This is a genomic window from Abyssisolibacter sp. ZYX002, assembly GCF_056892235.1.
The window spans coordinates 1-57671 of the sequence record NZ_JARMXH010000009.1 but is presented as its reverse complement, the minus strand read 5'-3'; the positions used below and the strand labels follow the sequence as shown (position 1 = coordinate 57671).

The 57671-nt window shown below is 30.9% G+C and carries 54 protein-coding genes (1 of these 54 running past the window's edge); 44 read left to right on the top strand and 10 right to left on the bottom strand.

What is annotated here, in order from left to right; all coding sequences use genetic code 11:
- Both lon and yihA read left to right on the top strand, forming a co-directional pair.
- Positions 1 to 313, top strand: partial view of an endopeptidase La gene (gene lon, locus P3X86_RS18450; protein WP_483294204.1) — the final stretch only. The gene continues 2045 nt to the left of window position 1, outside the view; only the last 313 of its 2358 coding nucleotides appear in the window; its start codon lies off the left edge, out of view; it ends in the stop codon at positions 311 to 313.
- Positions 303 to 899: a ribosome biogenesis GTP-binding protein YihA/YsxC gene (gene yihA / locus P3X86_RS18445; RefSeq protein ID WP_483294203.1), complete on the top strand. Its 597-nt coding sequence runs from the start codon at positions 303 to 305 to the stop codon at positions 897 to 899. The genes lon and yihA overlap by 11 nt, the downstream gene beginning before the upstream one ends.
- Positions 900 to 991: 92 nt before the next feature.
- On the opposite strand, the gene rd is transcribed toward yihA, so the two are convergent.
- Entirely contained in the window at positions 992 to 1153 is a 162-nt protein-coding gene (rd, locus tag P3X86_RS18440; protein WP_483294202.1) for a rubredoxin, read from the bottom strand.
- 197 nt (positions 1154 to 1350) lie between these two features.
- Here rd and P3X86_RS18435 point away from each other — a divergent pair, with 197 nt between their 5' ends.
- The 9 genes from P3X86_RS18435 to P3X86_RS18395 all read left to right on the top strand — a co-directional run bounded on the left by P3X86_RS18435 (position 1351) and on the right by P3X86_RS18395 (position 8899).
- The gene (locus P3X86_RS18435) at positions 1351 to 1743 is read left to right on the top strand and encodes an ATP-binding protein (RefSeq protein ID WP_483294201.1); all 393 of its coding nucleotides are present in this window, start codon (positions 1351 to 1353) and stop codon (positions 1741 to 1743) included.
- A gap of 66 nt (positions 1744 to 1809) precedes the next feature.
- Positions 1810 to 2400 (top strand): nitroreductase family protein, encoded by a 591-nt coding sequence (locus P3X86_RS18430; RefSeq protein WP_483294200.1) that lies wholly within the window; start codon positions 1810 to 1812, stop codon positions 2398 to 2400.
- A gap of 138 nt (positions 2401 to 2538) precedes the next feature.
- Positions 2539 to 3903 (top strand): 23S rRNA (uracil(1939)-C(5))-methyltransferase RlmD, encoded by a 1365-nt coding sequence (rlmD, locus tag P3X86_RS18425; RefSeq protein ID WP_483294199.1) that lies wholly within the window; start codon positions 2539 to 2541, stop codon positions 3901 to 3903.
- 221 nt (positions 3904 to 4124) lie between these two features.
- Positions 4125 to 4328, top strand: a complete 204-nt coding sequence (locus P3X86_RS18420; protein WP_483294198.1) for a DUF6809 family protein — start codon at positions 4125 to 4127, stop codon at positions 4326 to 4328.
- 255 nt (positions 4329 to 4583) lie between these two features.
- Positions 4584 to 4970 carry a VOC family protein gene (locus tag P3X86_RS18415; protein ID WP_483294197.1) on the top strand — a complete coding sequence of 129 codons (387 nt, stop codon included), beginning with the start codon at positions 4584 to 4586 and terminating at the stop codon, positions 4968 to 4970.
- A 783-nt stretch (positions 4971 to 5753) separates the two neighbouring features.
- The gene (locus P3X86_RS18410) at positions 5754 to 6131 is read left to right on the top strand and encodes a nuclear transport factor 2 family protein (protein ID WP_483294196.1); all 378 of its coding nucleotides are present in this window, start codon (positions 5754 to 5756) and stop codon (positions 6129 to 6131) included.
- A gap of 90 nt (positions 6132 to 6221) precedes the next feature.
- Positions 6222 to 7133, top strand: coding sequence for a helix-turn-helix transcriptional regulator (locus tag P3X86_RS18405; RefSeq protein WP_483294195.1), 912 nt, complete (start codon positions 6222 to 6224; stop codon positions 7131 to 7133).
- A 65-nt stretch (positions 7134 to 7198) separates the two neighbouring features.
- Positions 7199 to 7999, top strand: coding sequence for an alpha/beta fold hydrolase (locus P3X86_RS18400; RefSeq protein WP_483294194.1), 801 nt, complete (start codon positions 7199 to 7201; stop codon positions 7997 to 7999).
- A gap of 741 nt (positions 8000 to 8740) precedes the next feature.
- Positions 8741 to 8899, top strand: coding sequence for a hypothetical protein (locus tag P3X86_RS18395; RefSeq protein WP_483294193.1), 159 nt, complete (start codon positions 8741 to 8743; stop codon positions 8897 to 8899).
- A 112-nt stretch (positions 8900 to 9011) separates the two neighbouring features.
- Here the strand turns inward: P3X86_RS18395 and P3X86_RS18390 are convergent, their stop codons facing one another.
- Positions 9012 to 9854, bottom strand: a complete 843-nt coding sequence (locus tag P3X86_RS18390) for an alpha/beta fold hydrolase (protein ID WP_483294192.1) — start codon at positions 9852 to 9854, stop codon at positions 9012 to 9014.
- A complete protein-coding gene (locus P3X86_RS18385) occupies positions 9847 to 10392 on the bottom strand; it encodes a PadR family transcriptional regulator (RefSeq protein ID WP_483294191.1) in 546 nt (181 codons plus the stop codon). Before P3X86_RS18385 ends, P3X86_RS18390 begins: the two co-directional genes overlap by 8 nt.
- Positions 10393 to 10721: 329 nt before the next feature.
- Between P3X86_RS18385 and P3X86_RS18380 the strand changes: the two genes are divergently transcribed.
- Positions 10722 to 11948, top strand: coding sequence for a GNAT family N-acetyltransferase (locus P3X86_RS18380; protein WP_483294253.1), 1227 nt, complete (start codon positions 10722 to 10724; stop codon positions 11946 to 11948).
- Between the two features lie 214 nt (positions 11949 to 12162).
- Here P3X86_RS18380 and P3X86_RS18375 read toward each other — a convergent pair whose 3' ends face one another.
- Entirely contained in the window at positions 12163 to 12693 is a 531-nt protein-coding gene (locus tag P3X86_RS18375; protein WP_483294190.1) for a hypothetical protein, read from the bottom strand.
- Positions 12694 to 13078: 385 nt separating this feature from the next.
- On the opposite strand from P3X86_RS18375, the gene P3X86_RS18370 reads away from it, so the two are divergent.
- Both P3X86_RS18370 and P3X86_RS18365 read left to right on the top strand, forming a co-directional pair.
- Positions 13079 to 14068, top strand: coding sequence for an alpha/beta hydrolase (locus tag P3X86_RS18370; RefSeq protein ID WP_483294189.1), 990 nt, complete (start codon positions 13079 to 13081; stop codon positions 14066 to 14068).
- A gap of 308 nt (positions 14069 to 14376) precedes the next feature.
- A complete protein-coding gene (locus tag P3X86_RS18365) occupies positions 14377 to 15108 on the top strand; it encodes a MerR family transcriptional regulator (protein WP_483294188.1) in 732 nt (243 codons plus the stop codon).
- A 231-nt stretch (positions 15109 to 15339) separates the two neighbouring features.
- Here the strand turns inward: P3X86_RS18365 and P3X86_RS18360 are convergent, their stop codons facing one another.
- The 5 genes from P3X86_RS18360 to P3X86_RS18340 all read right to left on the bottom strand — a co-directional run bounded on the left by P3X86_RS18360 (position 15340) and on the right by P3X86_RS18340 (position 20440).
- A complete protein-coding gene (locus P3X86_RS18360; protein WP_483294187.1) occupies positions 15340 to 16368 on the bottom strand; it encodes a radical SAM protein in 1029 nt (342 codons plus the stop codon).
- Positions 16361 to 17563, bottom strand: a complete 1203-nt coding sequence (locus P3X86_RS18355) for a radical SAM protein (RefSeq protein ID WP_483294186.1) — start codon at positions 17561 to 17563, stop codon at positions 16361 to 16363. Before P3X86_RS18355 ends, P3X86_RS18360 begins: the two co-directional genes overlap by 8 nt.
- A 45-nt stretch (positions 17564 to 17608) precedes the next feature.
- On the bottom strand, positions 17609 to 19240 hold the full coding sequence (locus tag P3X86_RS18350; RefSeq protein WP_483294185.1) for an ATP-binding cassette domain-containing protein: 1632 nt from the start codon (positions 19238 to 19240) through the stop codon (positions 17609 to 17611).
- A complete protein-coding gene (locus P3X86_RS18345; protein ID WP_483294184.1) occupies positions 19233 to 20165 on the bottom strand; it encodes a S8/S53 family peptidase in 933 nt (310 codons plus the stop codon). Before P3X86_RS18345 ends, P3X86_RS18350 begins: the two co-directional genes overlap by 8 nt.
- A gap of 71 nt (positions 20166 to 20236) precedes the next feature.
- On the bottom strand, positions 20237 to 20440 hold the full coding sequence (locus P3X86_RS18340; RefSeq protein WP_483294183.1) for a hypothetical protein: 204 nt from the start codon (positions 20438 to 20440) through the stop codon (positions 20237 to 20239).
- Positions 20441 to 20958: 518 nt separating this feature from the next.
- Between P3X86_RS18340 and P3X86_RS18335 the strand changes: the two genes are divergently transcribed.
- The 4 genes from P3X86_RS18335 to P3X86_RS18320 all read left to right on the top strand — a co-directional run bounded on the left by P3X86_RS18335 (position 20959) and on the right by P3X86_RS18320 (position 25881).
- Positions 20959 to 23286: a glycoside hydrolase gene (locus P3X86_RS18335; RefSeq protein WP_483294182.1), complete on the top strand. Its 2328-nt coding sequence runs from the start codon at positions 20959 to 20961 to the stop codon at positions 23284 to 23286.
- Between the two features lie 488 nt (positions 23287 to 23774).
- Positions 23775 to 24278 carry an NUDIX hydrolase gene (locus tag P3X86_RS18330; RefSeq protein WP_483294181.1) on the top strand — a complete coding sequence of 168 codons (504 nt, stop codon included), beginning with the start codon at positions 23775 to 23777 and terminating at the stop codon, positions 24276 to 24278.
- A 200-nt stretch (positions 24279 to 24478) separates the two neighbouring features.
- The gene (locus tag P3X86_RS18325; RefSeq protein WP_483294180.1) at positions 24479 to 25138 is read left to right on the top strand and encodes a hypothetical protein; all 660 of its coding nucleotides are present in this window, start codon (positions 24479 to 24481) and stop codon (positions 25136 to 25138) included.
- 155 nt (positions 25139 to 25293) lie between these two features.
- A complete protein-coding gene (locus P3X86_RS18320; RefSeq protein ID WP_483294179.1) occupies positions 25294 to 25881 on the top strand; it encodes a GNAT family N-acetyltransferase in 588 nt (195 codons plus the stop codon).
- Positions 25882 to 25980: 99 nt separating this feature from the next.
- On the opposite strand, the gene P3X86_RS18315 is transcribed toward P3X86_RS18320, so the two are convergent.
- Positions 25981 to 26844 (bottom strand): damage-control phosphatase ARMT1 family protein, encoded by an 864-nt coding sequence (locus P3X86_RS18315; protein ID WP_483294178.1) that lies wholly within the window; start codon positions 26842 to 26844, stop codon positions 25981 to 25983.
- 134 nt (positions 26845 to 26978) lie between these two features.
- Between P3X86_RS18315 and P3X86_RS18310 the strand changes: the two genes are divergently transcribed.
- The 26 genes from P3X86_RS18310 to P3X86_RS18185 form a co-directional block, all read left to right on the top strand.
- Positions 26979 to 27851 carry a LysR family transcriptional regulator gene (locus tag P3X86_RS18310; protein WP_483294177.1) on the top strand — a complete coding sequence of 291 codons (873 nt, stop codon included), beginning with the start codon at positions 26979 to 26981 and terminating at the stop codon, positions 27849 to 27851.
- Positions 27852 to 27956: 105 nt separating this feature from the next.
- The gene (locus P3X86_RS18305; protein WP_483294176.1) at positions 27957 to 28265 is read left to right on the top strand and encodes a PadR family transcriptional regulator; all 309 of its coding nucleotides are present in this window, start codon (positions 27957 to 27959) and stop codon (positions 28263 to 28265) included.
- A gap of 17 nt (positions 28266 to 28282) precedes the next feature.
- A complete protein-coding gene (locus tag P3X86_RS18300; RefSeq protein ID WP_483294175.1) occupies positions 28283 to 28624 on the top strand; it encodes an MFS transporter in 342 nt (113 codons plus the stop codon).
- Complete coding sequence (locus tag P3X86_RS18295) at positions 28518 to 29549, top strand: MFS transporter (protein ID WP_483294257.1); 1032 nt, start codon at positions 28518 to 28520, stop codon at positions 29547 to 29549. Before P3X86_RS18300 ends, P3X86_RS18295 begins: the two co-directional genes overlap by 107 nt.
- A gap of 92 nt (positions 29550 to 29641) precedes the next feature.
- Complete coding sequence (locus P3X86_RS18290) at positions 29642 to 31027, top strand: tetratricopeptide repeat protein (RefSeq protein WP_483294174.1); 1386 nt, start codon at positions 29642 to 29644, stop codon at positions 31025 to 31027.
- 633 nt (positions 31028 to 31660) lie between these two features.
- Positions 31661 to 33190, top strand: coding sequence for an ABC transporter substrate-binding protein (locus tag P3X86_RS18285; protein ID WP_483294173.1), 1530 nt, complete (start codon positions 31661 to 31663; stop codon positions 33188 to 33190).
- 198 nt (positions 33191 to 33388) lie between these two features.
- Complete coding sequence (locus tag P3X86_RS18280; protein WP_483294172.1) at positions 33389 to 34321, top strand: ABC transporter permease; 933 nt, start codon at positions 33389 to 33391, stop codon at positions 34319 to 34321.
- Between the two features lie 16 nt (positions 34322 to 34337).
- Positions 34338 to 35222 carry an ABC transporter permease gene (locus P3X86_RS18275; protein WP_483294171.1) on the top strand — a complete coding sequence of 295 codons (885 nt, stop codon included), beginning with the start codon at positions 34338 to 34340 and terminating at the stop codon, positions 35220 to 35222.
- 12 nt (positions 35223 to 35234) lie between these two features.
- On the top strand, positions 35235 to 36236 hold the full coding sequence (locus P3X86_RS18270) for an ABC transporter ATP-binding protein (RefSeq protein ID WP_483294170.1): 1002 nt from the start codon (positions 35235 to 35237) through the stop codon (positions 36234 to 36236).
- Positions 36226 to 37176: an ABC transporter ATP-binding protein gene (locus tag P3X86_RS18265; protein WP_483294169.1), complete on the top strand. Its 951-nt coding sequence runs from the start codon at positions 36226 to 36228 to the stop codon at positions 37174 to 37176. The genes P3X86_RS18270 and P3X86_RS18265 overlap by 11 nt, the downstream gene beginning before the upstream one ends.
- A gap of 30 nt (positions 37177 to 37206) precedes the next feature.
- Positions 37207 to 38361 carry a dipeptidase gene (locus P3X86_RS18260; protein ID WP_483294168.1) on the top strand — a complete coding sequence of 385 codons (1155 nt, stop codon included), beginning with the start codon at positions 37207 to 37209 and terminating at the stop codon, positions 38359 to 38361.
- A gap of 45 nt (positions 38362 to 38406) precedes the next feature.
- Entirely contained in the window at positions 38407 to 40545 is a 2139-nt protein-coding gene (locus P3X86_RS18255; RefSeq protein WP_483294167.1) for a CocE/NonD family hydrolase, read from the top strand.
- Positions 40546 to 40762: 217 nt separating this feature from the next.
- The gene (locus tag P3X86_RS18250; protein ID WP_483294166.1) at positions 40763 to 42991 is read left to right on the top strand and encodes a CocE/NonD family hydrolase; all 2229 of its coding nucleotides are present in this window, start codon (positions 40763 to 40765) and stop codon (positions 42989 to 42991) included.
- Positions 42992 to 43372: 381 nt separating this feature from the next.
- On the top strand, positions 43373 to 43678 hold the full coding sequence (locus P3X86_RS18245) for an ATP-binding cassette domain-containing protein (protein WP_483294252.1): 306 nt from the start codon (positions 43373 to 43375) through the stop codon (positions 43676 to 43678).
- A 443-nt stretch (positions 43679 to 44121) separates the two neighbouring features.
- The gene (locus P3X86_RS18240; protein ID WP_483294165.1) at positions 44122 to 45147 is read left to right on the top strand and encodes a LacI family DNA-binding transcriptional regulator; all 1026 of its coding nucleotides are present in this window, start codon (positions 44122 to 44124) and stop codon (positions 45145 to 45147) included.
- Positions 45140 to 45967, top strand: coding sequence for an ABC transporter permease (locus P3X86_RS18235; RefSeq protein WP_483294164.1), 828 nt, complete (start codon positions 45140 to 45142; stop codon positions 45965 to 45967). The genes P3X86_RS18240 and P3X86_RS18235 overlap by 8 nt, the downstream gene beginning before the upstream one ends.
- A gap of 5 nt (positions 45968 to 45972) precedes the next feature.
- Positions 45973 to 46758: an ABC transporter permease gene (locus tag P3X86_RS18230; RefSeq protein ID WP_483294163.1), complete on the top strand. Its 786-nt coding sequence runs from the start codon at positions 45973 to 45975 to the stop codon at positions 46756 to 46758.
- 15 nt (positions 46759 to 46773) lie between these two features.
- Positions 46774 to 47826 (top strand): ABC transporter ATP-binding protein, encoded by a 1053-nt coding sequence (locus tag P3X86_RS18225; RefSeq protein WP_483294162.1) that lies wholly within the window; start codon positions 46774 to 46776, stop codon positions 47824 to 47826.
- Positions 47827 to 47840: 14 nt separating this feature from the next.
- Positions 47841 to 48929, top strand: coding sequence for an ABC transporter substrate-binding protein (locus tag P3X86_RS18220; protein WP_483294161.1), 1089 nt, complete (start codon positions 47841 to 47843; stop codon positions 48927 to 48929).
- Between the two features lie 69 nt (positions 48930 to 48998).
- Positions 48999 to 50717 carry an adenine deaminase C-terminal domain-containing protein gene (locus tag P3X86_RS18215; RefSeq protein ID WP_483294160.1) on the top strand — a complete coding sequence of 573 codons (1719 nt, stop codon included), beginning with the start codon at positions 48999 to 49001 and terminating at the stop codon, positions 50715 to 50717.
- A gap of 1 nt (position 50718) precedes the next feature.
- Positions 50719 to 51468, top strand: coding sequence for a nucleoside phosphorylase (locus P3X86_RS18210; RefSeq protein WP_483294159.1), 750 nt, complete (start codon positions 50719 to 50721; stop codon positions 51466 to 51468).
- Between the two features lie 358 nt (positions 51469 to 51826).
- Entirely contained in the window at positions 51827 to 52780 is a 954-nt protein-coding gene (locus tag P3X86_RS18205; protein WP_483294158.1) for an MBL fold metallo-hydrolase, read from the top strand.
- A gap of 826 nt (positions 52781 to 53606) precedes the next feature.
- Positions 53607 to 54353: a Fe-S cluster assembly ATPase SufC gene (gene sufC, locus P3X86_RS18200; RefSeq protein ID WP_483294157.1), complete on the top strand. Its 747-nt coding sequence runs from the start codon at positions 53607 to 53609 to the stop codon at positions 54351 to 54353.
- A gap of 11 nt (positions 54354 to 54364) precedes the next feature.
- Positions 54365 to 55768: a Fe-S cluster assembly protein SufB gene (gene sufB, locus P3X86_RS18195; RefSeq protein WP_483294156.1), complete on the top strand. Its 1404-nt coding sequence runs from the start codon at positions 54365 to 54367 to the stop codon at positions 55766 to 55768.
- 11 nt (positions 55769 to 55779) lie between these two features.
- The gene (sufD, locus tag P3X86_RS18190) at positions 55780 to 56943 is read left to right on the top strand and encodes a Fe-S cluster assembly protein SufD (protein WP_483294155.1); all 1164 of its coding nucleotides are present in this window, start codon (positions 55780 to 55782) and stop codon (positions 56941 to 56943) included.
- Between the two features lie 365 nt (positions 56944 to 57308).
- Positions 57309 to 57671 (top strand): hypothetical protein (locus P3X86_RS18185; RefSeq protein WP_483294154.1); only part of this gene is annotated, 363 nt, incomplete at its 3' end.

The window sequence follows — 57671 nt, the reverse complement described above, 5'->3', positions numbered from 1 at the left end:
CGGACCATCAGCAGGTATAACAATGGCTACAGCAGTAACGTCTGCATTAACAAAGATACCGGTGGATAGCTCTGTAGCAATGACAGGAGAAGTAACACTTAGAGGTAGAGTATTGCCAATAGGTGGAGTTAAAGAAAAGGTATTAGCAGCTAAAAGAGCAGGTATAAAAAAAGTACTACTACCTTATGAAAATAAAAAAGATTTAGAAGAGTTAGAAGCAAATATAAAGAGAAATATGAAGTTCGTATTTGTTAAAGAAATGAAAGAGGTACTGAAAGAAGCTTTACTAAGGGAGAATAAAAATGAAGATTAGAAAAGCAGAGCTACTAGCAGTAACTGCAAAGAAAGAGCAATATCCAGAAGAAGGTATACCAGAGATAGCATTAGCAGGAAGATCTAATGTAGGTAAATCATCATTTATAAACACATTAATAAACAGAAAAAAACTTGCAAGAACAAGTTCACAACCGGGAAAGACACAGACAATAAACTTCTACAATATAAATGATGTGTTTAGATTTGTAGACTTACCAGGTTATGGTTATGCAAGAGTATCAAGATCACAAAGAGAAGCATGGGGTAGAATGATAGATGCTTATTTAAGAGATAGACAATCTCTTAAAGAAACATTTTTACTTCTAGACATGAGACATGAGCCAGGGGAACATGATAAAATGATGTATGAATGGATTAAGGAGATGGGTTTTACTGGATATATAATAGCTACAAAAGCAGATAAAATGTCTAAAGGATCATGGCAAAAATACACAAGTGTAATAGCAAAGAAATTAGACATAACTGATAGAAGGTTAATATTACCTTTTTCAGCATCAAAGAAATTAAACGTGGAGAAGGCATGGTTGCTAATAGAAGATATATTGGGGTATGAAGAAGATTAACAAGATATAAAATGTGAGTGTTAGACAACTGCTTACCATTCACATGGGCTGTTTCGCATAATTTACAATGTGAAACAGCCCATTATATTAAGTTACTCCTTAGGCTCAAACATTTCTAACCCTGCACCGCATACTGGGCAAACATAGTCATTAGGTAATTCTTCAAAAGGTACACCAGGTTCAATATCTGAATCAGGATCACCTATAGCTGGATCATAAACCCAACCACAAGGCATGCATACATATTCTTTCATTCTCATATCCTCCTTGTACATACTTGTTAATTTATATATATATTATTTACCCCTATGGTAATATTCTAAACATATAAAATTGTTATAATAAGTAAAAGTATAGAAATTCGTATATTTCTAGCATTTTGTTTTAAAAAAGAAAGTATTGGGTAGTATATATATACTTTGAAATTTACAAAAAATAAGAGGTGTTAAAAGTGTATTATTTGATCGATGAACAAATTAATAGCAGTATAGAAGATGCAAAAAAGGTTTTATATACTGTAAATAAAGAAATCGCAAAATTAATAAATAACAACATGCTCTTATTTGAGATACGAATTATATTAGATGAATTGGTGTATAACAGTATAAAACATGGCAATAAGTATGATGAAAATAAAAAAGTTAATATAAAAATAGAAATAACAAAAAACCAAATAAAGATGCAGGTATGCGATGAAGGAGAAGGTATTAAGTGTGATAAAAACAGATATAATCCACTAGATTTTAAAGAATGTGGTAGAGGGATAGTACTTGTAAAAGGGCTAAGTGACGAATTCAAAATAGAAGGCACAAAAGCTATATCTATAAAATATATAAACCCATAAAATATGTAATAAAATTATTTATATTTGAGAAAATAAAGATATAAATAAAATATAGGGGTTGTTAAAATGGGTGAAATTTTCAATGCAGTAAAAGAAAGAAGAAGTATTAGGAAGTATAAAAACGAAGAAATACCAATAGAGAAGATAAAAAGAGTTATACAAGCTGCTAATTGGGCGCCATCAAATGCCAATAGCCAGCCTTGGCAGTTTATAGTTATTAAAGGAGACTATTTAAAAAAAGTAAGTAGCATATACTATGAATGGGCACAAGAGTATGTGCCTAAAGCTGACTATATACCAGAGGAAAATAAAACAGAGGTTATGGAGTATTCAAAAGACTTCGGAGGAGCACCAGTACAAATAATAGTAACATATGAGTTTTTCAAGGACGATGATAATAGATCAGAAGAAGCTTTAATGTCAGCTTGTGCAGCAATTCAAAATTTATGCTTAGTAGCGTTAGAAGAGGGATTAGGTACAGTTTGGATAGCAGGACATGCAACACATGATAGTAGAACGAGAAGTCTTCTAAAAATACCAACAAACCACAAGATAGCAGCTATCATACCAATAGGCTTTTCAGCAGACAATCCAAACCCACCAGCTAGAAAAGATGAAGGATTAGATCAAAAAACCACATGGTTCGGATTTGAATAAACAATCAAACATTTAGTAAAGGCTGTCTACATAAGACGGCTTTTTTTAAAGAAATATATAGTAAAATAAAAATACATCTAGAGTACTAAATATGCTATAATTATAAAGATATTACAAGAGAGCGATCAGGAGGTCACGATGGTAAAGAAAAAGCAAGTAATAGAAGCAGAAATACAAGAGGTGCAATTTCCAAACAAAGGAATAGCAGTGGTAGATGACAAAAAAATAGTGATAAAAAATACATTAGAAGGTCAAAAAATAAAAGCTAGAATCACCAAGAAAAAAGGTAAAAAAATAGAAGCAAAAGTAATAGACTTGATAGAAAAAGCTCCATACGAAGGAGAAGCAGTATGTAAACATTTTGGCAAATGTGGAGGTTGTAGCTATCAAACCTTATCATATGAGCAACAACTAGATCTTAAATCAAATCAAGTACAAAAATTACTCGCAGATGCTGGAATCACAGGATTTAAATATGAAGGAATAGAGACAAGTCCAAGCGATTATGAATACAGAAACAAGATGGAATTTACATTTGGAGACGAATACAAAGATGGTCCATTAGAGTTAGGAATGCATAGAAGAGGACGTTTTTATGAGATAGTTACTGTAGATGATTGCAAGATAGTACATCCAGACTTTGTGACGATATTGATGACATTCTTAAATTACTTCAGAGAAAAACAAGTACCTTACTACAGAAAAATGTCCCACAAAGGTTTCCTCCGACATTTAGTAGTTAGAAAAGCAGTTAAAACAAACGAATATCTAATTAATCTAGTGACAACAACACAAATGAATTTTGATTTTACAGAATTAACCCAGATTTTAAAAGATTTAAAACTAGATGGTGAAATAAAAGGATTACTCCACACTTTAAATGACCAACTAGCAGATGCAGTAATCAGTGATGAGACTAGACTTATCTACGGACAAGATTATATAACAGAAGAGATACTAGGTTTGAGATTCAAAATTACGGCATTTTCATTTTTCCAGACAAATTCACTAGGAGCAGAAAAACTATATTCAATAGTAAGAGAATATGCAGGAACAACAAAAAACAAAGTAATCTTTGATTTATACAGCGGAACAGGTACTATAGGTCAGATAATGGCACCAATAGCAAAAGAAGTAGTAGGAATAGAGATAGTAGAAGAAGCAGTAGAAGCTGCAAATGAAAATGCAAAACTAAATGGCTTAGATAATTGTAAGTTCATAGCGGGAGACGTATTGAAAAAAATAGATGAACTTAAACAAAAACCAGACATCATAGTATTAGATCCGCCAAGATCGGGCATACATCCAAAAGCAATACAGAAAATAATAAATTATGGATGCAATGATATAATATACGTATCATGTAACCCAAAAGCCTTAGCAGAGGATTTAAAGGTGTTTGTAGAAGCTGGATATGTGGTAGATAAAGTAAAATGTATGGATATGTTTCCTCAAACGTATCACGTGGAGACTGTGACAGTGCTATATCGCGGGGACTCTTAATAATCAAGGAATTTAAACACTTCTGCGATTATTGTACTTTTAGTACTGACATAGCAAATTTCAGAAATAAGAACTTTAATAAAGAAATTATAGTGCGTATAGCTATAAAAATATGTACTGAGTAGACATGTCTAGTCAGTACTGAATTAAGGTAGAACGTGAGTAGATATAAGGATATTTTTGTTTAATTACCTTTTAAATAAAATAAGAAGGTGATTTAAATGAAGAGTGTTTTAAAGCAGATGTATTATGATGTGGATTTTCTAACTCACATGTTTGAGCCTTTCAATGTAGAGCATAAAAGAATAGTTGATGAGGCTAATGTGTTAGAAAAGAAATTAACAGATAGTTTCAATAAGGAGCAATTTGAAGTATACGATAAATTACTTAGCTTACAAGCTGAAAGCAATAGATACTATAAGTAACGTATGTTACTATGAGTGTATATTATATATAATAGGGATAATGCTGTGAATAATGATTATGTTGAAATTATAGGCAAAGTAATGGACATCATAGATGAAGCAGAAAATAAAATTATCTCTAAAAATAGTCAATAACGCTTTAATGAAGAGGGTTTATTGTTACAAAAGATACATGAGGATTTAGTATATTTAGTTAATAGGGCAAATAAGAGGTATATAAATTATAAGGAGTATGTATAAGAAAGGAGAAAGGCTATGATACCAAAGATATCATTAATATCAATCTTAACGGATGATGTTGAAAAAATGGTGAAGTTCTACAAGGAAGTGCTAGGATTTACTAGTGAAGATGAGAGTGGGGATTACATAGAATTTATTCATGATGGGGTTAGATTTGCTATTTGCTCTAGGAAACTAGGCTATGACTTATCACAAGATGAAAGCTATAGAGCAGAGAAAAGTGGACAAAGTTTTGAATTGGCTTTTTGGGTGCCTAATAAAGAAGAAGTAGATAAGGTCTATGATGAATTAATAGAAAAAGGGGCAAAACCTATAAAGAAACCAATCGATATGCCATGGGGACAGAGAACAGGACTATTTGCAGATCCTGATGGCAATATACATGAAATATATGCTGACTAAGAAAAGGTAAGATTAATAATATTGAGGCAGTATTGGTCGGTACATTAGAGAGATTGCTAATGTGACCGCCTTTTTTATTTATCTTTATGTTTATTATGGTGCCAGCTGTGAATACGAAATCTCTTGTGCATTTCAATATTATGATGATAAACAGGGTCTTTACCTGTTTTTAATTGATGTATATAATCTTGATACATAAAATAAGCCACTTTAGAAATGATTTTAAATTTATTAATGATGTACGAGATTTTAGGAATAAAGTGCCTACCCACGAGATTGAAATTTGCGTCGCAGTGTGTGCCTAGTAAAAATAGACATGTCAACAAGCAAAGTTATGAATAGAAACAGGATTTGAATTTACCAATCAAATCCTGCTTTTTTGGGTTTATAAAGCAAAAAAAAGAAGCATATATCATAAAGAAAACATAGACATAATACCTACAAAATTTTTATTAGATATTGAAATCAAAGAAGACTACGATTCTATATTAATAGATACAATTCCATCACTTGTATTAATTGACACTGAATGTTCTAGCTACAAGTGATACACTACTGATTCCAGCAACACCAGAATGTCTATTATCAGGACCATCTATCTTCTACTTAGTCAAATTCATTCCTCCTTACGTTACTACAAAATAATTATATCTTGTGGAGAAATTAAGATGCAATAAATGGTATGAATTAAATAATATGTATACAGAGAATTAACTATTTGATATAATATATCTAATAAACGCATGATCTATAGTATAGTTAAATGGAAAGGACGGTTGACTAGTGATAGAGCAAAAGGTGAGGGAGTTTTGGAAATTTATAAATAATGCTGATTTTGATAAACTTGTTCAGGTAATGAGTGAAGATGCTAATGTTATATTACCTAATACTAAAGAGATTTTTAACGGATGTAATAAATATATTAAGTTTAATAAAGATTATCCAGGTAGATGGTATGCTAAGATTGAAAAGTTAATAATCACTGATAGCGTGGCAATAACAGCTGTGAAAAAAACAAATGATGATGGTGTAAGTCACTATGTAACTTCATTTTTTGAATTTGAGAATGGGTTAATAAAGATTATAACAGAGTATTGGGGAGAAAATGGAGAGGCCCCTGAGTGGAGGCAAGATAAAGATTATTTAGAAGTTTATCAATAGATTATTGATATAGGCATTATGCTGAAGTTGCAATTTTAGGAGGATTATATATTGAGTAAGGTATAGTTAAAATACTACATTGGAGAGCTTATGAAGATTTATAGATTGTTATCGATTATAAATATAATGTTAAATAAAGAGTTAGTAACAGCTAAATATTTAGCAGAGAAGCACGAAGTGTCGATTAAAACAATTCAAAGGGATATAGAAACATTGAATATGGCAGGTATTCCTGTTTTCTCGAAAAAGGGTATAAAGGGAGGTTATGGAATACTCGATTCATACAAATTTGATACTAAATTGTTGTCTACGCAAGAAGTTAATCTACTTAAATCTATGCTAGACAGTTTAAGTAGTGTATATAGTAATAAGACATTAGAAAGTCTGTGGGAGAAGCTTGAATCAGCACTAATCACTGTTGTTAACGCTGAATATGCGAAAGTGAAAGTGGATATCACCCCATGGAATAAGGATGAAAAACTTCAAGAAAAGATTGATCTAATTTTAGATGCAATTGGACAATCTCGAATATTGAGTATTGAGTATTACAATAGTAATGGGGAGTGCCTTTTAAGAGAGATTGAACCGTATGAGTTAGTTCTGCGCCATGGTAGATGGTATATGTTATCATATTGTCTGCAAAAAAAAGATATAAGAACATTTAAAGTGAATAGAATTTCAACTATGGAAATTACTAAACGACATTTTGATTTGAGAGATTATAAGTCTATTCAAAGGGATGAATCTACAATGAGAGATGGTATAAAGAAAGTGCTTAGATTTAATAAAGAAGCTTATTATCGAGTAGTTGATATTTTTAATGTTGATGAAGTAACTGAGATTACAGAAGAAAATGTAACTGTAGTTACATATTTAAAATTAGATTCGTGGCTAATTTCTATGATTCTTTCATTTGGAGATGATGTAAAAGTTATTGAACCAGAAATTCTAAAGAAAAATGTAAAGAATAAGATAAAAAAAATGAATAATATTTATAATTAGGACATACTAGATGTCCTTTTTTTATTGGTAGAATAAAGTTATTAAATAGTCAAAGGGGATTTGTTATGAAAGAAAGAATAGCTAAATTTATAGAAAAAGAAGGATTGAAATTACATTATACAATAACGGGAGAAGGAAAGCCAATTATCCTATTGAATCCAGCATTTTTGGATTCAAGAATATGGAACTTACTAGTAAACGATTTGTCAACTAATTATCAGGTTATACAGCTTGATTTTAGATTCTCAGGAAAAACTGAGCAGGATGATTCAGACTATAGCTTGCATGAAGATTTGCACATGTTGGTTGAGGAATTGGAGTTTGAGAAAGTGAACCTTGTAGGACTTTCCGCAGGTGGGTACACAGCACTAGAATTTGCGATTCAATATCCTGATAAAGTGGATAAACTTTTTTTGATTTCAACAGGTTTATTTGGAGTAAAGGAGGATGAAAGAAAAGTTCATAGAATGGAAAAGTTTCAAAACGCTTTATATAGTGGTGATATCAAAAGGGCATCTGAAGAATGGACAAAAATGTGGTTGATAGGTGAAAATAGAAGCTTTGAGAAAATCTCAAGAGATAAAATTGACTTATTTATGAGTATAACAGAACATAATCTGATTAAGTCGGTTAATTATAAGATGCCTAAATTTATTGATCCACCTGTTAATGTGCAACTGTCAAAACTCGAAAATGAAATATATCACATGATAGGGAATGAGGATTATGAGGATGTTTTTGAGTCAAATAGAGTTTTTAGAGAACATATTAAAAATTATCATGAAGAAACTGTAGAATCTGCTCATATAATCCCTATTGAATTGTCTGAATACCTTACTAAAAAAATTAAGTTCTTTGTAGAGTGATGTAAATTCTATGCTTCATATAGTAATAAAAATTTATGATATTTGCTGATACTGATATCATTGTGTCCCATTTGACAGATAAGCTTTTTAATTAGAAGGGATAAAAGTGTGGAGTTATCAGACATAAAAGTTATAACGGAAAACATAAGTAATGACATCTTATATATCAGTCAATAAAGGATATTCATGCCTTTGAAATAAGAACAATCTGTGACAGGTGCCATTGATTCATTGGTGATAGATTTGGAAGTGTTCTTAGCAAAAGAGTATGAGGTTGAACGGGTGAGTTTTGGAGATATGTTTCCGAACACGAATACGTGGAGACAGTTGTAGAATTCAGAAAATAGAGTCTACGAAACAGCTGTATTTATAAGGGTTGCAAGCGATTTTAAATTTGTCTATGATGGGCGATTTTAGGAATAAAGTGCCTACCCACCAGATTGAAATTCGCGTCGAAGTGTGTGCTTAGGAAAAATAGACATGTCTACATATAGAAGTTATATGATTAATAATATAAGATAGGAGTTGATGATACCGATCAAATCCTGTCTTTTTACATTTAATAAAAAATAACCTTGAAAAGAGTTTGAAAATGTGTAAAGTAATAGCAGTAGCAAGTCAAAATGTGGAATAGAAAATTGTACAACATGTAGAAATCTAGCAACGGTAATAAAAAGAGGAAAGAGACTATGGAAAAAATAATAAAAAAGAATCTACAATGACTGATAAAATAAAGGGTAAATGGTTACACCCTTTACTGATCAAATTGGGTCAACTAGAATATTTGAGAAGAATAATGTCAGTAGAGTTTGCTTATTAGCTAAAGCCATAAAAATAGGTATCTCTTTTGCAGCATCGACAATGCCATCAATACTACGTATACCATGCATGTTAGCATAAATAACTTAAATATCACCTGCTTTCAGAGGTGGTATTTAAGTTAAATAACATTGCTCAAATGGGATCATGAGAACAATAACTCTACTAAATAATTCTCTTTTCGCATTGTTCATTATACTTCATCCAACAAAAAATCTATAATATGCTTACTTTTGTTGATTAATCCATGTCCCTTATCTACAAGCATTTTATAATTTAGATTTGGAATATTATTTATTGCTCTTTTTAACGTTTTTTTTGAATCAATCATTATATCTTTTTTACCCAAAAGCAAAAATGTTTTCATTTTTAATTTTTTTAATTGTTTATCTTCAAATATTGGAAGCTTCATTCGAGGATTAAATCCTTTTGAAATTAAATTATTAAAATAAAATGCCTCACTATCAACTTCCTCACCATAACAAATCTTTTCTAAATTTTTTTTTGCTCCATATTGACCTAACAATGACATAAACACTAAATAAGGTATATATTCCAATTTTTGCCTTCCTATTCCTGCAGGGCATAATAAAACTAACTTTTCTACTTTACCAGGATTGTTTATTGAATAATCCAATGCTATCCATCCTCCGAAGGAAATCCCGCCTAAACAAAACTTTTTTATATTTAATTCAGATATTATGTTATCTAACCACTTTGCCGATTCTGATGTCTTTATATCAAACCTTATTTCCTGACTTTTACCCGGTTCTCCAGGAATATCAATCATATAAACTCTAAAATGCTTTACATAATTTTCTATATCTCCTATCCACATAGCTGAATTAGATGCAGAACCATGTATCAAAACCAATGGTGGATTATCTTCATTCCCGCTTACCAGTATGTGTGTATCTCCATATTTTGTATTTATTGTTATCTCTTCGTAATTAACAGGCCACCTTTCTAATGTTTTATTATAAAAATTTATTATTTCTCTTTTTATATTTTCAGATTTAAATATAACTTTACTCATTATTTAACAACCTCAATTCATTTCTAGTTTTTCTCACCCATTTAAGTTGGTTCTTATAAGAAGAAAGGATATTTTTTGATATCTGATTCCACAAAACTTTTTCTCTTTTACTTCTTTTCGGTTCTCTGATACCCCTTCTTTGCTTTTCTTCGTACATAATAATATTGGTTTTTATATTATCTTCATATTTTTCAAGCTGTTTATCCAATTCTTCATATGATAATATATCCATCCAAGCAAACTGTATTAAAAAATTATTTTTCATTTCAAAAATTTTTTTTTCAGAAAGAAGCCATTTTTTAAGATATTCCTTTCCTTTTTCAGTAATGGAATAAATTTTCTTTGAAGGTGAACCGTCCTGATGCTCAACTACATTTGATACACAACCTTCATCTAATAATTTTACCAACGCCTTGTATATTTGATTATTATTTCCAGACCAATACATCAATTCAGATGCATTAATGTATTTCTTTATTTCATATCCCGTAAAGTTTTTCCAGGTCAATAAGCCTAATATGGCATAGTTAATTGACATTTTCATCACCTCCTATAATATTATCATATGTTAACTATAACATATGATAATATTATAATCAACTTTTTTTCTTTTGAATTTACTTCAAATATTCTTTTGATAGAACTGTCACATGTGGATACGGTTGTTAAGTTTAAACTAGCATCATGAATAATCAAAAATATGAATTAACAGCCAAAAACTACTTCTTAAAATAGAAATAGTTTTTAGGGTATAGGTTATTTTTGTAGTAACAATAATGGTAATTATAAGTCTAGTAATTTCTGCAATGAGTGATATAATTAATTATATGAGTTGACGATTATATGCATATAGGAGGGGATGAATTGATGTTTTTAGAAACTAAAAGAATATATCTTAGGAACTTAGAAGAGAAAGATATAGATATGTTGTATGAGTTACATAATAATCAAGAAACGATGAAATATATGCATTACAACACAATATCCTATGAAAAAGCAAAACATGATGTAGAAGATTATGCTAGTGTTTCAGAATTACAACCAGGATTTGGCATATGGGCGACGGTGCTGAAAAACAGTGATGAAGTAATTGGGTGGACGTGTTTAAAGAAATTGCCTGATTCTGACGATGTAGAGATTGGATACAGATATTTCCCCAAATACTGGAATAAAGGATATTGTACTGAGATATGTAATGAGCTGATTCGATATGGATTTGAAGTATGTGACCTTGAGGAAATTATTGCAATTATAAGACCAGATAATTTAGCATCAAAACGAGTAGCTGAGAAATTAGAAATGAACTATGTGAAAATGGCATCTCATTTTGGTATGGATCTAAAACAATTTTCATTAACCAAAGATAGATATTATGCAAATAAGATTACTGATGTATATGGCTGTGCTCTATTCGATTACTATAATGGTGATTATGATAAAATGAACTCAAGATGGTTATCTTCATCAAAGCATTATTTCACAACTTATGAGGAATGGTTTCCAAGAGAGCAAAAGGCAATACAATATGCGACTGGTAGAGTGCTAGATATTGGTTGTGCTGCTGGTAGACATTCGCTTTATTTACAGTCTAATGGACTTGATGTTACTGGAATTGACAACTCTCAAAAGTCTATTGAAATATGCAAGTCTAGAGGATTAAGAAGCGCGGAAGTTCTTTCTTTACATGATATTCCAAATGATTATGGAACCTTTGATACAATTATGATGCTAGGAAATAATTTTGGATTAGTTGGTACAATGAGTAAAGCATTCGATGCCTTAAAATTGTTTGATGAAATCACGAGCAATAAGGGTGTACTTATTTTAGGAGCGAGTAGTTTAAATATGGATAAACTAAGTTCTTCATTTAGAGAGCAGATTAAAAGTAATCGAGAAAATGGAAGGTATATTGGTGAAGTGACATATCATTTGACTTACAATGGTATGTCATCGGATTTGGATTGGTTATGTGTTCAAAAAGAGGATATCATCAAACTAATTGATAAATCAAATTTCTATGTTGATACAATTATTGAAGACGATATGTTTGGCAAGCCATATCCTTATGTGATAATAGCTAGAAAAAAATGTTAAAATAATCGCTACTAACATTTCTCATAGTATAAGTAATTAGAATCTCATAGCTATATGATAAAGAAGGTGCTGTACAATAATAAATATATTATACAGCACCTTTTCTAAAATTTTTACCAAAGCCTTTCTTATAATTGTCTTTATGGGATAAGAAAAATATAATCTTTTATTCGCCATATACATTCAGCAATCACATAAAAAACCACGGTTGAACTCACAACTTGACAGCTATAATTTCAAAGTAGAGATAACGATACATTTCATCAATTACTAGCGCCATTTCTTTCATGTATGACCCATCAGAAAGTAGTTTTGAGTGAAAGGGTTCCTCCCGCCATAATCGGATTCCTATGTCGTTAAATTCATAATTTGTACTTAGCTGTTCATCTTCCATATCATAGGAGCAGGAACTATATTGTTTTAGAGAAGCCACTAATCGTTCTGCCAGAGTTTGAAAAACATCCATATCATAGAGCATTATAATTGCGTGTTCTCTTAACTCATAGTCAACGGCTACTTCCACGGCTCGATTATTTCGGTATCGTACCATGAAAAAGAAAGAAGCATCTATGTATCTTAAGGAAAATCCGTCATCTTCAATATCTTTTGAAATCTGAATTTCCCGATTGTCAGGTAAAGACCATTCAGAACGTATTTGATTTATGGCAACAAGAATTTGTTTTGGAGACATACCCAATCTTAATGGGCCAATCCCCACATGCGGAATAACAGACAATGATTTCATATTTTTACTCCTTTTTGTTCATTCAAACAGCTTTCTTTCTTTTATCTAAGAAAATAGTTTCATTCAAAACTCCTTTATTATACCAATGAAATTGCCTCCTAGAATATATAATTACATTATAATGACTTGTAACGTAATTATATATTTTATGTTCAAAATTATCAATTGCTATAATAAATTCAATAATTTTATTATTAATTAAATATGATAAAATAGACATGAGGACATAGCACTAATCCTCAAAAATAAAATAATTTTAACCAACAAATGTGTTTAATCTTAACTAAGGAATCAAGTTTTCTAGAGATACTCTAGCTATGTTAAAGTATACTAGAAAATTAAAAAATTAAGATGGGATATAAAACGTAAATTAGAGGGGTGCAAAATGATAATTAAAGCTAAGAGCAAAATATTGGATTCAATATATATTAAGAGAATAAGGAATGTTTTTATCGGTATACTAATATTTTTAATAATACTAGTTCTTGTAGTACCCATAATAATAATAAGTAAAGTAAAAGAAAAGGTTACTTATGAAGGGTCTTTATCTGAGCATCCTTTACAGCATATATATGATGCGAAGGATTTCGATTTAGATGGTAAAGAAATGATGTTAACTACAGATGATGGGCTTAATGTGTGGGTATCAGAAGTGACTATACCTAATCCAAAGGGAGTTATAATTTATTTAACAGGAATTAGGCAACCATCAGTTACATATTTCTATGGACATTCTAAATGGATGAAAAAAGAGGGGTATGCATCTATATTGTTAGAAGTAAGGGGACATGGGAATAGTGAAGGCGAAGAAGTATGTTTAGGCTATAAAGAAGTTTTAGATGTTAAAGCAGTAGTTGATTATATTAAAGAGCAAGATGAGTATGATAATGTACCAATTATTGTTCATGGGGTATCTATGGGAGGATCTGTGGCCATTAACTCATTTGGTTCAATAAAAGATATTGATGGTCTTATTGCTATGTCTGCTTATTCAAGTTTTGAAGATGTAGTCTATGATACAATGATAGGATATAATATTCCATCACCTATATGTGAAATTGAGAAAAACATCATGAGTTTTTATCTCTCATTATTTTTTGATGAGTTTAAAGATATGAAACCGATTACTCAAATAGGTAAGATAGATGATAGACCAGCTTTTCTTATAGCTTGTACGGGTGATACTGAAGTACAAGAAGTAAATATGCAAAGGTTGCTAAAAGAAGCATCAAATGATTGTGAATGGTGGATAAGAGATTCTTGGGAGCACTTTATAATAAAAGATTGTGATTTTATTAATATGGAACAAGATAAAGAATATTGCAACAGAATATTAAAATTTCTAAATAAAGTTGTAAAAAATAAAAAATTATAGGTTAGCATTAGTCAGCCTTCTTTGTGAATAAGTTAGTGAGTACATTTGTATTAAGTAAGGAATGTAAGAGATAATAATGACTAGCTGAGTTTTAAAATAGAAGAATAAAATGAGATATTTAAAAGAGTTATGATATTGTTATGCTCTGTAGTATTTATAAAAGGTCGTATTAAATTCAAGAAATTTTTTTAAAAGCTATTGACTCTAACGTAACGTGATAGCATATAATTATATTTGTAGTCGAGATTACAAAAGTGTACGCAATAGAGTTATGTAACTTATGAGTAATGAAATGGAGGTGTTATAAAATGAAAATTAAAGAAGTAGCAGACTTAACAGGAATAACAGTAAGAACCCTTCATTATTATGATGAAATTGGATTGCTTCATCCAAGTAAGATAACAGAGGCAGGATATCGGTTATATGACGAAACGTCACTTGAAAATCTACAGCAAATATTATTTTTTCGAGAGTTAGGCTTTCCGCTTAGTGAAATTAAAATAATAATGGAAAATCCAAATTTTAATAGAATAGAGACATTATCAAAACATAAAGAAGTGTTAATTAAAAAAAAGGAACGTCTTGATGGGTTGATACAACTTGTAAATAGAACAATGAAAGGAGAAAAAACTATGAGTTTTAGAGAATTTGATATGACTGAAATAGATAGATGCAAAAAAGAATATGCAAATGAAGTAGAGAAGCTTTGGGGAGGTTCTAAAGCCTATGAAGAAAGCCAAAAAAAGACAAAAAACTATGGTAAAAAGCAGTGGCAACAAATAAGCCAAGAAAGTCAGGGTATCCTAAAAGCATTTGCTAGCAATATGGATAAAGCACCTGATAGTAATGAGATTCAAAGATTAGTTAAGCAGTGGCAAGAGTTTATTACTGAGAGATTTTATAATTGTACCAATGAAATCCTTTCAGGTTTAGGAATGATGTATGTGGAAGATGAAAGGTTTAAGAAAAGTATCGATAAATATGGTAAGGGAACAGCAGAATTTATAGCAAAAGCTATTGAGATATATTGCTTTAAATAGTCTTAACAGCATAATTAAACATTAATAGTGTTGAAAAAAGCAGTCTTCGGGCTGTTTTTTCGTAGAAATTAAATGTTATTAGTAAACCGATTATTAGCAGTTTGGTAACAAGCTATAAAAATGCACCCACCAAGTATTGTTGATTGTATGGTGGATGCATTTCAATTCTAGTTTATAAAACTGTTTTCTTATTTGATTTCAAACTTTTTAAAAAGATTGTTACTTAATATTCTATTTGATTGATTCATCTTGCAAATATTCTTTTATTATATTAAACTTTATATTCGTCATGTTACATTCTACCGTGTTTGGCTTTACGTAGTCTCCAGTTGTGGCATAGTTACCTAGTATGCATCTAGTGGAAATACAACAATCATAAAGAGCACATCCTTCACAGTCAGGAACTCTTTTATTTATAACTTGCTTTATCTTCTTTAATTTATTTGCATCCATTCCTCTCTCAATATCTCCAATAATGTGTTCTTCTTTACCAACCGAAAAAATACAAGGATACATGATACCATTAACGTCAATATTATAATGATTAGTTCCAGCATCACACAGACTTAAGCAATGAAAGTTATTATCTAGTATTTCCATTTTTATATCCTTACATTTATTGTCCAAAATATATTTTCGAACCTTACTAAATTCTTCTAAGACAATACTATAATCTTCATCTTTCCATTCATTTGAATAATAATCGGCAACAGGAACTATAACTTTAAATCCTTGCTTTATAAAATAGACTATATTATCATATAGAGAATTAATATTATGTCTATCATATGTCATTCTAATCCTTGTATTCGCATTTATCTTTAATAATTGCTTAGCATTTTTTATAATAGTGTCGTAATTTATAGAACTATCAAGAGACCTTCTGTTAAAATTGTGGGTTGATTCCTTGCCGTCTAGGCTAATACTTAAATCAATGTTATTTACTTCAAGAAACTTAATAACCTCTTGTGTTATTAAGGAACCATTGGTAGTCATACCATATGAGACATCTTCAAATGTTTTATTACATTGATTTACAAAATACTTTATGACTTCAAAATTTAATAATGGCTCTCCACCGTGGAAATCGATAACTAATTGTTGTTCAGGTTTCTTGTTTAACTTAATATAATTTAATATTTTATCAGCTAATTCAATAGTCAAGTCTTGGTTATCATACATTGAATGCACGTAACAATATCTACACCTAAAATTACATCTTAAAGTAACCCATATATTTACATAATAAGTTTTACGCATTTTCAATCGCCTCAATAATTCCTCTTCTTTTTTCCATACAATGATCACTTAAATTAGATTTATTAGCATTTTCTAAATAGGACTTTGCTAAAGAAGGACAATTCCAACACAAAGCTTTAATCTCGCAATCGGAGCATTCTTCTCTCGTATCTGGTATGAATTCAGAAAATTCCTTGAACCAATCCAGATTTTTATCCCACCTAAATTTTGAAGTAATATCTTCATCGTATAAACTACCAATCTTGTACTTTTCCTCATTAAAAAGGGGACATGGATAAACTTCACCTTTAGAGTTAACAAAAATTTCTGTTACTCCTCCAGGGCAGTCGTATGCACTCGTACAATTAACTATACCTCCTGACATAAACTGTACTATTTCATCAGAGTCAATATGGTTATCTTTAGCCCTACCTACTAAATTCATTGTTCTTATTTTTGGTTTTACATCAAGTTTTTTACAGAGTTCGATAAAATCTTGATCTAGCTTAATTGTATTATTATCAAAAGTCATAGACAACGTAATATAAGAAGCACCATGATTCTTTAATAACTTAATAGCTGCTATAACTTTTTCAAAAGTACCTTGTCCCCTTATAGAGTCACAAGTTTCTTCATCTACTCCATCTAAACTAATGTCAAATGAATCAAAGTACTTGCAGATGTTTCCAACATTCTCTTTATTAATTAATGTTGCATTAGTAGCTAAAGAAATACTACCTTTGTAATTATTTTTAAGAAAACTCAATGCTTCATCAAAATTTGTTACAAGAAGCGGTTCTCCACCTGTAATAGAAATGCCAAGTGGTTCTAATTCTACAATGCGTTTTATAAGATTCATATCAACAGTTATTTTTTCTTTAAAGGATTCTCCTTTAACATACGTAGCAGCATAACAACAATGTGTACAGTGTAAATTACAATAGTCTGTTATTGCAAAATTAATCAATTCGATTTTTTTGCTGGGATTATGCATAAGAATGTTGTAAGTTTCCATTTCATTTATCAGTGATTTAAAATAGTTTTTGCTATCTTCATCATAATCCTTTGCTATTTCTTCAATTTCAGTAATGGACGTAACATTTTTTATTTCTTCATAAACTGGTTCAGAGATAATTATTACTCCACATGACTCTCTATTATATATAAGTACGTTCCCACCAAAGTGGAATGTTTCTATATATTCCTTATTAACCATAAAATTATCCTCCTAACAAATATTATAAGCCTTAAATAATTACTACTAAATGACTATATTGCAATCGCACTTTTCGTTAATTACATCATCGTGGGTTGTTATAATGATGATTTTATTCATTTTTATTTGATTAAGATAATCCATAATATTTAACTTTGTTTTTTCATCCAAATGCTTCTCTAACTCATCAAATATGAGAATATCCGAATCTTGGATTAAAACTCTAGCTATTGCTAGTTTCTGTTTTTGACCGCTTGATATGTTCATGTTTACCTCGTCTACGATTGTATTATGGACGTCCTTTAAATTATTCACCCATTCCTTAAGTTTAACTACTTCAAAAATTTGATTCATTTTTACAAGATTGGGGGTTTTATCTAAAAATATATTGTTGCAGAGACTATCCTTAAACAATACAGAGTCTGTAGATAAATACGAAACTATCGAATCCCAAGTTAATCTACTGTCAAATAAACTTACCTGCTTTCCATTAACAAAAATTAAACCATCATTAATATTGTATTCTCCACTAAGAAGTTTTAATAATGTTGTCTTTCCAGATCCGTTTTTTCCCTTTATACCATATATATTACCCTTCGCAAACTGAAAATTAAAGTTCCATTTGTCAGTATCCTTTTTATACATAAAAGTAACATTATCAAATTTTATTTCTTTAACATCACCAATACTACTTGCTATATGATATTCATTTTGTTGATAGCAATCTAAATCCATTATTTTCTTTATTCTTATATAGGATACTTTAAAAATTTTAAGTTGCATAAAAAGATTCGGAATTTGTGTCAAATAACTTCCGAATGACCCAGAATATGTATTGAAAGTTATTAATCTTGATATAGTTAGCTGGTTATTTAGTACAAAATAGGCCCCTAGAAGAAACACAATTATTGAATTAATCAATGATCCTAAACCATTGATTAAATTGGACCTAGATATTATTTTAGTTGTCACATATCCTTTATGTAATAATAGCGTTACATTTTCAATGAATCTTTTTATAAGATAGTTAAATGCTTTATTTCTTCTATATTCTTCGTAATGATTAGCAAGTGCTTGAACCTTATCTGTATAGTTACCGGATATATCACGCTTTTCGTTTACTACTTTTTCTATATGCTTGTTATTCATCTTTTGAATAATCATTAATACACTAAAAACGATAATTATAATAAGCGAGAGATATATATTAGTGATTATCATAAAATAAAAAACACCTATAATATGTATAATAAGTGTTGCAAATTGATACACTATCATAATTCCGTTTTCACCTAGCGAAAAACAGTCACTATCTAAGCCGACTAATATGTCACCGATTTCAATTTGTGAAGGCTCGGTTTTAATATGATAATATATTTTTTTATAAACCTTAGAGCAAAGTTCTGTAGAGATTCGATTTCCTATTGTAGTAAAAACTAGAGAAGAAAAGTAGTCTAACAGTAATTGCCCTAAAAATAATCCCATAAATACTATAAAATATTTTAAAAACTGATTAAAATTAGACTTAGTTAAATTTACTAAGCTATTAATACTATCATTCATAGCAAATGGTATTTTCACTATTATGACTGCATTAGATATTAAAATTACAATTCCAAGTGTTATTAAAGATATTTGATTTTTGCACATTTGTATATAGAGTTTATATCTATTCATTGTCAATTCCTTGTCCTAAAAAATATTTTGTTAGTGATTCAATATTTTGCAAATCGCTGAAGCGAAGATAATAATTAGTATTAATTTGTAGCCCTAATTCATCTAATGTGGTAATATAATTATTCAATGAATCGTAGTCTTTCATACGATTCAAAATATGATTAGAATTATCATTAAATATTCTATTATTTGCAACCATAATTTTCTCTTTAATTGTCATTTCATTTCTACATACAGACCTACCGATATCTATTACTTTACCAAATAAAATGTTATTATTTACATATTTCAATGCCTTATGACTTTTTTTAAAATAACTTATATCTTGTTTTTCTAACACCTTACAAACATGAGCCAAGGCAACTGCAGCCCCCATACTATTCCCTGAAAAAGAATGATATGCATTATCTAGCGACTGACATATTATTGGTTCTAGAGGTACTTCGAATTGAATATCTCTTGTTGGATCATAACATATTCCTTCGTTTTCAGGTTCTATTAATCGAACTCCAAATACTCCTTTTAAACTTGCTGGATAACTCTTTTCTTTTCTATTATGAAGAGCTGAAATAATTATTTTTCCTGAATTTAATAAATTATTAATTTTCTTGTTCAGTTCATTTTTTAGTAAACCACTTATATCATCATCTTGTATAGCTAATGCAAGACAAACTATATCAAACTCAATTTGATTTAATTCATCTAATACATTTAGCAACATTTCTAAATTACATTCATTATTCTTATTTAGGAGCTTAATACTTGTAAAGCAATGATAGTCTAGTAACGATTTATTAATCTCTGCAATCTGAGACCCATGACCATGTTCATCCTTCCAACCCAAGCCCATATCTATTGTTTGGATCTTATCAGAAAATCGTGTATCAATCCCCGAATCGCAAATTATTACCTTTAATCCATACAAAAAACTTCCTCCTATAAACATTTTAATGAAATGAGGATATACCCTACTATTTAATCTTTAAGTATTTTTTATTATCTCTTTTTACTTAAGAAAGCATCATAATATGTTTTTACAGTACATCTTCTTACATAGCAGACAGGAACCATTCCACCATTTATTGGATAGTTTCTTCCAGAGATTTCTCTAGTTTGCTTACAATCGTGAAGACAATCTCTTTGTCCAATTACTTTAATAATTTTTGCTTCTTCAGGTAAACTTTTAATTTTTTTATTCATATTTTTTCTCCTTTATTTTTGAATTTGGTATATCCCCACTTCCTAGAAATATGCTTCAAATAATCATATTTTTCCATATCATTATTACATAATAAAGCATTTTTCTATTTAATATTACTATATAATTGAAAATTTGTCAATAATTTATATTATTTTTATTTATTTTCAATTAAAATCACGCATTTATAATTAATAATGCATAACGTATACAAAATATTATACAAATTTATAGTTATGATGTCAATGTTTTGTATTTATTAAATTAATTATTAAATCATACATCATTATGAATTTAATAAAAATTAATAAAATAAATATAGTTATTTCAACTGACAATTGAATTTTAAATAATGGTATGATATGGTCAGATATTATACTGTTTACAATAATAAAATATTAGATATATATGAGTTACGAGAAAGAACTAAGGATAAGATAATATTTGAAGTTATATAATACATAATGTATAAAATTAATTGATTATATTATTAAAAAAATAAGTAAAGGAGTAAATAAAAATGAAAATTTGTTATTTTAAAAAGAGTTTTGTTGTATTTCTAGTATTGTTTATGTTTACTGGATGTGCTACAAAAATTAATCATGACAGTAGTATAGAAAGAGAACAGTTGGCAATTGTCAAAAATAAAGATGCTGTGAAATACCAAGTAGATCCTGAGACATTCTCATTACAAATTATTAAAGATGACGATGTTGTGCCAATTTCTGCAGCTATGCAAAATAGAAACGTGGCCAATTATAATCAAAGTGAAAAGGTAACAAAATGGTCTTATCCTAAAGAGCAAGTAGATGTAGCTATAAAAGCACATAAGGACTACTTACATGTAACTATTACTTCGAGTTCAAATGATGACAATAAATTCCTATGGCCTAAAGTTACAGGAGAAACATTCTACCTTCCTTTTGGAGAAGGGAAAAGAATTCCAGGAGAAAATTCTACTTGGATCAATTACTTGCGGAATAAGGAATTTGAAATTTTAGAACAGTTATCAATGCCTTTTTGGGCAACAGAACAAGGGGAGCATACAGTTTTATTTATATTGGAGAACCCATACAGAAGTACAATGAATTTTTTTGATGATAATCATGTCGGATTTGAACTCAAGCATGATTATCCTAAAATTGATAATAACAAGATAAACAGTTTTCGAATTTATATTGCAGATAAGAACCCTACATCCGTTGCGAAAATCTATAGAGATTATGTAAAGGAAAAAGGAGATTTTATCACATTTAAAGAAAAAGCTAAGAAGAATCCAAATATAGAAAGATTATATGGTGCGCCACATATTTACTTAGCTGGTGAATATGTAATATCTTCTAAAAATATAAATTGGCAAGCGTTTCGTAAATCCTTAAATTCTGATGTGATAAAATATATTCTATCGTACACTTCTAAGTTAGAATCAGGTAAAGAAATGCAAACAGTAATCAACGAAATCCGCAATCAAGACTATGTAAATAAATATCAAAAGAATGTTGTTTGCAGGTTTTTAAGTGATGTTTTACGACAGGATAATTTTTTTAATTCAAGTACCTTTTTAAATAAAGATGAATTTATGAAAACTGCTATTGAAAAAAATAACAAAGATCAAGCCACTATTATTCAGTTAAATAAACATGCATTGTCATCAAATCTTCCAAATGTATTTGAAGATGCTCAGGTGTGGATGAATGATGAAACGGTAGATTTAATAAAAGACTTAAAGAACTCAGGGATTGAAAAAGCATGGATTGGTCTTCATAGTTGGGAACAAGCGTATGCGAAACCTGATCTTACTAAAACTGCCATCCAGCTAGGGTATTTAGTTGCGCCTTATGATTCTTATCATTCTATTCATAAACCTGGTGAGGAGAAATGGATTACTGCAATTTTTTCAGATATATCATTATATGACAATGCGACAATATCAAAGAAAAATGGTCAGAAAGTTACTGGTTTTCAGAACATAGGTCGCAAACTAAATCCTACATTGTCTTTACCTCTGGTAAAAGAAAGAGTAGAAAATATATTAGGTACACAAATACCTTTTAATTCATGGTTCATTGACTGTGATGCTACAGGAGAAATATATGATGACTATTCTCCAGAACATATAACAACAGAGCAGCAAGATTTAGTAGCTCGTTTAAATCGAATGAAGTATATCAGAGATAATTATAATATGGTAATTGGATCAGAGGGAGGACATGATTTTGCTACTTCAACCATTGCTTTTGCTCATGGGATTGAATTAAAAAGTTTTTCATGGCTTGACGATGATATGAAAAAAAATAAGGATAGCAAATACTATATTGGGAACTATTATAGCCCAACTGGTGGAGTTGCAGAACATTTCAGTAAACGGATTCCAATTAAAGACCATTTGTCAACAATTTTTGTTGACCCAAGATATGATTTACCGCTTTATAAGCTTGTGTATAATGATTCCGTTGTTACAACTTATCACTGGGATTGGTCAACATTCAAAATCATTGGCGCTGTAAAAAATCGAATGCTACGCGAAGTGTTGTACAATGTTCCACCAATGTACCATCTTGATAGGCAGCAATGGGAAATATATAAAGAAGATATTATAGCACACACCAAGTTTTGGTCAGATTTTAGTAAACAAGTCATTACAAAAGAAATGACAGAGTTTAAAAGGCTTACAGTTAGCGCAAGTGTGCAGATGTGTAGATACGGAGATAATATTGCTGTAATAGCTAACTTTGGTAGTAGTTCATATGACTATTATAGTGTGGAGATTCCACCAAATTCTTTGCTACTAAAAATTGATGACAAAATACAAATCTATTCTCCTCGTGTAGCAGCTAAAAACCAATAATCTATTGATCACTATTTACGCTTATATTTAAAAAATGTATGTATTGTATAAATAAAACTTGATTCAGATTGTTAAAACGTTACTCAATTTAATAATAGACGTTGTTATTGCAGAAATAATAACCAAGTAAACTTAAACCATGAAAAAAATTAGTAGTATTTAACAATTGAACAAAAAAGTCATTATTAATAATGATATTTTCAAGTTAGCAAAATTTATATAAAATTGATTGGTTTGACAATAATATTCAAATAAATTACAATAAACTTTTAAGCTCTATAATTTAGCGTTGTTAAAATCTAATGGATGTAGTCCTAATTTATTATCAACAGTGGAGTCCATGTTATCTTATTTATGAAGATGCAAATTTAATAATGGTCTAAATTTGCCTAGTTGGTATGTTTAGAGTATGCTAGGGAAAAATAGTTGGTTGTCAGAAAATCAGAAAGAAATTAACACAAAATAATTGACACTAGGGAGTGATTTATATGGAAATCTGGGATGTTTACGATAAGAATCGTAATAAAACAGGTAAAACAATAATCAAGGGCGAAACTTTGGTGCAAGGAGAATTTCATCTTGTAGCCTTTGGAGTAATCAAAAACTCAAATGGACAATATATTATTTCAAAGCGTTCTCTAAATACTTCGCATCCAAATACATGGGAAGTTACAGGAGGTGCTGTAGGGCATGGAGAGTCAAGTTATGAAGGTGTATTACGTGAAATTAAAGAAGAGCTCGGTATAGACATGAAAACTAAAGGTGATTTGGTAAAGACATTTTTTAATATTGATCCTGAGTGCTCAAGTATTCAAGATGTATGGCTATTTAAAGAAGACATAGATGTGAATACAATCATTGTTCAAGAAGAGGAAGTTAGTGAAGCAAAACTAGCAGATATCGATGAAATCAAGCAACTTTTTCATAATAATGAGTTCTTAAAAGGTAACCCTCATGTGTTTGAGTGTTTTGATGAGATAGATTTATTGTAAAGCAATTTAGGAGTTAATTTTTCGGAATAGAAGTTTGTACAGATAATGACAAACCATGAGTTATACCTTGCTTCACTATTCTAAAATATTTTGACAGATATGACATTAGAATGCTTTTTCTAGGATGAAAGTAAAGAGTTAAGGATTTTGTAGAAAACGTTATTGGGCAATTATAATAATACATATCGGAGGTAAATTAAATGAAAAAAAGTTTAGCTATCGTTGTGGTAACTTTAATGTTGAGTGTTTTGGTAGGTGGTTGTTCCACCAAGCTTGAGGAGACGAATGCTCTACTTTACAAAAAAGGACTTAAATTAATTGAGAAGATGGATAGAAAGGCAGAAAACGAAGAGTATATAAAGCTCATGGATGATTCAGCTGAATTACAAGTTACAATCAGTAAAATCGGAGAAGGTAATTATAATTCACCCAAAGGTATATATAAAGTATCGTTTCCTAAAGGGTTAACATCTTCTATACATGGGGACAGCGAGCTTGCTAAAATAACTGGTGATTTAAAAATAGAATTAGAAAACAGAATGCTAGCAGCTATTCCATCTAATATCAATGCTTCTTCAGGGCATTTGTATTTTATTTCATCATCTATGCTCAATTCTTTTGATGGTTTTATACACGAAGGTTTAATCGATAATACTTTGTATATTTATATTTATGAAAGTGATTATTCTGTAATAGTATCTTTCGCTTCGGGGAATGAAAATATTGTTTGGTCATCAGCAAACTTTATAAAGACTGGTTCACTAAATCAAATTTCATCAGATTCAAAGATGTTAGAGTGGCTTAAGAAATATGCTTTTATTACTGATTGTAAAGTAGAAAAGATTGAGCAAATTAGGTAAATGTAAAGAGAGAAAAAATAAGTTTTTTTGTAAACAATAAATAAATTATATTTAATCAACAATGATTAGGATACATTATTGTCCAAAAGTTTTAGTAGTATTGTTTGAAGTTGGAAATATCAAAATACTGCAAATATTGATAAGGAGAATAGATTATGTGTTTAGAATATATATTTAGAAAAATGAATAAAGAAGACGGTGTATTTATTAGAGAAATGTGTTATCAAGCAATATATGTTCTTCCAAATGAAGAAGCTCCTTCAAGAGATAATTTGAATGTACCTAAATTGAAGAAATACAATGAGAATATTGGATTAGATTCAGATTTTGGGATAGTAGCTATTGAAAAAAATACTATGAAACCAATAGGTGCAGCATGGTTAAGACTATTTGATGAAAAAAATCAAGGGTATGGATTTATTGATTCTACAATACCAGAGTTGAGTATGGCAGTTGATTACGCTTATCGAAATAAAGGTATGGGAAGTAGATTGTTAAAACAACTTTTAGAGGGTTGTGTAAAGCGGTACCCTAGTATTTCATTAAGTGTTGATCAGAGTAACTATGCATATGATTTATATAAGAAATGTGGATTTTTAGATATGAAAATAGAAAATAAAAAAGTTACTATGTTATTAACAAGAAGTAATTATGCTGAAAGGTTAAAGATGATAAAGATGATAAAGATGATAAAGCTTATACATAGTACTCGATTTATGATAAAGAAATACACCTACGCATAGAGGGGAATGTGTAGGTGTATATGATTATTGAGAAAAAGTTATCTCATTAATCATATATCGATAAGCTAAATTTACCTAATTCTATTAATTCTAATTGATTTATTCCTTATGTAATAAAACGAACTGATTTTGTGCACAACCTACTTCATCAGCTACTGATTGGCACTTTGCGCGTAATAGAAAAAAGATGGTTTTATTATCTAAACAGCTAAGTGATTCAAAGTTTGCTTGTCCTTTAGAAATAATCATATCTGCATCTTTAAATGATTTGAGAAAATTCTCCGAACAAGCTGATAGTTCGATTCCTTGAATTGATGCACCGCTATCAATAATTTTTACTAATTTATCCATACCAACTGTGGTGGCGTCTTCCATAGTAACATCATTTACTATAGGCCCTCCTTTAACAACATATGTGATTTTGTGTAACGGTAAGCGCTCAATTAGCAGTTTATCAAATACAATTTCACCAGCGTTGTCTCCAATGAAAAGAATATTACTTGCATTATGTGTAGCTTTCAAAAAATCTTCACTGGTGCCACCGAAAAGTTCAGTCGTTAGGCTGTGATTAATAGAATCTCTCACGTCAAGTTCATCAACATTAATGCCTAAACCAAAATCTATAATATTTCCAGCGATACTTAATCTTATAGCTGTATCAACTGGAGATTCACTGTTTTCAATTTGTGTATTCAAAGATAATTCGCTGACTAATTGCTCAGCAATATGGTTGAATTTTTTCTTTTCATCTCTATATGGGTCTTTTATTTCGGTTATTTTTTTTGCATAGTTATATATTAGCCCTGTGATGTATGGCGGAGACGAGTTTGGATAATTATTGCTTATTACATCTAAACCATATTTGATGATATCCTGCTGGGTGTTTTTGTCATTAGTTAATTTGACAGCTAATTTTGTTAATTGTCGTGTTATACAAGATAGACATTCGTATTTAATTTCCATGTCGAAATAAACCTCCTTTAAGTTATATGAAATGCTATAAAAAAGTTTAACATATTATGATTAAATTGTATAATAAATAAATACGATACTAATAATCGAAAATAGTGATTATGATAATCTGGTGGAGGTGTGTCATGAATATTGAAAACTATAAGACTTTTTTGGTATTAGCCAAGATAAAGAATTTTTCAAGAACTGCAGAACAGTTAAACATTGTGCAATCAACCGTTTCATCGAGAATATTTGAACTTGAAAAATATCTGGATATAGAATTGTTTAAGAGAACTAATCGTAAAATTGAAATCACTGAGGCAGGAAAAACGTTAATTCCTTATGCTCAGAGATTAGTGAATCTAGAAATAGAAGGGATAAAAAACGTTCAAAGTGTTGGTGCTTATGAGGATTGTTTAAGGATGAGTATACCAGGTAGTGTATATAGAGAACGTCTATCTCCTTTGATTTACATATACTACGATTTATATCCACAATTCACTGTAGATGTTAGATTTCATAAAACAGTAGTGCAGTTAGAAATGTTAATGGATGATAGTATAGACATAGGATTTATTTCTAGAATACCAAGTACAAATAAGCTCATTGTTAAACCATATTTGGAATATTCGTGGATATTGGTATCAAGAGAAGACTATAAGGTTTCTAAATCTATTGATGTAAGTGAATTGAATTCTATAGATTTATGCTTTAATAATCTCAATGAGGAATATAATGAATGGCTACAGGATGTATTACCAAAGAATTTTAGACCTAGGATGAATATGAACAGTACTTTACAGCTTATAGAGTATGTGAAAAAAGGTCATGGATGTGCTTTATTACCTAGCTATGCAGTAAGAGAAGAACTAAAAAGCGGAGAATTTAAGGAAATTGTTATTGATAATGCAAGACCAAATAAATTCAAAATATATTTGGTTATAAACAAAAGAAGGAAAGATTCTGATGCGGTGAAGAAGTTTCTTAAATTATTAGAAGAATCACAATTTAGCTAGTAACAGATTTGTATATACATGTAGATTAGAGACTATAGATATGTTATAATATTGTAAAGCGATATCGAATTACGATATAAAAAATAATAGTAAGAGGGTAATAGTATGAAAAAAAAGATTTTAAGAAAGCTTTTTTTAGGGTTTATACAAATTCATATATTACATCACGCTAAAAAGACTCCTTTTTACGGAGCTTGGATGATTACTGAATTAAAAGGTCATGGTTATGATATTAGTCCTGGTACTTTGTATCCTGTTCTTCACGATTTGGAATCAAAAGGGTTGCTCAGAAAAACAGAAAAAAAAGTAGAAGGTAAAATAAGAAAGTATTATGAGATAACAAATGATGGTATTCAAGTATTGATTGAAGCACGCAAAAAAGCCCATGAACTTTTTAAAGAAATTAATGATTAATTAGGGGGAAGTATATCATGAACGGCTATAAAGAGATTAAGGAAGATGTACAAATCTGGAAATTTTGTTTTTATGGCTTTTTCAAGAATCTAAAATTCTTTGAACCATATCTAATAATTTATCTTATTAGTATGAAACTCAATTTATTTCAAATAGGCATTTTATTTTCATTGCGTGAAGGCATTACTTATATATTTGAAGTGCCGAGTGGTATAATTGCTGATCACTATGGCAAAAAAAAGAGAATTGTTAATGTGCTTTGTATTTTATATTATTTCTTTTGTGTTTTTGTTTTTGGGCATAAATTTAATTTGCTTATCTATAGGCATGATTTTCTTTGGCTTAGGAGAAGCCTTTAGATCTGGAACACATAAAGCTATGATTCTAAGTTATTTAGAGCATAAAGGGTGGTTTGAGCATAAAGGATATGTTTATGGGAGAACTCGTTCTTATTCTCTTTTAGGATCTTCGATTTCATCATTTTTGTCTATACTGTTAGTGCTAAATTTACCAGCATTAAAATGGATATTCTTGATTAGTATATTACCGTATATTTTAGATTTTATATTAATAATGAGTTATCCCGAGTTTTTAGATGAAAGAAAACATATAGAGAAAAATATTAAAACGTTTTACAAAACTAGTGTAAAACATTTAAAATCAATAGCTTGTAACCAAATAATTAGAAAAATTATGCTAAGTGCGGCGTTTTATGATGGTGTATTTAAGACGATAAAAGATTATATACAGCCTATTTTACAATCACTTATCTTAGCCGCAGGTGCAGGCTCAATAATGAGTTTAGAAGCAAATCAAAGTTTAAAGGTTTACTTAGGTATAATCTATAGTATTTTTTATATATTTAGCTCTATTGTGTCTAAAAATATATATAGGCTAACAACTAGATTAAATGCAAGATTTGTATTTGAGAAAATGTTTGGATTGATGGGTTTTCTATTGATAATAATATCTTTTTCTATTTATCAAGAGCATTTATTTTTAGCAATTAGTATATACTTTATACTTTACCTTATGATGAATGCAAGACGGGCTGTATTTGTGGATATTTCTAGTGACTATATGGATAAATCTCAGCGTGTTACAGTACTATCTATAGAGAGTCAGATTAGATCAATTTTAATGGTAATTATGGCACCAACTTTTGGATGGATTGCTGATAAATTTTCAATAAGTGTTTTATTTTTAGGAATTGGAGTTGTATTGTTGTTAATAAGTCGTTTATTTAAAATAATACCCAAACGGGTGAGTGCAAGTGAAAAATAGAAGACATAACTTTAAAGTGATTTTTTATTTTATGCATTTAAGCAAATTATGTAATGTAGTAAAAATATACGGATTAGAAAAGAGGGGGATATATGTACAAAAGGGGAATGGTTTCATTTATAATTATGATTTGTTTACTCTCTATATCTTTGATAGGTTGCAATAAGAGCGTACAAAGTGATAATGTAGCATCAGAAAATACAGATAAGGCAAAACTAAGTTATCAAAAAGCTGTAGAATTACATCAAAAAGGTTATAATGATGAAGCAATAAAAGCTTACGATAAAGCTATCCAATTAAATAAAAACTATGCTGAGGCTTATGTTGGTAAAGGTGCGTTGCTTTCGGGTCTAGGAAAGCCAGAAGATGCTATTGATCTATATGATAAAGCGATTTTTGCAAATCCTACATATGCTAATGCTTATTATGAAAAAGGTAGAGATTTATATGTCATGCAAGATTATAATAAAGCTATAGAAGCTCTTGATATAGCAATCAAGTTAAACTCTAATTACTCAGATGCCTTTTTTTGTAAAGGGGTTATATACAAAGAGTTAAAACAGTATGACAATGCGCTACAAGCATTTAATAAAGTAATTGAGTTAGACGAAAGAAATACACTAGCGTATATCAATAAAACGAGAGTGTTACAAGAATCAAAAAAATACCAAGAAGGTATACAAACTTTAGATACTGCTATAGAATTAGTGACTAATGATGATTCACTTTATTTTGAAAAAGCTAGAATATATACTTTGATGAAGAACTTTGATTATGCTATAAAGAGTTTAGCTAAAAGTATAGAACTAAACTCAAACAACGCTAAATACGCAAAAATAGATGAGATATTATCAAGCTTAGAGCTTATAGAAGAATTTCAATTATTGTTAAGCGATGTATCAAAGGATAATACTTGGAGTTTTAATTTAGACGATTTATATCTTAATGATAAGCAAGTTCTAAATGCATCTTACGAAGATATTATAAAACATTTTGGGCAACCAATAAAGGTTGATTCATATAAATTGCGTATGGCAGGTACAGATGATTACAATTATTTTTTAAATGTTAAATATGAAAGCATGGAGTTAGAACTATTTTTTTATGATAAACAGCTTGATGAGCCAAACTCTAAAGATAGTATTAAAAGATTTGATGTTATAGGACAGAACATGGAACTAGCATGTGGTTTAAAAGTCGGGATGACAGTTGACGAAGTAATTAATAAATTCGGGACAAGAGAAATCTATAAACTAAACAGCACAACAACAACTGGACATGAAGTTAGTGCAATTAATAATATTTTGACTAGATCCAAACCCAAGAAATATTATAGTCAATACAATGAAGCTATGTATATAGATATGGATTGTGAGAATGTTAAATCAGAAGATGTGTCTAAATATATGGGATTAGTCTTATTGATCAAGGATAATATGGTGGACAGAATAGTTTTAGGATATCCAAATTTACCTTAACAAATAATAATAAAGGGAGGTAGTTAATACTAATTGGAGTATTAACTACCTCCCTTTAGTTTTGTTATTAATTAGTATAAAGTTAAGCTGAAAAAATGAAGACATTAGATTTGAATATCAATAATTAAAAAGTGATTCACAAGGATTTTTTGACATTGTTCTTCGACAAAAACTAACAAAAGAGAATTTATTAAATAAATTAGTATTCTTATAGGGGAAAGTATAACAGATATATTTTAACATTATAAATATTTATATAATTCTAAATTATTTGACAATTGCCATCGAATCAACTATAATTTATCTTAAGTATAAAAAATTTTTATAATATCAAAAAAATAATTTGCTAAATACAAATATAGAAGTTGCATAATGATAATAAACAAATTTTGAACATAATATTTTGATTCTTATTAGAAACCCGTTACAATATATAGTCAAAATCATATCGATATATTATACAATTAATCAATTAAAAAACAGGTATATGATATTTTTGTTCATGAAAACGTTTGCGATTATATATCTTTAAGGAGATTAGTTAACATAATAGTTTAGTAAAAAGGAGGGATATTGGTTATATCATTGTTTGTATAAAATGAGTATAGAATTTAATTTAGGAGGTTTAGATAAATGAAAAAAAAGTTTAGTATATTATTGGTATGTGTATTAATATTAAATATTTTAGTTATAGGCTGTAAAGGTACGAAAACAACAAATAGTGGTGAAATCAAGGATAAAGAGGCAAATAAGGATAAAATAGTACTTGCAGTAGGCTCTGTTGAAGATACTTTTGATCCTCCTTATCTTAGAAGTAAAGCTCATAATATTGCTGCTACACATGTATATGATAGTTTGATTAGTTTAGATGAAGACGGAAAACTTATACCAGCAATTGCTGAATCATGGTCAAATGTAGATGGAGATACATGGGAATTTGTTATTAAAAAAGGTGTAAAATTCCATAACGGAGATGATTTAAAGCTATCTGATATAGTATTTACATTTAACAGATACAAATCTATACCAGCTTCTAGTTCTACAGTAGAAGGAATAAAATCTGTAGAAGCAAAAGGAGACAACAAGGTTTTGATACATACTGATGGAATTAGAAGTAATTTAGTTGATATGATACCTCTTGTTAGTATTGCTTGTGAAAGAGCTGTAAAGGAATTAGGAGATAAATATGCTAGTAATCCAATAGGAACTGGTCCATATATAGTAAAAGAATATATAAAAGGAGACAAAATAATTCTAGAAAGATGGGAAGATTATCCTTTTGAAAAACCTAAACTTAAAAATATAGTATTTAAAGCAATTCCAGAGAGATCTAGTAGATATATTGCATTAGAGACTGGAGAAGCAGATTTAGCTCTTGAGCTATCATCAAAGGAGCATGAAAGAAGTAAGACTACTGATAAAATAAAATCTATAATCAAAGAGGATGCAGGAACTGTATTTACATCTTTGAATTGTAAATATGAGCCATTAAAAAGTAAATTAGTTAGACAAGCTATTGCTCACGCTATAGATAAAGAAGCAATAAAAATCTTATCAGGTGGCTCTAGTATCTCACATAGTATGGTACCAAAGGTATTACCAAGCTATAACGATAATATTAAAAAATTTGAATACAATATAGATAAAGCAAAAGAATTATTAAAAGAAGCAGGATATGAAAATGGTTTTGATCTTAAAATAACTATATACGATGCTGGAAAAAAATCAACTGCTGAATTAATACAATCGAACTTAGGAGAGGTAGGAATTAATGTAGAAGTAGAGCAATTAGAGTTTGGAACGTTTATTGAGGGTCTAGATGCTGGTACGCTACAAATGACAATAGCTAGTTGGTCTATGGACAATCTTCATCCATCAGGTGGTGTAAATGTATACTATAGTAAAATGGCAGGCTCATATGCAAATAATTCTTATTATGTTAATCCAGAGATAGACAAGTTAATTCAACAAGGTTTAAAAGAGGTGGATGCAGCTAAGAGTAAAGAAATTTATGATAAAATCCAAGTGATTGGTGCAGATTCTGCAGCATATATTCCATTACTAAATCCTTTATCTTATTATGTAACGAGTTCAAAACTTAAAGGGTTAGATGTTAAAATAGCATATCCATATCTAGATTTGAGTAAAGCGTATTTAGAGTAAATAATTAGATAAAGTATAATAAATAAATATACGGGGTGTCGTAGTTGCAAGATATATAATTTATGGTGTAGATATTACATATAAGCCTGTTTTATAAATTAAGTTAACCGTATATTTATTTTTGATTTTAATATGTAGAATAAACTAAATTAAAATAAAATAGCTAGTTACCTAACTATATCAGCTTGGAGGGATATGATGTTAAAATATATAATTAAAAGACTATTATATTTAATACCGATTTTATTATGCGTAACTTTTTTAGTCTTTGTAATATTATCATTTACTCCTGGAGATCCTGCTAGGCTTATACTTGGTAGTGGTGCTAAATCATATCAAGTAGAAGCTTTAAGAGAGGAACTGGGTTTAAATGATCATTTAATAGTCCAATATTTTAGATATATTGGTAATGCAATAACAGGAGATTTTGGCACATCCTATGCTAATAATGAGCCTGTAGTAGATTTGATAGCTTCTAGATTGCCCAATACATTAAAGCTAGCACTTTTAAGTACTTTACTTATAGTCATATGTGCTATTCCCTTGGGGATATATTCAGCAGTTAAACAAAATTGTATGCAGGATAATATAATAAGGATTGCTTCAATGGTTCTTGCGTCTATACCAGCCTTTTGGTTCGGGTTAATATTAGTATTAATTTTTTCTGTAAAGCTTGGATGGCTTCCATCTACAGGTTTAGAAAGTGTACTTGCGTATATCTTACCTGTAATAACCATGTGTACTGCAGGTATAGCTATTGATACTAGAGTAACCAGGGCATCTATGCTAGATGTAATGCGTCAAGACTATATACGTACAGCAAAAGCTAAGGGGGTAAAACCCGTTAAAATAATTAGAAAGCATGCGATAAGGAATGCATTAATACCAGTAATAACTTCAATGGGTATAGGATTTGCAGGTTCCTTTGGTGGTTCAGTATTAATAGAGACTGTATTTGGAATCAATGGTATAGGTCGCTTAATGGTAACTCACATAAGATCAAAAGATATGCCAACTGTTTTTGCGTGTGTAATACTTTTAGCTTCTGTATTTACTATAGTAAATTTATTAGTAGATATAGCGTATGGAATTATTGACCCTAGAATAAAGACTGAGATTAAAAGTGCATAAAATTGGAGGTGCTAAGATGAGTAAGGCATTAAGTGATGAAAAAACTTACAAAAAGAGAAGTCTATGGCTAGAAGCATGGAGAAGGATGAAGCGTAATAAAGTGGCAGTGCTCTCATTATGTGTGCTTGCAGTTTTTTTACTGATAGCAATATTTGCCGATGTATTATTCGACTATAAGAGTGTAGTGACTAAGCCTAATATAGCAAATAGATTAATGGCACCTAATAGTAAACATTTATTTGGAACAGATGAATTGGGCAGAGATATTTTAGCGAGAATAGCTCATGGTATGAGAATATCATTAAGTGTAGGTATAATATCACAAATTATAGGGATTTCTGCTGGTATAATTTTGGGTGCTACAGCAGGGTATTATGGAGGAAAACTAGATAATTTTATTATGAGATGTACGGATGTTTTTTTAGCTCTTCCACCTATACTTATGTGTTTAGCGATAGTATCTGCTTTAGGGACAAGCTTTGTTAATCTTATTATTGCAGTCTCTATTTCAAACATCCCTTTCATGGCAAGACTCGTAAGAGGGCAGTTTTTAACCGTAAAAAATCTTGAATTTATTGAAGCAGCAAAGTGTATGGGAGCAAGTGACATGACCATTATTTATAAGCATATCTTGCCAAATACATTATCACCTATTATTGTACAAGCAGCATTAGGTGTTGGTGGAACAATTATGGCTATTAGTGGACTAAGCTTTATAGGATTGGGAATGCAGCCTCCTTCACCTGAATGGGGAGCTATGCTATCCACAGGAAAGGAATACATACGTGAAGCATGGCATGTTACTGTAATACCAGGTATTATGATTATGATTACAGTAGTATTTCTAAATCTTCTTGGTGATGGACTAAGAGATGCAATAGACCCTAAGATGAAGGAATAGGAGGAACTAGCGGTGAAGGATAAATTACTTGAAATTAAAGATTTAGATATAAATTATTATACATCTGAAGGTGTTGTAAAGGCGGTTAATGGGATAGACTTAGTAATTAACAAAGGAGAGACAATAGGTTTAGTTGGAGAAACTGGTGCTGGCAAAACAACTACAGCCTTGGGTATTATGAGATTATTACAGTCACCTCCAGCTAAGATAGATGGAGGACAAATCATAATAGATGGCCAGGATATACTTAAACTAAATGAAGATGAAATGAGAATGGTGAGAAGTGACAAAGTATCAATGATTTTTCAGGATCCTATGACAGCGTTGAACCCTGTACTGACCGTAATAGACCAAGTTGCTGAGGTTATAGAAATTCATCAAGATGTAACTACAGAAGAATCATTTGAGAAGGCTGGAGAAATGCTCGAAAAGGTTGGGATACCAAAAGAAAGAGGAAAAGAATATCCCCACCAGTTTTCAGGAGGGATGAAGCAAAGAGTTATTATAGCGATAGCGCTTGCATGTAATCCACATTTGTTATTAGCTGATGAGCCAACTACGGCATTAGATGTTACCATACAAGCTCAAGTGTTAGATATGATGCGTCAGCTTAAAGCACAATTTAATACATCCGTGCTTTTTATAACTCATGACTTAGGGGTGGTTGCAGAGATTTGTGATAAGGTTGCTATTATGTATGCTGGTGAGATAATTGAATTTGGAACACTTGAAGATATTTTTGAGAATACTAAGCATCCATATACCATTGGATTGTTTAACTCAATACCAAAGATAGATGAAGACGTAAAAGTTTTACAGCCTATCGAAGGCAATATTGCAGATCCCATGAATTTACCATCAGGATGTAGATTCCATCCAAGATGTAACCATGCATCTAAGAAATGTAAGGAGCAACTACCTAAAAGTACGAGTATTGGTGATGAGCACATCGTTAAGTGCTTCCTATATGAAACTAATCAAAAAAGTCAGCAGGTGATTAATTATGCAAAGTAATAAACTAGTGGAGATTAAGAATCTAAAGAAATATTTTAAGACGCCAAAAGGTATGCTACATGCAGTTGATGATATTACTCTAGATATAAGTGAAGGAAAAACCTTGGGAGTTGTTGGAGAATCAGGTTGTGGTAAATCAACTACAGGTAGATTAGCTGTTAATTTACTTACACCTACATCTGGAGAGATTTTATTTAATGGAAAAAATTTAAGCAAAATAAACAAAAATGAGATGAAAGAGATTAGAAAGGAAATGCAGATGATATTTCAAGATCCCTTTGCATCTTTAAACCCAAGAAAAACTGTTAGTGAAACGATAGCAGAGCCTTTAAGGATACATAAAATATGTAACAATAAATCTGAACTGAATAATAGGGTAAAGGAGTTAATGGATACAGTTGGTCTATCTCAAAGACTAATAAATACTTATCCTCACGAACTTGATGGAGGCAGGAGACAAAGGGTAGGTATAGCAAGGGCAATAGCATTAGAGCCAAGTTTCATTGTATGTGATGAGCCTGTATCAGCTCTAGATGTATCTATACAAGCACAAGTTTTAAATCTTTTAAATCAGCTACAAAAGGAAAAGAATTTGACTTATATGTTTATAACCCATGATTTATCTGTAGTTAGGTTTTTTAGTGATGATATCGCAGTTATGTATTTAGGTCAGTTGGTTGAAAAAGCTTCAGCTTCTGAGCTGTTTTTAAATCCTACACATCCCTATACTGAAGCATTGCTCTCTGCTATACCTGTACCTAGGTTAAGAAATAGACCAAAGAGAATAATACTTGAGGGAGAGATAGTAACTCCAATTAATCCTAAGAGAGGATGCAGGTTTGCATCTAGATGTATTCATAAGAAGAAGAGATGTGAAGAAGAAAGCCCGCAGTTAAGAGATATTGGAAACAATCATTTTATATCTTGTCATGTTAAATAATAGAAGGAATTAATAAAGGAGGTAGGTAAATTGAGAGCAAAAATAGATTTATATAACTTTAATCTAACTAAGGACCAAGAGGAGCGAGCAAAAAAGATACATGATGAAAGTATTATTATAGATATGCTGTTTCAAGGACCGCTATCACCATACTCCTTAACAAAAGAAATAGAAGAAAAAACTAGAAAAGATGTATTAGCTATTACAAACGATCCATTTAAACAAATAGATTTGTCTCAGCAACTGTTATTAAGATATGCAATAGAAGGAAAACTTCCAGCATTCAAAGAATGTTGGTATGATTCGGGGATAACAGCTGGCAGTAGGCAAGCAGGTACAACTTCAGTAGAAGATATTGTATTTACTCAAATGCAATTTGATACATTTGACTGGTTAATAAAGGCATTAACTGTTGAAGATATCAGAAAGGCAAAAAGAGAAGGTAAAAAAGCTGGTATAGTACAAAGTCAATCGCCAGATGGTTTAGAGGACAATATAGATGGTCTAGATGCTATATATGACTTTGGAATGAGAGTTTTACAACTTACATATAACCTTCAAAATAGAATTGGGTCAGGAAGCTATGAAAAATCAGGTTCTGGAATAACTCAGTTTGGACAAAAATTTATTGAAAGAATGAATAAGCTAGGTATGGTTGTAGACTTAGGACACTGTGGTAAGCAAACCACACTAGATGCTTGTGATATATCATCAGCACCAGTTATTGCGTCACATACGTCAGCAGAGGGTGTGTATTTTCATAAGAGAGCTAAAAGTGACGAAGAGTTAATCAAAATTGCGAAAACAGGAGGAGTTATTGGAGTATTTGCAATGCCGACATTTATGGATCGCTTAGATAATAGGTTTAATGTCACTATAGAGAAAGTTCTTGATAATATAGATTATATTGTTAGTTTGGTTGGAGTGAATCATGTAGGGATAGGTACAGATTGGCCAATGAGTGAACCGTTTTGGTCAATTGAAACCATGAAAAATGAAGTTGCACCAAAGTTGGGATTTGTTAAGGAAGAAGGTCCTGATAGAGAATATATAATAGGACTAAAGGAGTATAGGCAGTTTATTAATATAACTAGAGGATTAATTTCAAGAGGATATTCTGATATGGATACTAAAAAAATACTTGGAGAGAATTGGATGAGAGTATTCAAGCAGGTATGGAAGTAGTGTAAATCATGTATTTTCAAATAATTTATAAGGAGATGTTGTAGAATGAGTATTTATTTATATAATACTGAGTTTTCCATATACAAAGCTGGTTTATATGAGGGAACAATAAGATTTACTGAAGATAAAATAAAAAGAGCTCCTGTAGATGCTAGAACGAGGGTTCAATTATATTATGATGAATATAAGCAAGAGGATGCTCTAGGTGAACTTCCTTATAATATGCTTTATAAAAATATGAAGTGCTATTGTGAAGGAGAATGGAAAGGTGAGGAAACAAGGCTGGAAAATGGTGATCTCTACAGTAAGCATATAACTTATACTGGAGAAGTGGATGGGAAAAAGGTAACTTCTCAGCTGTGGGCTCAAAGAGAAAATGGTCGTGTTACTGATATATTAACTGTAGATGGAGAAGTAATAGGATTTATACAACCTGGCAGAACGCAAATGATAATTATGGTAAAGAAGGGTTATGAAAAAGTAACTCCGCTAGTTAAATATGATGACCCTATTCTATCGCCTATTAGATATGGAGTAAACTTTCTTGGAAATTACATGGTAGAGATGAGAGATGGAGTTAAGTTAGCAACAGAGGTATATCTACCAGAAGGTATTAAACCTGATGAGAAGATTCCAACGATTTTCATTAGAACATGTTATGGTAAAGGTGATGAAGTAGGTAGGTTTTTACACTTTGTATCAAGAGGATACGCCTTTGTATTACAAGATGTTAGAGGAAAAGACGATTCAGAAGGAGAATTTCTACCGTATTATCATGAAAGAGATGACGCTAGCGATACTATTGATTGGATAGTAGCTCAAAAATGGTCAGATAGTAATGTAGGAATGTGGGGTGCCTCATACTTAGGATATATAGTAATGTCTGCTGCTGAAAGTGGTCATCCAAATCTTAAAGCGGTTGTAAGTGAGGTAAATGTCGGTTCCCCATTTATAGATACTATAAGACCAGGCGGAACAGTAGGATCGTGGCTAACATTAGGTTGGTCTCTAGCTCAATCAGTTGACAGAAGAATGGATTTTGATATTTTTGAGGGCAAGTCTGTAAAGACTAATGATGTTATAAATATAAGACCTATAAAGGAAATACCTAAAGAGGTAATAGGCAAAGAATCATATCACTGGGATGTTTGGAGTAAGCATTATAAATATGATGATTTCTGGAGACATGGAGACTTAACTGAGCATGGGCATAAGATTAAGGCTGCTATGTTGATTCAGTCAGGATGGCATGATGGTGACATTAAAGGTGTGGCAGAAAGCTGGAGAGCGTTGACAAAGCATGATGTACCTAATAGAAGAATAGTATTAGGGCCATGGCATCATGGACTTAATAGTAATAGAGATATGATGGATTTCAAATACGGTAACAATGCCATTGATTATGATTTTGATATTAGAGTATTAAAATGGTTTGATAGATTCTTAAAAGATATAAAAAATGGAGAGGATAAAAAACCAAGAGCAACATATTATTTAGATACTGAAAATAAATGGATGACATCAGATGATTGGAATCCAAAGGAGACAACATTAACGAATGTTTATCTAGCTAGTAATGGCAATGCTAACTCTCGTTTAGGTGATGGTAAAATAGTATCTTCTCCAGCAGAAACTATGGAGGATATATATAAATATGATCCTAAGAATGCATTTGGTACTGAGGATATGATGGAATGTGAGCCTATTGTACTTAATGAACTAGAGATGAGAAGTGATACAGTAGTGTATACATCTGAACCTTTAACAGAAGATTTAGCAGTAGTTGGAGCTATGCATGCTGAATTCTATGCATCAAGTAGTGCAGTAGATACAGACTGGAATGTTATTATTGCAGAGATTGATGAAGATGGTGTATCAAGAAAAATCTGTGATAATGCCTTAAGAGCAGAATATAGAAAAGGCTTTAATAACCCAGAATTATTAACACCTGGGGAAGTTGAAAAATACAGGATAGAATTGCCTTATCAAGGGCATGTATTTAAAAAGGGATATAAGTTAAGAGTGATTATAACATCGTCAAATCAATACATGTTCTTTCCAAATACTAATACTGGAGTAGATCCTTTTGATGAGCCAGAGCCAATTATTGCAACTCAAAAGATATATCATGGTACAAAATACCCTAGCCATATTGAACTACCAGTTTTGTACGGTAAGATGTAGTTAATAGACTAAATTTTTAGTATTTATCCACGGCATTATTAGGACAAGTACAATTTCCTCAAATATTCCCCCCGGCTATGCTGGGGTAGAAAGATCTATCCTGTGAAAACGTTTGCTAATGGGACTAGTTAACATAATAGTTTATTAAAAGGAGGGGATTAATTATATTAGTGCTTGCATAAATAGAATATAGAATTTAAATTGGGAGGGTTAAAAAATGAAGAAGACGCTTAGCATATTACTAGTATGTGTATTAGTCTTAAATATTTTCATTGTAGATTGTAAAGGAATAGAAGATAAAGGGGCAAACATAGGTAAGAGCAGTTATTTATATGATACGGAATTTTCCATATACAAAGGTGGTTTGTATGAGGGAGCAGTAAGATTTACTGAAGATAAAGTAGAAATAGCTCGTGTAGATGCTAGAACAAGGGTTAAATTATATTATAATAAACTTAAGCCAGAGGATAACCGTGGTGGCCTTAATTATGAAATGCTTTATAAAAATATAAATAGCTATTGTGAAGGTGAATGGAAAGGTGAAGAAATAAGGCTGCAAAATGGAGATATGTACAGTAAGCATATAACGTATACTGGAAAAGCAGATGGGAAAAAGGTGACTGCTCAGCTGTGGGCTCAAAGAGAAACTGGTCGTGTTATGGATATATTAACTGTAGATGGAGAAGTAATAGGATTTATACGACCGGGCGGAACGCAGATGATAATTATGGTAAAAAAGGGTTATGAAAAAATAACTCCACTAGTAAAATATGATGACCCTATTCTATCGCCTATTAAATATGGAATAAATCACCTAGGGAATTACATGGTAGAGATGAGAGACGGGGTTAAATTGGCTACAGAGGTATATCTACCAGAAGGTATTAAGTCTAACAAGAAGATTCCAACGATTTTTATTAGATCATGTTATGGTAAAAGCGAAGAAGCAGACCCATTTTTACCTTATGTATCAAGAGGATATGCTCTTGTACTACAAGATGTTAGAGGAAGAGATGATTCTGAGGGAGAGTTTCTACCATATTATCATGAAAGAGAAGATGCTAGTGATTCTATTGATTGGATAGTATCTCAAAAATGGTCAGATGGTAATGTAGGGATGTGGGGCGCCTCATACTTAGGATATGTAGTTATGGCGGCTGCTGAAAGTGGGCATCCAAATCTTAAAGCGGTTGTAAGTGAGGTAAACGTCGGTTCACCATTTATAGATACTGTAAGACCAGGTGGAGCAGTTGGATCATTCCTAACATTAGGCTGGTCACTAGCACAATCAATTGGCAAAAGAATGGATTTTGAGGGAAAGGAAATAGATGCTGATAGTCTTATAAATATAAGGCCATTAAAGGAAATACCTAAACAGGTAATAGGCAAAGAATCATATCAATGGAGTGTTTGGAGTAAGCATTATAAATATGATGATTTCTGGAGACATGGAGACTTAACTGAGCATGGACATAAGATTAAAGCTGCTGTGCTGCTACAGTCTGGATGGCATGATGGTGACATTAAAGGTGTGGCAGAAAGTTGGAGGGCATTAACAAAGCATGATGTACCTAATAGAAGAATAGTATTAGGGCCATGGCATCACGGACTTAATAGTAATAGAGATATGATGGATTTCAAATACGGTAACAATGCCATTGACTATAACTTTGATATTAGAATATTAAAATGGTTTGATAGATTCCTAAAAGATATAAAAAATGGAGAGGATAAAAAACCAAGAGCAACATATTATCTAGATACTGAAAATAAATGGATGACATCAGATGATTGGAATCCAAAGGAGACAACATCAACTAATATTTATCTAGCTAGTGATGGCAACGCTAATTCTCGTTTAGGTGATGGTAAAATAGTATCTGCCCCAGCAAAAACTATGAAAGATGTATATAAATACGATCCTAAAAATGCATTTGGCTCAGAGGATATGATGGAATGTGCGCCTATTGTACTTAATGAACTAGAAATGAGAAACGATACAGCAATTTATACATCTAAACCTTTAGCAGAAGATTTAGCAATAGCAGGAGCTATGCATGCTGAATTCTATGCATCAAGTAGTGCAGTTGATACAGATTGGAATGTTATTATTGCAGAGATTGATGAGAAAGGTGTATCAAGAAAAATCTGCGATAATGCAATAAGAGCAGAATATAGAAATGGCTTTAATAAACCAAAATTATTAACACCTGGGAAAGTAGAAAAATACAGGATAGAATTGCCTTATCAAGGTCATGTATTTAAAAAGGGACATAAGTTAAGAGTTATTATAACATCGTCGAATCAATACATGTTCTTTCCAAATACTAATACGGGAAAAAATCCTTTTGATGAGCCAAAGCCAATTATTGCAACTCAAAAGATATATCATGGGACAAAATACCCTAGCCATATTGAGTTACCTGTTTTATATGGAAAGTTGTAGTTAGTAGTATAATTTAGTTTAACATTAGTAAAGAAAAGAATCTTTAAATAATATAACATTGAGAGATAACTATTTGTTAGTGGAAGTGTATGAACATATATTAAATACGAAAAGAGAAAAAACTACTCTATAAAAATAGATGCTCTATGAAAGGATAGAGCATCTTAACTTTTGTTCTGTATAAAGGGGTAAGTTATATATTGTTTAGTACAATCCTACAGATAAAAAAACTAACAAATTATATATAAAAAATAGAATATAATATATGCTATAAGATGTAATCTGATTATAGGAAATATGTTGTTAACAAAAAAATAAAAAAGCACTTGAGTTTGTATAAAAATTGACAAAGTGATAATTAAGGTGATAGAAGAATGCTAAATTTTTCAATGGAAATTAAATGGGCTTGATGGTAGAGGAAAAGAACTTGCTTCAGATCTTTCAGGAGGAGAGAAGCAGCGTTTAGGAGTAGCACGCTCTATTTTCAAAAATGCGAATATCATATATGCTGATGAGCCGACAGCTTCACTAGATGCAAAGAACCGCCAACTTGTAATAGACTTACTTAAAAGGCGAGTTCAAAGTGGGGCTACAGTTATACTTGCAACGCATGATGAGAGGCTTGTAAAAGAATGTGATAAAATTATAGATCTTTCAAAATTTGAAACAATATTAAATAAAGGTTAAGATAAGTAATCTAATAGACAAAAATTTAAAGCTCTGACGTTTAAACAAAGCAACGGGGCTTTTTTTGATTACTTTTTCATCAATAATTATTAAATTAATTTTTATGCTTTGGCTTTAGATCCACTTATTTATAGTAGGAGCGATACATAATAGAACATAATATATAATGATCCCTATCTTATACTAAATTCTTATACATTTTATTTTCTTTTCTTTAATTTGGTGTAATCTCCATTAATGATCTAAATATATCCGAAAAACCACTATAATGTTTATACCTACCGCAGTAATATAATCCAACGTTTACTATATAAACACAAAATAATACGAACGATGTTTTAAAAAAATATTTTAATATATGTATTTTTATGATATAATCATTTTGAAAAAGTTTTCATGACTTATGAAAGTATTTTCATAAGTTTCAAGAAAGGAGCATCTTAATGGCTAAAATTAAAGATGTAGCAAAGCTAGCTAATACATCTATATCTACTGTTTCAAGAGTACTCAATGGCTCTGCTAATGTTAAACCTGATACTAAAAAAAGGATATTATCAGCTATTGAGGAGTTAGGATATAAACCTCTAGTGAGAGAAGTAGAGGGAAACATCTCATATACAAATACAATAGGATTAATAGTACCAGATATAGAAAACCCCTTCTTTGGTAAGATGACAAAAATTATGACTGCTATATTTGATAAGTATGGATACAATACTCTGCTTATAAATATAGATAGTGTCATAAAAAACAATCAACATCCAATTGATTCAGTTAAAAATAAGGTAGATGGCTTAGTTTATGCGTCATCTTACAAATACGAAGAAATAATAAATAAAGCAAAGGAATTAAAACTACCAATAGTAATAATGGACAGAGAGATAAGAAATATGATGGTTAGTTCCGTTGCAGTAAACAATGAATATGCAGGTTATATTGCAACAAAGCACCTAGTAGATATGGGACATAAAAGAATAGCCTTTTTTGGTGGCCCAGAGACAATGCAAGTTTCTTACAAAAGGATGGAAGGATATAAGCAATGTCTGATAGATTCAAATCTAGAGGTAGATGAAGAACTAATAGTGTTTGGTGATTTTAGAATGAATGATGGATATAACATGCATAAGTCGTTAGTTGAAAAAGGAGTACATATAACAGCAATTCTAGCAGCTAATGATTTGATGGGTATTGGTGCAATTAATTACTGTAATCATATAGGATTAAGAGTACCTAGAGATATGTCAGTTGTCGGGTTTGATGATATAGACCTTGCATGTTCAATAACCCCAAATCTCACTACAATATCCTATCCACTGGAGAGAATGGGTGAATTAGCAATAAAGTCAATTATCGATCAAATGAACAATAAAAATAAGCCACAGCTTATTACTTTATACCCTGAGCTTATAAAAAGAGAAAGTACAGGTAAGAGTGAGGTATGTCCAAAAGGAAGTGATCATAATGCGTAAAAACAAACTAATATATTTGATGCTAATCCCTGGTGTACTAGTCCTAACACTTTTTTTAATAATACCTATTTTAATTACTATATCACAAACATTTAAAGGTTCAGACGGAATAACAGCTCATACATATATAAAATTGTTTACAAACAAGCACTTTATAAGTGTGTACATAAGAACAATCAAGTTGGCTAGCATAACAACTATCATAGCTATCATACTGGGTTTTCCAACAGCTTACTATATATCAACAACAAACAAAAAAGTGAGGGGCTTATATATTATGTTTGCAGTATTTCCCTTATTAACAAGTGCAGTAGTAAGATCTTTTAGTTGGATGGTTATTTTGGGAAAAAAAGGTTTGTTAAATACTATGCTTATGAAGTTGAGTATAATAGATAAACCATTAAAGCTACTATACAACGAAGTTTCTATAGTTATTGGATTAGTGTATTTATTCTTACCATTAATGATTATGTCACTAGTAGGTGTGATGGAGAACATAAGCTCCGATTTGACAGAGGCGGCAGAGAGTTTAGGGGCATCAAAATTAAAAGCTTTCTTGAAAGTTATTTTACCACTCAGTATACCGGGACTTATAGTTGGTAGTGTATTGGTATTCACAGGTAGCCTTACAGCATATACTACGCCACAGCTTTTAGGAGGGAGTAAATCTATGGTTTTATCAACACTGATAAAGCAAAAAACATCTACTCTTAATAATTGGACAGAGGCATCTGCAATCGCGACAATAATGATAGTTACAACCTTAATCGTAGGTTCACTAATAAAAAATATGGCTAAAAAGCTTAATAAAGCAGGGTGATAATAATGAAAAGAAAAAATTGGTTTTTAACTATAATAGCAGTTGTTGTATACATGTTTTTGCTAGCTCCTTTAGTTATAATAACTGGAGCAGCTTTTGGAAAGGATAGTTTTTTAAGGTTCCCACCAAATGGATTTACTTTTAAATGGGTACAAAATATCTTTAATGTAGAAATGTTTATTAGAGCGTTTTACATAAGTATCAAAGTGGCTGTTATATCTACAACAATAGCAATGATAATAGGCATACCAGTAGCGTATGCACTAAGTAGATTTAATTTTAAAGGAAAGAGTATAGTGCAGGGTATATTTATTACCCCTGTAATAGTACCAGGAATTGTATTAGGATTTTCATTGATGAACTTTTTGATTATCAAACACGAATTACCAGTATTTATGAGCCTATTATTAGGCCATACAATAATCATACTTCCATATATCATAAGAGTAATATCATCAAGTCTTGATAACTTTGATTATAGCATAGAAGAGGCTGCAATGAGTTTGGGCTGTAATCAGGCTAAAGCCTTTTTCACGATAGTATTACCAAACATTACTTCTGGAGTGCTAGCAGGTTTTATATTAGCATTTATAAACTCATTTAATAATGTTCCGATGTCAATATTTCTTATAGGGCCCGGGATTAGTACGCTACCTATTCAGATGATGAGCTATGTAGAATATTATTTTGATCCAACAGTGGCGGCACTATCAGTAGTATTGATGTTAATAACAGCAGTATTGATGTTCATAGTTGAAAAAACACTAGGACTTAACTTTTTTACAAAGTAAATTAAGGAGGATGTCATGTCACTTATAGAATTAAAAAACATAAGCGTTGCGTATGGAAAAAACGTAGTACTAAAAAATCTAAATCTTAATGTGGAAAAGGGAGAGCTTATATCTCTTTTAGGGCCTAGTGGATGTGGTAAAACTACTACACTTAGATTAATTGCTGGTTTTAATACAGCAACAGAAGGTCAATTTATATTTAACAATAAAGACTACACTAAGATACCAGTTCATAAACGTAATTTTGGATTTGTGTTTCAAAGCTATGCATTGTTTCCTCATATGACAGTGAGTGAAAATGTAGCCTTTGGGCTTAAACTTAGGAAAGTAAATAACAATGAGATAGATAAAAGAGTAAAAGAAATTCTGGAGATTGTAGATTTAAAAGATTATGCAAGTAGATATCCAAAGGAACTTTCTGGTGGACAAAGACAGAGAGTAGCATTAGCAAGAGCCTTGGTTATAAAACCGGATCTCCTTTTATTAGACGAACCCCTTAGTAATCTAGATGCTAAGCTTAGAGTAAAAATGAGAGTAGGTATTAGAAAAATACAGCAAGAATTTAATATAACAACTGTATATGTTACTCACGATCAAGAGGAGTGTTTTTCGATATCTGATAAAGTAGCTGTAATGAATAAGGGAGTTATCGAGCAACTAGATAAGCCACAAAACATCTATGTGAATCCGAGAACACAATTCGTTGCAAACTTTGTTGGTTTTGAAAATTTCGTAGATTTTAAGATTGATTCAATACAGAGCAATTCCTACAAGCTTAAAGCTATAAATGGAACAAGTTTTAACGCTGTTTCAGATAGAAAAATAAATACAGAAGGTATCAAGGGTACAATACGCCCTGATGAAATTAGATTTGCAAGGGAGAGTGATAAAGAAAATATCATAAAGGGTAAAATCAATATTAGTACTTATCTAGGTAAAGAGTATCAATATGTAGTTAATACTGAATTAGGGTCGCTAATAGTTAATGGATTAGCAGACTGTAGGTATTCAAACGGTGAAAATGTAAGTCTTCACTTACCAAAAGAAAAAATTATATTAGTTGACTAAGGAGGAAATTTAATATGAAAAAATTATATTTAATAATGACTTTAGTTGTAGTAATGAGTTTTGCAATAATTGGATGTAAAAAAGATGATGCACCAGATAAAAATAAAGACAGTAATGCACAAAGTGAAGTAAAAGGAGAACCAACAGAATTTATAGTATCTACATGGGGTTATAATGAGGACAAGCTTAGAAAAAATGTATTTGAGCCATTTGAGAAAGCAAACAACGTGAAGATAGTATTAGAAGTTGGTAATAACTCTGATAGATTAAATAAGATTAGAGCTTCTAAAAATAGTAATATTGACGTTATATTTTTAGCTAACTCATTTGCTATACAGGGAGTAGAAGAAGGTTTATTCGAGAAAATAAATAGAGACAACATACCTAATCTAAAGAATATATACGATTTAGCAAAAGCTCCACTTGGAGAAGAATATGGACCAGCGTATACTCTTAATAAAACTGGTATCGTATATGATAGTGAGAGTGTTGATTTAGAGATAAAATCATGGAAAGATTTATGGAATGAAAAACTAAAAGACAATGTAGCAATCCCTAATATAACCACTACAGCAGGACCTTCAATGGTTGTGATGGCAGGAGCTAAAGCAAATATAGATGCATTAGAGAATTCAGATGCAGCATTTGAAGCTTTAGTTGCTTTAAAGCCAAACCTAGTTAAGACATTTGGAAGATCGTCAGAGGCTGTAAATATGTTTGCACAAGGAGAGATAGCTGTAGCAGCAATACAAGATTTTGCTTTTGGAAGAATTAAAGAATCTACACCTACAGCAGTATGGGTAAATCCTACAGAAGGAGCTTTTGCAGGTTTAAATACAGTAAACATAGTAAAGGGAAGTAAAAACAAAGAACTTGCTGAGAAATTTATAGATTGGTGTTTAAGCGAAGAAGTTCAAATGGCAAATGCAGTTGATAAAGTTGATTCACCTGTTAATATCAATGTTAAATTAACTGATGAGCAAGCTCAAGGATTGACTTACGGTGAAGAACTTATTAAATCGCTAAAAGTGCTTGATTGGACAAAAATAAATGGTGTAAAAGCTAAATGGGTAGAAAACTGGAACAATAAAATGAATAATTAGTTTGAGGTTACTAGAATACGGGATTTATTTCGTATTCTAGTAACCATAAAATAATAGGGGTGCATAAGTGTGGTAGTAGATTTGATAATAAAAAATGCATTTGTATATAATACTTATTTCAAAAAATTCTTTAAAGAAAATCTAGTCGTGATTAACGAAAAAATATTATATGTGGGCAGTGATGATATATCAGGATACGAATGTGACAATATAGTAGAGGCTTCAGGTAAATATCTAATACCTGGTCTTATTGATATACATATGCATATAGAGAGTAGTATGGCTACTCCAAGTGCATTTTCGCATGAGATAATAAAAAATGGAGTTACAACCATAGTGTCTGAGCCACATGAAATAGCTAATGTATTTGGGCTAGATGGGATTAAGGAGATGATCTTTAGTGGTAAAGATTGTGTAGCAGATATATTCTATGGTATACCATCATCTGTGCCATCAACAAATAGTGAGTTTGAAACAACAGGAGAAGAAATTGGATTAGAAGAAATAAAGAGCCTAGCACAAAGTGAAAATATCATATGTCTAGGAGAGGTTATGAACTATTATGATGTGGTGCACAAACCAGAGTCAAAGATAAATAAAATCATAGACTATATGAAAACAAATCATCCTGATATGCCAATAGAAGGACATTGTCCTAAAATCATGGGGAAAGATTTAGCTACTTACATCTATAGAGGTATAAATTCTGATCATACACAACAAATGGTTGATACAATGCGAGAACGTATAAAAATGGGTATGTTTATTCAGATACAAGAAAAATCATTAAAAAAAGAAATCATAGATTTTCTAAATAAGAATAATTTGCACGGTAATTATTGCTTTGTCACTGATGATGTAATGGCAGATACATTGAATATACAGGGACATTTAAACAAGATTGTAAAAAAGGCTCTAGAGCTTGGAATGAGTGAGGAAAATGCGATATTTGCAGCAACTTACACTCCAGCTATGAGAATGAATTTAAAAGATAGGGGTGCTTTAGCACCAGGAAAGATAGCGGATATTGTGCTTTTAGATAGTTTAGCAGAGTTTGATATAAACACTGTATATAAAAAAGGGGTGTTAGTCTACCAAAAAGGTATGGAGTATGACTACAAAGGTACTGATTACAGATATCCAGATGGATTTTATAAAAGTGTAAAGCGCAAGAAAGTTACAAAACATGATTTTGATATAAATGCTCCAATAGCAAATGGTAGTATTGATTGTAGAGTTATCAAAGTATCTAACAATACTACTTTTACGGAAGAGGAGATTCATAGTATAAATGTTAAAGACAATAAATTGCAATGGGCAGATAATGGCTGTTGTTTGATAGCTGTTCTTGAGAGATATGGTAAAAACAACAATATAGCACTTGGACTAATAAGTGGTGATACCATCAAAAGAGGGAGTGTTGCTACTACATATGCACATGATCATCACAATATATTGGTGGTAGGTAAAAAAATAGATGATATAGTACTTGCAGTAAACCATGTGATAGATAATCAAGGAGGCATTTATGTTGTAGAGGATAATGATATCAAGGCAAAAATAGATTTACCTATAGGTGGGATTCTATCAGATAAAAGTATTGCTGATATTGCAAGACAAACTAGAGATGTTAGAGAGGCTTTATTAGAGCTTGGATATGATCATTATAATCCAATAATGTCTCTTTGCACTAATAGCCTTCCTGTTAGTCAATTGCTAAAGATAACAGACAAAGGCTTAATAAAATTGAGCGAAAATAAAATAGTAGACTTATTTTTGGAGGTATAAAATGGCTTACGATAAAACATTACAAAAACATATTAGATGTAAAGAAGGAGATGTAGCAGAATATGTTCTAATTCCTGGTGATCCTCAAAGAGCTAAAAGGATAGCAGATACATTTGATACAGTAGAGAAGATAGCAGAAAACAGAGAGTATGTTGTATATACTGGATATAAAGATGGTGTAAGAATCAGTGTGTGTTCAACTGGTATAGGAGGACCTTCAGCAGCAATAGCTATAGAAGAGCTTGCGAAGATTGGAGCACATACATTTATAAGAGTAGGCTCAGCAGGTGGGCGTAGAGAAGATATACCAGTAGGTAGTGTAGTAATAGTAAATGCAGCAGTTAGAGGAGATGGAACTAGTAAAGAATATCTTCCAGAGATATATCCAGCTATAGCTGACTATGATGTTACCACAGCTCTAATGAATGCAGCTAAAGAAATATTGAAAGATGACAAATATTATATAGGGCCAAGTTTTTCGAGAGATGCATACTATATGCAAAATCATAAGCTTAACGAATTGCTACTAGATACTGATGTTGCAGTATCAGAGATGGAATGTGCTACAGCATTTATAGTAGGTTCTAAGAGAAGATTAAGAGTAGGTGCTTTAGTAGGTACAGATTCTAATATAATCAAGAAAAAGCAGTTAACTTTGCAGGAGAAAGATAGATTATACATGCAAGCAGAAAAAAATACGATAGACATAGCTGTTAAGGCTATAGTTGCTATGAGTACAGTTGAAAAGTAAAGGTCAACGGACTGTAGACAAAAAACAATTCTTGCGTTGTTGTTAGAATTTCCGTTGATCACTTACCCCTAAGTAAACTCTGCTACTCAATTTTAACACACTCTGATTTGAGACTTTTACTACAGTCTGTTAACTAGATGACTAAGCGTCAACATTTATGTTGACGTTAATTTTATGCTTAAAAATCACGCACAAATAGATGTTCTAAATAGCTAACTAACCTTATTGCCAAGGAAATATGTTGAAAATTGTCGATAAATATAATATAATAAAAAATGCAATTACTATTATATACTTAATTATGCAAAAAATATACAATAAATGAACAAAATATATGTAGTGTATAGGAGGCTAGGATATGGAGTTAAAAAAAGGTGAAATAGTTCTTGTAAAAGTAGCAAAAGACATATACGGTTGCATGGTTGAAGATAAAGGTATAGGTTGGTCTAATGCAGGGTTTATAAACAAAGGAGATGGCATGGTGGTTGATACTATGTACGACTTAAATTTTGCACAGAATTTAAAAGATTTATGCTTAGAGGTATCTAACAAAGACCCTAGATTTGTAGTTAATACACATGCAAACGGTGATCATATTTGGGGAAACCAGATTTTCGATAAATCAGACTGTATAGGACATATAACTCTTTTAGAAGATGTTAGTAGAGAAAATCCAGAGGACTTTCAAAAATTGAAGATGTTAGCTCAAGTAACCGACGATGATGGAATAAAACAGTTTGCAAAATTCATGGAGCCATTTGATTTCAATGGAATAAAAATAACACCTCCAAATATAACTTTTGAGAAAAAAATGGATGTTATGTTAGGTGATACGAAAGTAGAGTTGATACATATAGGGCCTGCACATACTAGAGGAGATGTGATGGTATGGCTTTCAGAGCAAAAAGTATTGTTTACTGGAGATATAGTATTCAATAAATGTACACCAATTTGTTGGGTGAGTATGAGAGCATGGATTAAAGTATTAGATTATATAATCGAAGAGTTAAAACCAGAAGTAATAGTGCCAGGGCATGGTAAGGTATGCTCAATAGATGAAGTAAAAACTTTAAAAGAATATTTTAATACTGTTTTGGAAGGGACAAAAAAATATTATGCACAAGGATTAAAAGACCCAATGGAAATATCCAAAAATATTAATATAGATCAATACATGGACTGGACAGAACCAGAAAGATTGTATATAAATGTACTTTCTATAATAAGAGAAATAGAAAAGAATTATTCACCATTGAATTTTGTAGAAATTTCAAAAGCAGTAAGAAAATTAGCAATTGCTTTAAGAGGTTAATTTAAACATTCAATTTATTTAACTCCCTTTGACTCGTGTGAGAATAAAGGGGGTTTTGTTAAGTAGCTAACTTAGTAATATAAAATATAAAATGGTATAAAAAAGGCACAAATCATATGAATTGCTATAACTGGTATAAGTATTATTCTAGGTAGGTACAGTAATATTGAATTTGGACAGAACAAGGGATTCATTGCTTAGTATTTACACCATCAATAAATATATTTGATTAACCGTGTGCTAATAATGTCATAGCTCATACTAAAAGAAGAGTTTAAAAATCAAAGAGCTAGTTACATAGGATTTTCACATGATAGAAAATCAATACCATTTTTATCAATAAGAAATTTATCTTATAAAATACTTGGAGTAGTGGGATGATTTTAGAAGAGATTAATCTAGATATCAATTTAGAAGAGACTGTTGATATAATAATGGACAGGTAAAACAATATTTATTGATATTAAGTAGTAATAAAGGGATCAAAACGGTGGATGAAACTAGCGAACATGCCCCTTTTGGACACCTTTACAGATGACAATACAATTGTTACAAAAATGTTATAAGTGTAATTGTAGACATATAATTTTTGTTTGCAGGTACACTTTTTTTGTGCTCTATTTAATGTGAAAATAAGATTATAGCTTAAATTTTTAAATGCATTTAGTTATCAATTTATAAGAATATATTTTAATAAAAATTTAAAAAATTTAATTCCTAGTAAAATTGTAGGTTTTATGTATTGAAGTAGTGAAATCAAAGTGGTAAGATTAAATTAGTAAATAAATGTGAGCTAATTGGTAAATTTATTATAGAAGGTGATAGAATGAGTTTATTAAAAGTAAAAAACTTAAAAAGTAGAGTCGATGATAAAGAAATACTAAAAGGTGTGAACATTGAAGTAAATAAAGGTGAGGTTCATATCATAATGGGACCTAATGGTGCAGGGAAATCTACTTTAGCAAATGTTTTGATGGGCCATCCTAAACATGAAATAGAAGAAGGAGAAATTTATATTGAAGATGAGATAAGTAATGAGCTAACAGCTGATGAAAGAGCAAAGAAAGGGCTATTTTTATCTTTTCAATACCCAGTAGAAATTCCAGGTATTACAGTTAGTGAGTTTTTGAGAACAGCTAAAAATGCTATTACGGGGGAAAAACAGACCATAGGAGATTTCAACGAATTACTAACTCAAAAAATGAAGATGCTACAGATGGATATATCCTATGGGCAGAGATATTTAAACCAAGGTTTTTCAGGTGGTGAAAAAAAGAAAAGTGAAATACTGCAAATGGCTGTATTAGAGCCTAAAATAGCAATATTAGATGAAACGGATTCAGGCCTTGATGTTGATGCAATTAAGGTTGTATCAAGAGGTATCTCTCAGATTAGAAACACTGAAAATGCCATTATTATAATTACCCATTATAATAAAATAATTGAATACATTAAACCAACACATGTTCACATTTTGCTAGATGGAAAGATTATAAAAAGTGGCGATATTGAGTTAGCTGAGCAAATTGACCGTGAGGGTTTTAAATCTATTAAAAATTATATTGTCCAATAAAGGAGGACAAAATGAGAACAAAAACGTATGTTAATGATGTGGAAAGAGATATTTATGATGTAAAAGACCAAGATAGAGCAAGATATAAAACGGATAAAGGTATTTCAGAAGATATTGTAATTGCTATATCTAAACAAAAAGATGAACCTAAGTGGATGTTGGACTTTAGGCTTAAAGCATTAAAAATATACAACAAAAAACATTTCCCAAAATGGGGACCAAGGTTAGACGAGTTAGACATAGACAAAATAGTCACATATGTAAAATCCAATTTGAAGGCTGAAAATAGTTGGGATAAGGTACCACAAGATATAAAAAATACTTTTGTGAGATTAGGTATACCTGAGGCTGAAAGAAAATTCTTAGCGGGAGTAAGTGCCCAATATGATTCTGAGACTGTCTATCGAAATGTAAGAAAAGATTTGCTGGAGCAAGGGGTCATTTATACTGATATGGAAACAGCAGTAAAGGAACATGGGGATATTGTTAAAGAGTACTTTATGAAATTAGTACCTGTACCAGACAATAAATTTACTGCTCTACATGGGGCTTTTTGGTCGGGAGGATCTTTTATATATGTTCCACCTGGAGTGAAACTTAATAGACCATTACAAGCATATTTTAGGGTTAATGCAAAAGGCTCAGGGCAGTTTGAACATACGATTATTATAGTTGATGAAGGGGCAGAACTGCATTATATAGAAGGATGTTCTGCACCAAGATATAATATTAATAATCTACATGCTGGATGTGTTGAAGTGCATGTGAAAGATTCTGCTAGGTTAAGGTATTCGATAATTGAAAATTGGTCTAAAAATATGTATAACTTAAATACAAAACGAGCCATTATCGGAAAAGATGGTATATTAGAATGGGTTGCAGGTGCTTTTGGTTCAAAAATTGCTATGACTTATCCTATGAGCATATTAAAAGGGGAAAGAGCAAAAATAGAATATACTGGAATTACGTTTGCTTCAAATGGACAACATTTAGATACTGGAGCTAAAGTTATTCATGCAGCACCATATACAACATCAAGTGTAAATTCTAAATCAATCTCAAAAAATGGTGGTTATGCATACTATAGAAGTTTATTAAGAGTCAATAAATCAGCGCATCATTGTAAAGCGGTTGCTAACTGCGAATCATTGATGTTAGATAATGAGTCAAAGTCTGATACATTACCAATTATTGAAATCAAAAATGATAATGTTGATATAGGTCATGAAGCGAAAATTGGCAGAATTAGTGATGAAACAATATTCTATCTCATGAGCAGAGGTATTGGAGAATCTGAAGCAAAAGCTATGATTGTAAGAGGATTTATAGAACCTATTACCAAAGAACTACCATTGGGCTATGCAAATAAATTAAATGAGTTAGTTAATCTAGAACTTGAAGGAACGATAGGATAGGAGGTGTCAGGATGTATAATATCGACTTATTACATGAATTAAATAAAGGGAAAAGTGATTCTTTAATCACGTTAAAGGGTAAAATGTTAGAAATATTTGAAAATGAAAGTTGCCCAAAGTGGAAAAGGCTGAGATATTCATTGGACACTATTCCAAGTTACAAACCATTTAATACTCTAAATATTGAAAGCGATAATGAAGGAATAGAGATACAACGTATAGATAAACTAAAAAACGATTTAATATACCAAAGTTATAGTTCCATGGATAAGGAGTATGGTATTGATAAAAAACTGGTGGCATTAAGTGAACTTTTTTGTAATTCAGGCGTTCTAATTCATATTCCTAGAAATAAAAAAACAAAGCCAATTCATATAAAATATAAAATGGATAAAGAAAATTCATTACTTTTAGAACATAATATAATTATCGCAAAAGAAAATAGTGAAACAGAAATTTTTATAGAATATGATAGTGATACTAAAGAAGAGCTATTTCGCAATGGTATAACTAAAATTTACGCAGATAAAAATGCTATAGTAAAACTTGTAAAGCTCCAGACATTAGGAGATAAGGTGACCAACTTTGATGCAAATGTATCAGTAATAAAAGACAATGGAGAGATTGATATTATTCATTGTGATGTAGGAGCAAAAGTTGTAGGTTCTGATTACACATCATATCTAGAGGGAAAAAATAGTACTGTATCAATTAATGGTATTTATATTGGAGATGGCGAAAATAAGATAGATTTATCATATAAAGCATATCATGAAGGTCAATGCAGCAATAGTAATATGGAAGTTAGAGGATTACTGAAAGATTGTGCAAAAAAAGTATTTAGAGGTACTTTGGACTTTAAAAAAGGTTCAAAATTATCTAAGGGAAGAGAAAAAGAAATCGTTATAATGTTAGACGAATCGGTTGTATCTCATGGTATCCCAGCATTACAATGTGGTGAAGATGATGTTGAAGGTGAACACGCAGTAAGTGCAGGGCAAATCGATCAAGAGCAACTTTTCTATATAATGAGCAGAGGGTTTACAGACAAAGAAGCTAAAAGGATTATCGTAGAATCGAACTTTGAGCCAATTGTTCAAATGATTAGCAATAATAATATAAAGGGAAAACTAAAAGAAAGAATTCAAAGTAAATTAATAGATAATGAAGATTAGATTTAGAGTGGAGTAGTGGAGGGTTATATATAATATAAAAAGTACTTGTTACGGCTGTGTAAGTAGACTAAGAAAGAAATTCAGATAACTACGCAAAAACATAAACTAAATTGAGCTTTTGATATCTATAAAACAATAAGGTGGTGTCTAGACAGAGGCATCACCTTAATTGTTTTATAGAACAAATGATACAAGAGAAAATGGAAAAAAAACAAGCGCATTACAAAGGGTGAAAAAATAGTTCATTATACCTAATTCGACATAATGCGCTAAAAAATTCATTAAATTCGTTGTTTAACCATTAAATTTATGCTATAATGTAAAAAAATATTATACAACAAACAAATTTGAAGGAGGATTTAAAAATGAACAAATTAATTAAGTTTTGCATAATTACAACTATGTTTGCATCTATGAGTGTAAGTGCTTTAGCTTCATCAGTACCATGCTCGCCTAATTCAGCTAGTGGGTTAACACCTGCTATGACAAATAATATGAGGTCGATGACGACTTCGGCTATAGGTAACCTTACTACTACACCTAATACGAGGAGTTTCATGACAGATGTTAGATCAAGATTAACTTCTACTATAGGTAACATTACAGCTACAATTATTGAAGGTGACAATGCTACAACAACACCCGATAAAGCTCCAGAAAGTAGTAATGTTGCAACGACACCAATAAAAAATGTAGAAAACGATATGCGTGATATGATGGAGAAGGTT

Coding starts and splice junctions, on each gene's coding strand:
- sufC (WP_483294157.1), top strand. CDS start 53,607: ATGAGTTTATTAAAAGTAAAAAACTTAAAAAGTAGAGTCGATGATAAA.
- P3X86_RS18250 (WP_483294166.1), top strand. CDS start 40,763: ATGAAGAAGACGCTTAGCATATTACTAGTATGTGTATTAGTCTTAAAT.
- P3X86_RS18275 (WP_483294171.1), top strand. CDS start 34,338: ATGAGTAAGGCATTAAGTGATGAAAAAACTTACAAAAAGAGAAGTCTA.
- P3X86_RS18290 (WP_483294174.1), top strand. CDS start 29,642: ATGTACAAAAGGGGAATGGTTTCATTTATAATTATGATTTGTTTACTC.
- rlmD (WP_483294199.1), top strand. CDS start 2,539: ATGGTAAAGAAAAAGCAAGTAATAGAAGCAGAAATACAAGAGGTGCAA.
- P3X86_RS18315 (WP_483294178.1), bottom strand. CDS start 26,844: ATGGAAATTAAATACGAATGTCTATCTTGTATAACACGACAATTAACA.
- P3X86_RS18430 (WP_483294200.1), top strand. CDS start 1,810: ATGGGTGAAATTTTCAATGCAGTAAAAGAAAGAAGAAGTATTAGGAAG.
- P3X86_RS18360 (WP_483294187.1), bottom strand. CDS start 16,368: ATGCGTAAAACTTATTATGTAAATATATGGGTTACTTTAAGATGTAAT.
- sufD (WP_483294155.1), top strand. CDS start 55,780: ATGTATAATATCGACTTATTACATGAATTAAATAAAGGGAAAAGTGAT.
- P3X86_RS18235 (WP_483294164.1), top strand. CDS start 45,140: ATGCGTAAAAACAAACTAATATATTTGATGCTAATCCCTGGTGTACTA.
- P3X86_RS18380 (WP_483294253.1), top strand. CDS start 10,722: ATGTTTTTAGAAACTAAAAGAATATATCTTAGGAACTTAGAAGAGAAA.
- P3X86_RS18225 (WP_483294162.1), top strand. CDS start 46,774: ATGTCACTTATAGAATTAAAAAACATAAGCGTTGCGTATGGAAAAAAC.
- P3X86_RS18370 (WP_483294189.1), top strand. CDS start 13,079: ATGATAATTAAAGCTAAGAGCAAAATATTGGATTCAATATATATTAAG.
- P3X86_RS18255 (WP_483294167.1), top strand. CDS start 38,407: ATGAGTATTTATTTATATAATACTGAGTTTTCCATATACAAAGCTGGT.
- P3X86_RS18210 (WP_483294159.1), top strand. CDS start 50,719: ATGGCTTACGATAAAACATTACAAAAACATATTAGATGTAAAGAAGGA.
- P3X86_RS18220 (WP_483294161.1), top strand. CDS start 47,841: ATGAAAAAATTATATTTAATAATGACTTTAGTTGTAGTAATGAGTTTT.
- P3X86_RS18205 (WP_483294158.1), top strand. CDS start 51,827: ATGGAGTTAAAAAAAGGTGAAATAGTTCTTGTAAAAGTAGCAAAAGAC.
- P3X86_RS18320 (WP_483294179.1), top strand. CDS start 25,294: ATGTGTTTAGAATATATATTTAGAAAAATGAATAAAGAAGACGGTGTA.
- yihA (WP_483294203.1), top strand. CDS start 303: ATGAAGATTAGAAAAGCAGAGCTACTAGCAGTAACTGCAAAGAAAGAG.
- P3X86_RS18240 (WP_483294165.1), top strand. CDS start 44,122: ATGGCTAAAATTAAAGATGTAGCAAAGCTAGCTAATACATCTATATCT.
- P3X86_RS18300 (WP_483294175.1), top strand. CDS start 28,283: ATGAACGGCTATAAAGAGATTAAGGAAGATGTACAAATCTGGAAATTT.
- P3X86_RS18350 (WP_483294185.1), bottom strand. CDS start 19,240: ATGAATAGATATAAACTCTATATACAAATGTGCAAAAATCAAATATCT.
- P3X86_RS18375 (WP_483294190.1), bottom strand. CDS start 12,693: ATGAAATCATTGTCTGTTATTCCGCATGTGGGGATTGGCCCATTAAGA.
- P3X86_RS18325 (WP_483294180.1), top strand. CDS start 24,479: ATGAAAAAAAGTTTAGCTATCGTTGTGGTAACTTTAATGTTGAGTGTT.
- P3X86_RS18385 (WP_483294191.1), bottom strand. CDS start 10,392: ATGTCAATTAACTATGCCATATTAGGCTTATTGACCTGGAAAAACTTT.
- P3X86_RS18395 (WP_483294193.1), top strand. CDS start 8,741: ATGGTTACACCCTTTACTGATCAAATTGGGTCAACTAGAATATTTGAG.
- P3X86_RS18420 (WP_483294198.1), top strand. CDS start 4,125: ATGAAGAGTGTTTTAAAGCAGATGTATTATGATGTGGATTTTCTAACT.
- P3X86_RS18355 (WP_483294186.1), bottom strand. CDS start 17,563: ATGGTTAATAAGGAATATATAGAAACATTCCACTTTGGTGGGAACGTA.
- P3X86_RS18230 (WP_483294163.1), top strand. CDS start 45,973: ATGAAAAGAAAAAATTGGTTTTTAACTATAATAGCAGTTGTTGTATAC.
- P3X86_RS18280 (WP_483294172.1), top strand. CDS start 33,389: ATGTTAAAATATATAATTAAAAGACTATTATATTTAATACCGATTTTA.
- P3X86_RS18285 (WP_483294173.1), top strand. CDS start 31,661: ATGAAAAAAAAGTTTAGTATATTATTGGTATGTGTATTAATATTAAAT.
- P3X86_RS18405 (WP_483294195.1), top strand. CDS start 6,222: ATGAAGATTTATAGATTGTTATCGATTATAAATATAATGTTAAATAAA.
- sufB (WP_483294156.1), top strand. CDS start 54,365: ATGAGAACAAAAACGTATGTTAATGATGTGGAAAGAGATATTTATGAT.
- rd (WP_483294202.1), bottom strand. CDS start 1,153: ATGAAAGAATATGTATGCATGCCTTGTGGTTGGGTTTATGATCCAGCT.
- P3X86_RS18390 (WP_483294192.1), bottom strand. CDS start 9,854: ATGAGTAAAGTTATATTTAAATCTGAAAATATAAAAAGAGAAATAATA.
- P3X86_RS18340 (WP_483294183.1), bottom strand. CDS start 20,440: ATGAATAAAAAAATTAAAAGTTTACCTGAAGAAGCAAAAATTATTAAA.
- P3X86_RS18265 (WP_483294169.1), top strand. CDS start 36,226: ATGCAAAGTAATAAACTAGTGGAGATTAAGAATCTAAAGAAATATTTT.
- P3X86_RS18330 (WP_483294181.1), top strand. CDS start 23,775: ATGGAAATCTGGGATGTTTACGATAAGAATCGTAATAAAACAGGTAAA.
- P3X86_RS18335 (WP_483294182.1), top strand. CDS start 20,959: ATGAAAATTTGTTATTTTAAAAAGAGTTTTGTTGTATTTCTAGTATTG.
- P3X86_RS18295 (WP_483294257.1), top strand. CDS start 28,518: ATGTGCTTTGTATTTTATATTATTTCTTTTGTGTTTTTGTTTTTGGGC.
- P3X86_RS18365 (WP_483294188.1), top strand. CDS start 14,377: ATGAAAATTAAAGAAGTAGCAGACTTAACAGGAATAACAGTAAGAACC.
- P3X86_RS18415 (WP_483294197.1), top strand. CDS start 4,584: ATGATACCAAAGATATCATTAATATCAATCTTAACGGATGATGTTGAA.
- P3X86_RS18305 (WP_483294176.1), top strand. CDS start 27,957: ATGAAAAAAAAGATTTTAAGAAAGCTTTTTTTAGGGTTTATACAAATT.
- P3X86_RS18310 (WP_483294177.1), top strand. CDS start 26,979: ATGAATATTGAAAACTATAAGACTTTTTTGGTATTAGCCAAGATAAAG.
- P3X86_RS18400 (WP_483294194.1), top strand. CDS start 7,199: ATGAAAGAAAGAATAGCTAAATTTATAGAAAAAGAAGGATTGAAATTA.